This window comes from Streptomyces sp. WM6386, assembly GCF_000972385.1.
In the GTDB taxonomy this organism is placed as follows: domain Bacteria; phylum Actinomycetota; class Actinomycetes; order Streptomycetales; family Streptomycetaceae; genus Streptomyces.
This window is the reverse complement of record NZ_JXTE01000066.1, coordinates 1-45,990: the sequence shown is the minus strand read 5'-3', so window position 1 is coordinate 45,990 and position 45,990 is coordinate 1. Positions and strand designations below refer to the sequence as shown.

At 71.4% G+C, this 45,990-nt stretch carries 36 protein-coding genes; 11 read left to right on the top strand and 25 right to left on the bottom strand.

The window, feature by feature from the left end:
• Together TN53_RS31915 and TN53_RS31910 are read right to left on the bottom strand one after the other, a co-directional pair.
• Positions 1-547, bottom strand: a 547-nt coding sequence (locus TN53_RS31915; RefSeq protein WP_046262225.1) for a TerD family protein, incomplete at its 3' end; no start/stop codon positions are given.
• Between the two features lie 116 nt (positions 548-663).
• A complete protein-coding gene (locus TN53_RS31910; RefSeq protein WP_046262224.1) occupies positions 664-1,260 on the bottom strand; it encodes a M48 family metallopeptidase in 597 nt (198 codons plus the stop codon).
• A gap of 232 nt (positions 1,261-1,492) precedes the next feature.
• Between TN53_RS31910 and TN53_RS31905 the strand changes: the two genes are divergently transcribed.
• The gene (locus TN53_RS31905; RefSeq protein WP_420719145.1) at positions 1,493-2,737 is read left to right on the top strand and encodes a TOMM precursor leader peptide-binding protein; all 1,245 of its coding nucleotides are present in this window, start codon (positions 1,493-1,495) and stop codon (positions 2,735-2,737) included.
• Complete coding sequence (locus TN53_RS31900) at positions 2,730-4,094, top strand: ABC1 kinase family protein (protein WP_046262223.1); 1,365 nt, start codon at positions 2,730-2,732, stop codon at positions 4,092-4,094. The genes TN53_RS31905 and TN53_RS31900 overlap by 8 nt, the downstream gene beginning before the upstream one ends.
• Positions 4,095-4,136: 42 nt before the next feature.
• On the opposite strand, the gene TN53_RS48555 is transcribed toward TN53_RS31900, so the two are convergent.
• From TN53_RS48555 to TN53_RS31885, 5 genes are all read right to left on the bottom strand, one after another.
• Entirely contained in the window at positions 4,137-4,346 is a 210-nt protein-coding gene (locus tag TN53_RS48555; protein WP_159038222.1) for a hypothetical protein, read from the bottom strand.
• 137 nt (positions 4,347-4,483) lie between these two features.
• Positions 4,484-4,810 carry a hypothetical protein gene (locus tag TN53_RS31895; protein WP_046262222.1) on the bottom strand — a complete coding sequence of 109 codons (327 nt, stop codon included), beginning with the start codon at positions 4,808-4,810 and terminating at the stop codon, positions 4,484-4,486.
• Positions 4,807-5,175: a WhiB family transcriptional regulator gene (locus TN53_RS31890; protein WP_046262221.1), complete on the bottom strand. Its 369-nt coding sequence runs from the start codon at positions 5,173-5,175 to the stop codon at positions 4,807-4,809. Before TN53_RS31890 ends, TN53_RS31895 begins: the two co-directional genes overlap by 4 nt.
• Before the next feature lie 174 nt (positions 5,176-5,349).
• Complete coding sequence (locus TN53_RS45775; protein WP_095046840.1) at positions 5,350-5,634, bottom strand: hypothetical protein; 285 nt, start codon at positions 5,632-5,634, stop codon at positions 5,350-5,352.
• Positions 5,635-5,832: 198 nt separating this feature from the next.
• On the bottom strand, positions 5,833-8,160 hold the full coding sequence (locus tag TN53_RS31885) for an ATP-dependent DNA helicase UvrD2 (RefSeq protein WP_095046839.1): 2,328 nt from the start codon (positions 8,158-8,160) through the stop codon (positions 5,833-5,835).
• Between the two features lie 55 nt (positions 8,161-8,215).
• Between TN53_RS31885 and TN53_RS31880 the strand changes: the two genes are divergently transcribed.
• Positions 8,216-8,458, top strand: a complete 243-nt coding sequence (locus tag TN53_RS31880) for a mycoredoxin (protein WP_046262219.1) — start codon at positions 8,216-8,218, stop codon at positions 8,456-8,458.
• Positions 8,459-8,516: 58 nt separating this feature from the next.
• On the opposite strand, the gene nudC is transcribed toward TN53_RS31880, so the two are convergent.
• The 5 genes from nudC to TN53_RS31855 all read right to left on the bottom strand — a co-directional run bounded on the left by nudC (position 8,517) and on the right by TN53_RS31855 (position 18,715).
• Positions 8,517-9,458, bottom strand: coding sequence for an NAD(+) diphosphatase (gene nudC, locus TN53_RS31875; RefSeq protein WP_046262218.1), 942 nt, complete (start codon positions 9,456-9,458; stop codon positions 8,517-8,519).
• A gap of 153 nt (positions 9,459-9,611) precedes the next feature.
• The gene (locus TN53_RS31870) at positions 9,612-11,024 is read right to left on the bottom strand and encodes a dipeptidase (protein WP_046262230.1); all 1,413 of its coding nucleotides are present in this window, start codon (positions 11,022-11,024) and stop codon (positions 9,612-9,614) included.
• A 10-nt stretch (positions 11,025-11,034) separates the two neighbouring features.
• A complete protein-coding gene (locus TN53_RS31865; RefSeq protein ID WP_046262217.1) occupies positions 11,035-14,559 on the bottom strand; it encodes an ATP-dependent DNA helicase in 3,525 nt (1,174 codons plus the stop codon).
• Positions 14,560-14,675: 116 nt separating this feature from the next.
• On the bottom strand, positions 14,676-18,065 hold the full coding sequence (locus TN53_RS31860) for an ATP-dependent helicase (RefSeq protein WP_095046838.1): 3,390 nt from the start codon (positions 18,063-18,065) through the stop codon (positions 14,676-14,678).
• A 275-nt stretch (positions 18,066-18,340) separates the two neighbouring features.
• Entirely contained in the window at positions 18,341-18,715 is a 375-nt protein-coding gene (locus TN53_RS31855) for an MGMT family protein (RefSeq protein WP_420719144.1), read from the bottom strand.
• A gap of 177 nt (positions 18,716-18,892) precedes the next feature.
• Here TN53_RS31855 and TN53_RS31850 point away from each other — a divergent pair, with 177 nt between their 5' ends.
• The 3 genes from TN53_RS31850 (at position 18,893) to TN53_RS31840 (ending at position 24,945) form a co-directional block, all read left to right on the top strand.
• On the top strand, positions 18,893-21,595 hold the full coding sequence (locus TN53_RS31850) for a lysylphosphatidylglycerol synthase domain-containing protein (protein WP_046262215.1): 2,703 nt from the start codon (positions 18,893-18,895) through the stop codon (positions 21,593-21,595).
• A gap of 118 nt (positions 21,596-21,713) precedes the next feature.
• Positions 21,714-23,258, top strand: a complete 1,545-nt coding sequence (locus TN53_RS31845; protein ID WP_046262214.1) for an alpha/beta hydrolase — start codon at positions 21,714-21,716, stop codon at positions 23,256-23,258.
• Positions 23,259-23,388: 130 nt separating this feature from the next.
• Positions 23,389-24,945, top strand: a complete 1,557-nt coding sequence (locus TN53_RS31840) for an alpha/beta hydrolase (RefSeq protein WP_046262213.1) — start codon at positions 23,389-23,391, stop codon at positions 24,943-24,945.
• 62 nt (positions 24,946-25,007) lie between these two features.
• Here TN53_RS31840 and moeZ read toward each other — a convergent pair whose 3' ends face one another.
• The 12 genes from moeZ to TN53_RS31785 all read right to left on the bottom strand — a co-directional run bounded on the left by moeZ (position 25,008) and on the right by TN53_RS31785 (position 39,816).
• Positions 25,008-26,186, bottom strand: a complete 1,179-nt coding sequence (moeZ, locus tag TN53_RS31835; RefSeq protein ID WP_046262212.1) for an adenylyltransferase/sulfurtransferase MoeZ — start codon at positions 26,184-26,186, stop codon at positions 25,008-25,010.
• A gap of 63 nt (positions 26,187-26,249) precedes the next feature.
• Positions 26,250-26,999, bottom strand: a complete 750-nt coding sequence (locus TN53_RS31830; protein ID WP_046262211.1) for a spherulation-specific family 4 protein — start codon at positions 26,997-26,999, stop codon at positions 26,250-26,252.
• On the bottom strand, positions 26,987-27,946 hold the full coding sequence (locus TN53_RS31825) for an NAD-dependent epimerase/dehydratase family protein (protein WP_046262210.1): 960 nt from the start codon (positions 27,944-27,946) through the stop codon (positions 26,987-26,989). The genes TN53_RS31830 and TN53_RS31825 overlap by 13 nt, the downstream gene beginning before the upstream one ends.
• 178 nt (positions 27,947-28,124) lie before the next feature.
• A complete protein-coding gene (locus tag TN53_RS31820; RefSeq protein ID WP_046262209.1) occupies positions 28,125-29,423 on the bottom strand; it encodes a hypothetical protein in 1,299 nt (432 codons plus the stop codon).
• The gene (locus tag TN53_RS31815; protein WP_046262228.1) at positions 29,420-31,114 is read right to left on the bottom strand and encodes a DUF3492 domain-containing protein; all 1,695 of its coding nucleotides are present in this window, start codon (positions 31,112-31,114) and stop codon (positions 29,420-29,422) included. The genes TN53_RS31820 and TN53_RS31815 overlap by 4 nt, the downstream gene beginning before the upstream one ends.
• Before the next feature lie 190 nt (positions 31,115-31,304).
• Entirely contained in the window at positions 31,305-33,143 is a 1,839-nt protein-coding gene (locus tag TN53_RS31810) for a dipeptide ABC transporter ATP-binding protein (RefSeq protein WP_046262208.1), read from the bottom strand.
• Positions 33,140-34,138 carry an ABC transporter permease gene (locus tag TN53_RS31805; RefSeq protein ID WP_046262207.1) on the bottom strand — a complete coding sequence of 333 codons (999 nt, stop codon included), beginning with the start codon at positions 34,136-34,138 and terminating at the stop codon, positions 33,140-33,142. Before TN53_RS31805 ends, TN53_RS31810 begins: the two co-directional genes overlap by 4 nt.
• Positions 34,135-35,121 carry an ABC transporter permease gene (locus TN53_RS31800; RefSeq protein ID WP_046262206.1) on the bottom strand — a complete coding sequence of 329 codons (987 nt, stop codon included), beginning with the start codon at positions 35,119-35,121 and terminating at the stop codon, positions 34,135-34,137. Before TN53_RS31800 ends, TN53_RS31805 begins: the two co-directional genes overlap by 4 nt.
• Positions 35,122-35,125: 4 nt before the next feature.
• Entirely contained in the window at positions 35,126-36,844 is a 1,719-nt protein-coding gene (locus TN53_RS31795) for an ABC transporter substrate-binding protein (RefSeq protein WP_046262205.1), read from the bottom strand.
• Positions 36,845-36,992: 148 nt separating this feature from the next.
• Positions 36,993-37,085 carry an Ms4533A family Cys-rich leader peptide gene (locus TN53_RS49375; protein WP_324609637.1) on the bottom strand — a complete coding sequence of 31 codons (93 nt, stop codon included), beginning with the start codon at positions 37,083-37,085 and terminating at the stop codon, positions 36,993-36,995.
• 56 nt (positions 37,086-37,141) lie between these two features.
• On the bottom strand, positions 37,142-38,752 hold the full coding sequence (locus TN53_RS31790) for a DUF3152 domain-containing protein (protein WP_046262204.1): 1,611 nt from the start codon (positions 38,750-38,752) through the stop codon (positions 37,142-37,144).
• 8 nt (positions 38,753-38,760) lie between these two features.
• Entirely contained in the window at positions 38,761-39,816 is a 1,056-nt protein-coding gene (locus TN53_RS31785; protein ID WP_046262203.1) for an alpha/beta fold hydrolase, read from the bottom strand.
• A 164-nt stretch (positions 39,817-39,980) separates the two neighbouring features.
• Between TN53_RS31785 and TN53_RS31780 the strand changes: the two genes are divergently transcribed.
• From TN53_RS31780 to TN53_RS31765, 4 genes are all read left to right on the top strand, one after another.
• The gene (locus TN53_RS31780) at positions 39,981-40,199 is read left to right on the top strand and encodes a hypothetical protein (protein WP_046262202.1); all 219 of its coding nucleotides are present in this window, start codon (positions 39,981-39,983) and stop codon (positions 40,197-40,199) included.
• 191 nt (positions 40,200-40,390) lie between these two features.
• Positions 40,391-41,032, top strand: coding sequence for a TetR/AcrR family transcriptional regulator (locus TN53_RS31775; protein ID WP_046262227.1), 642 nt, complete (start codon positions 40,391-40,393; stop codon positions 41,030-41,032).
• A gap of 136 nt (positions 41,033-41,168) precedes the next feature.
• Positions 41,169-41,396 (top strand): DUF3107 domain-containing protein, encoded by a 228-nt coding sequence (locus tag TN53_RS31770; protein ID WP_046262201.1) that lies wholly within the window; start codon positions 41,169-41,171, stop codon positions 41,394-41,396.
• Between the two features lie 196 nt (positions 41,397-41,592).
• Positions 41,593-41,862, top strand: a complete 270-nt coding sequence (locus tag TN53_RS31765) for a hypothetical protein (protein WP_046262226.1) — start codon at positions 41,593-41,595, stop codon at positions 41,860-41,862.
• Between the two features lie 131 nt (positions 41,863-41,993).
• Here TN53_RS31765 and TN53_RS31760 read toward each other — a convergent pair whose 3' ends face one another.
• A complete protein-coding gene (locus TN53_RS31760) occupies positions 41,994-42,731 on the bottom strand; it encodes a ferritin-like fold-containing protein (protein WP_199924680.1) in 738 nt (245 codons plus the stop codon).
• A gap of 494 nt (positions 42,732-43,225) precedes the next feature.
• Here TN53_RS31760 and TN53_RS31755 point away from each other — a divergent pair, with 494 nt between their 5' ends.
• Complete coding sequence (locus tag TN53_RS31755; protein WP_046262199.1) at positions 43,226-45,829, top strand: DEAD/DEAH box helicase; 2,604 nt, start codon at positions 43,226-43,228, stop codon at positions 45,827-45,829.
• Positions 45,830-45,990 lie beyond the last annotated feature (161 nt).

Below are 45,990 nucleotides of genomic sequence, written 5' to 3'. Positions count from 1 at the left end.
GGGCCGCGGGGGCCTCCTCCTCCGCGACCTCGCCGCCGAAGTTCTTCAGCAGTGCGTCGAGGCCGCCGTCGAAGCCCTGTCCGACCGCGGCGAACCGCCAGACGTCCTTCAGGTAGAAGTCGCCCAGCATCACGGCCCGCTCGGTGGAGAACTCCGAGCCGTTGAAGGAGTAGCGGGCCACTTCCTCGCCGCCGGCCACGATCCGGAGGTATCCGGGGGCGACCTGCGACATCTGGCCGGCGCCGTCGATCGTCGCCGTGAAGGACAGCTTCTGGATCTGCGCCGGGATCCGGTCGAGGGTGACCCGGAAGGACTCCGAGTCACCCGCCTGGGCGCCCAGAAGCTGGATGGACTCCTCAGGGGACTTCGGCTGGTTGAAGAAGACGAAGTACCGGTCGTCCGAGAGCCGTTCGTCGGCGTCGAGGCCGAAGCAGCTGATGTCGAAGCTCAGTCCGGGGCCGGTGATCTGCACACCTACGTACAGATCCGTGCCCGCGGTGAGGTCACTGACCTTGGCCTTGTGGCCGCGTTGGAATTCCCTGGCCATGCGTAACGACCGTCCCCCATCCAAGTGCGAGTGCGTCGCGTCAGGCTAACGGCAAACTCGGACAGTGGACGAAGTCGGTACAGACCCGGTACACAATCCCCGGCCGGGGACGTCGGTCACTCTCCGCGCGCGCCGGGCAAATGGGGCAACCGCTCGGCCGCGACCACACCTTCGAGGTAGCCCCGGGCCCGCTCGGTGCGCGGATACGCCTCCAGGAGCTGCCAGAAGCGGGGCCCGTGCCCGGGCACGAGCAGATGCGCGAGCTCATGGACGAGGACGTAGTCGACGACGTATTCGGGCATGCCCTGCAGCCGGTGCGAGAGGCGGATGCTGCTCTCGGAGGGGGTGCACGAGCCCCAGCGGGTGTTCTGGTTGGTGACCCAGCGCACCGAAGCGGGCCGGGCTCGCCCGTCGAAGTACTGGGCCGACAGCCGCTCGGCGCGCTCGGCCAGTTCGGTGTCGCCGAGTACCCGCTTGCTCTCCTGGGCGGCCAGCTTGTCGAGCATGACGCTCACCCAGCGTTGCTCCTCCGCCTCGGACATCCGGGCAGGGATCAGCACGACGGTGCGGTCGCCCTCGCGGTACGCGGAGACCGTCCGGCGTCGTCGGGCGCTCCTTCGCACCTCGATCGCGCTCGCGCCCGAGCCGCTGGGCGGCTGGCTCGACGTGCGTCGCTGTGGTGTTCCGGCGCGGTGCAGTGGGTCGGCGGACACGCCCCGACGTTACCCGCTGTGAGTGCTGGAAGTCCCGACTCCGGGACGGTTCGGTCCGGATCCCCCACCATGCGTTTGATTTGTACGACGAATACCCACCGCCTGTGGACAACTTTCGGCGGCGCATCACCGATCCGGGCATGCTGGCATTCGCCGTCGGAGCCACAACCGATCACCGAGGGGTCTCCGGGCGGCGGACGGGGATGTTCCACTAGGGCTACGGGGGCCTGTCATGCAGTCTTCACAAGATCCATCGGTTACGGCGATCCCGCTGGTTCCGCTGGTGAAGCCCGCGCTGCGGCGCGGCTGGCGCGACCTGAACACCGTGCAGTTCGGGATGACTCCGGCGCACGCGATGACGCTGGGTCCGATGGACACGGCTACGGGCAGTTTCCTCGACCTGCTCAACGGCACCCGCGGTCCGGGGCTGCTGCGCGAGGAGGGGCGGCGCATGGATCTGCCCGACGGCCATGTCGACCGGCTCCTGGAGCGGCTGGCGCGGGCCGGGCTGCTCGACGACGCGCGGGGCGGCGGCCAGGCCGGTGACACCCTGCGAAGGAAGAAGCGGGTCCTCGACCGGCTCCGCCCCGATCTGGCCTCGCTGTCCCTGACGACGTCCGAACCGGGCGAGGGGGTCGAGCTGCTGGCCGCCCGTCGCTCGCTGCGCGTACAGGTCAGGGGCGCGGGCCGGGTGGGCGCGGTGCTGGCCTCGCTGCTGGCGGGCGCCGGGGTCGGCGAGGTCGATGTGCGCGACGTCGGCGAGGTCGAGCCGTGGGACGTCGCGCCGGGCGGGCTGCCCGCCGAGGCGATCGGCGAGCGCAGGGACGAGGCCGCCCGGCGCGCGGCACGCCGGTGCGCGCCGGACCGCTCGCCACGCCGGCCGTCCTCCGGGGACGGCGAGCCCGGGTTCTCCCTGGTGATCCTCGCCCCGAGGGACGACGTCGCGGTGCACGCCCCGCCACCCGCCGACCCCCTCGTCGACTCCGGTACGCCCCATCTGTACGCCGGTGTCGTGGAGGCGACCGGTGTCGTCGGCCCTCTCGTCCTGCCCGGGGTGACGAGTTGCGCGGGCTGTCTGCACGAGGGGCGTGCCGACCGGGACCCGGTGTGGCCCCGGCTGGTCGCACAGTGGCGGTCGGGTTCGGGGCGGTCACGCCAGGTGCGCCCGTGCGACCTGGCGCTGGCCACTACGGTGGCGGGGCTGGCGGCCGCACACGCCCTTTCCTTCCTCGACGGTCGGACCCCGTCGAGTGCCGGCGCCCGCTGGGAGGTCTCCCTCCCCGCCCTGAACTGGCATGCTCGGCCGGTCTGGGCACATCCCGCGTGCCGGTGCGGAGCCGCGGAGAAAGGTAAGGAGGAACACACCGTCAAGGACGGGGAGTCGCACGAGACAATGACCGAGCAAGGGCCGTCGAAGGAATTGCGCCGTGAGGCGGATGCGGCACGGCCTGCTGGGACCTGGAGGGCGCATGTCTGATCTTCCCCGCAAGGCGGTCACCCGTACCGCCAAGCTCGCCGCGCTCCCGCTCGGCTTCGCAGGCCGGGCAACCTGGGGGCTCGGCAAGAGAATCGTCGGGGAGTCCGCGGAGATCGTCGGCCGTGAGCTGCAACAGCGCACGGCGGAGCAGCTGTTCAAGGTGCTCGGCGAGCTCAAGGGCGGTGCGATGAAGTTCGGCCAGGCCCTGTCCGTCTTCGAGTCGGCACTGCCCGAGGAGGTCGCCGGTCCCTATCGGGCCGCGCTGACCAAGCTCCAGGAGGCGGCGCCGCCGATGCCGACGCGCACGGTGCACCGGGTGCTGGAGGAGCGGCTCGGGGAGGACTGGCAGGAACTGTTCGTGGAGTTCGAGGACAAGCCCTCCGCCGCGGCGTCGATCGGTCAGGTGCACCATGCGGTGTGGCACGACGGCCGCGAGGTGGCGGTCAAGGTGCAGTACCCGGGAGCCGGCGACGCCCTCCTGTCCGACCTGAACCAATTGAGCCGTTTCGCCCGACTTTTGGGCCCGCTGATCCCCGGCATGGACATCAAGCCGCTCATCGCGGAACTGAGGGACCGGGTCTCCGAGGAACTGGACTACGGCCTGGAGGCCCAGGCCCAGCAGGCCCATGCCGACGAGTTCGCGGACGACCCGGACGTCGTGGTGCCGGCGGTGGTCCACCAGTGCGACCAGATCCTGATCACCGAGTGGATGGGCGGCGTCCCCCTGTCGGAGGTCATCTCGGACGGCACCCGGGAACAGCGCGACCGCGCCGGCCAACTGCTGGCCCGCTTCCTCTTCTCCGGCCCGGCCCGCACCGGCCTGCTCCACGCCGACCCGCACCCCGGCAACTTCCGCCTCCTGCCCGGCGGCCCCGACGGCGAGGACGACTGGCGCCTGGGCGTCCTGGACTTCGGCACGGTCGACCGTCTCCCGGGCGGCCTGCCCACCCCCATCGGGGACTCCCTGCGCATGACCCTCGACGGCGAGGCGGAGGCCGTCTACGAACTGCTGCGTCTGGAGGGCTTCGTCAAGGAGTCCATAGAACTGGACCCCGACGCCGTCCTCGACTACCTCCGGCCGATCATCGAACCGGCCCTGCTCGACGAGTTCACCTTCACCCGCGGCTGGATGCGCAGCCAGGCGGCCCGCATCGCCGACATCCGCTCCCCCGCCTACCAGCTGGGCAAGCAGCTCAACCTCCCCCCGGCATACCTCCTCATACACCGCGTGACACTGAGCACGATCGGCGTCCTGTGCCAGCTGGGCGCGACGGTACGGCTGCGGGAGGAGCTGGAGGAGTGGCTGCCGGGGTTCGTGCCGGAAGAGGAGACGGAGGAGACGGCGGCGGAGGCGTGAGCCACTGGTGAACCGGGGCGGCGGCAAGCCGGCGGCAAGGCCCTACCACCAAGCCGAGTCCAAGCGCCCCTCGATCGCCCTGAGGTTGTCCCTCGAGCAGGTGTCACAGAAGTACTGACGGACGCCGTTCTCCACGGAGCAGATCCAGGTGGACCGCGGACCGTCGGCGGTCGTGCCGCAGCGCGCGCACACGAGAGGCTGGGGCTCCGTGGCGGAGCCGCTGTCTTCACTGCCCCCGGGAAGACTCGTCACGCGGCGACGATATCGCCGCGGTCGGCGGATCGGCGGGCACAACGCACCGCGGGGGCCGGTCCGTTCGCACGGACCGGCCCCCGCGGGGAGCTTTCGCCTCCCGGAGCCCGGAAGGCCACCTCTTCAGGTGGTTTCGCTTACTGCATGACCGCGATGGCCAGCGCACGGCGGGCGCGCATGGACGCGCGCTCGGCCCGGCGCTGCATGCGGCGCGCGGCCGCCAGGCTCACGGCCCGGCGTTCCTGCTGCGCCTGGTGCAGGCGCTCGTGCATATGCGCACGAGCCAGGGCTTCTGGTTGGAGTTGCATCTCTCGGGTCCTGTTCTGGCGCAAGTCGCTCGCGCCGACGGTGGTGAAGTCTGGAATCGCGGAGCCCGCGGGCTCGGTGGTGGACGGCTTCATCGGGGCCTGCTTCTTGGGGTCGAGCGTGAGGGGGCGGTCGATCGTTCCTGCGATGGTGTTCATGCCATGACCGGGTTCTTGCGCGGGCGACCACGCGGCCGCTTCCGGGCGACGACGACACCCTGGACGAACAGCTCGCCACCCCAGACGCCCCAGGGCTCACGCCGCTCCTTGGCGCCGGCGAGGCAGGCCTCCATCAGCGGGCAGGTGCGGCAGAGGGACTTGGCGTACTCGACGTCGGCCGGCGACTCGGCGAAGAAGACCTCCGGGTCGTACGAACGGCAGGGGACGGGTACGCCGAGGCTCTCGATGGCGTCGTCGAGCGCGGTGAGCGCGGTGAGCGGGATCAAGGTGGAGTCCTCCGTGAGGCCGGGCGGGGGGATCGTTTCGGAAGGCGGTACGGACGGGGCGTGCGCTTCGAGTTGCACGGTTCGTCTTCCTCGTCTGGTCGGTCCGGCCCTGTTGGACCGGTGGTCGGCTTGGTACCGGGTTCTTTTCTTGTCCCGAGGCCCCTTCGCTCCGTCATCCCCGTTCGAGGACAAACAGAAGGGCCGCGGATCCCGGATGGGGTTCCGCGGCCCTGAAGGCGCCGGCCTGATCAATCAGGCTGGATCACTCCAGGGTTCTGGCCCACGGAAGGCCCACATCAGGTGGTGCTGCGTCGCCTGCTTCCGGCTTCCGGCACCGGCTGCCGTAAAGGCATAGGCATGCGCCTGTCCCTCTACTGCTTCCAGTGCCTTCGTCGGTCGCTCATTGCGCTCACGAACGGGAAGACCGGCGCGAGACACGGAGGCTGCCGGGCCGGCGACACGAATGCCGGACAGACCGGTGCCCTGGTTCGAGACAGCGAGCATGCACAGGGAGGCGACGACCGAGCGATCGGTCATTTTCGCGGTGAAGCTGGCGTTGATGCTGGTCACTGGACTCGCCTCCTCTCGGCGTCTCGGGAGACCGGGGTGAACCGGTCCTGCGGGTATGTAAGTAGAGCACGGAATCGGGGCCTCCGAGAAGGCCTCCGTCCCCGTGGCTAAGAACCTATGGGGATTGCCGGGGCATGCGCAAACTATTTTTTCGACGAGTTCGGATCAGTTCCCCGCTTCTTCCGGCCCGGGCTCCTGGCCTGCGCAGATCGCCAGCACATCGGTTCCGAAACGGTTGAACTTGCGGACGCCGACCCCGGGGATCCGCGCCAGCTCGCCCTCGTCGTCGGGGACGGCCTCGGCAATCGCCATCAGTGTCTTGTCGGTGAAGACGCAGAACGCGGGCTGTCCGCTGCGCCGCGCCTGCTCCGCCCGCCACTCGCGCAACCGCTCGTAGAGGCCCTCGTCCATGTCGGAGGGACAGTCCTCGCACCGCATCAGCTTCATCTCGCCGGCGTCGGTGAGAGTGCGGCCGCAGACCCGGCAGCGGGCCGGGGTGCGCTGGGTCCGCCGCGGCACGGCACCGGCCGTACCGCTCGTGTAACCGCGCTCCACGCCGCCGGAGCCACCGGTGGCGGCGCGTGCAGCGGCACCGGTCGAGCCGGGGCGCAGCCCGTCGAGGAAGCGGCTGGGGCGGCGATTGGGGCGTCCGCCGGGCGAGCGGGACAGGGCCCAGGAGACATGGAGGTGCTCTCGTGCGCGCGTGACGCCGACGTAGAGGAGGCGACGCTCCTCCTCGATCTGCTCGTCGGTCTTTGCGTAGGTGATCGGCATCATGCCCTCGGCCACCCCGACCAGGAAGACGACGTCCCACTCCAGGCCCTTGGCCGAGTGCAGGGAGGCGAGGGTGACGCCCTGGACGGTCGGGGCGTGCTGGGCGCCCGCTCGCTCGTCCAGTTCCGCGACGAGGTCGGCGAGGGTGGCGCCGGTTCTGGCCGCCGCGAAGTCCTGCGCCAGGTTCACCAGGGCGGCCAGCGACTCCCAGCGCTCTCTGACCGCGCCGGATCCTGCCGGGGGCGCAGTGGTCCAGCCCTCTCCGGAGAGCACGGCACGCACCTGGGAGGGCAGGTCGGGGGCGTCGTCCAGGAGGGCGTCGTTGCCGCCGAAGCGGGAGGCGGCGCGCAGCGCGATGCCGGCCTTGCGCACCTCAGGTCGGTCGAAGAACCGTTCGGCGCCGCGCAGCTGATAGGGGACGCCCGCGTCGGCGAGAGCCTGTTCGTACGTCTCGGACTGCGCGTTCGTACGGAACAGGACGGCGATCTCGGCGGCCGGGACACCGGCGGCCATCAGTTCGCGGATGCGGCGGGCGGCGCCCTCGGCCTCGGCGGGCTCGTCGGTGTACTCGGTGTAGACGGGCTCGGGGCCGGGGGCGCGCTGCGAGACCAGCTCCAGGCGGTGATCGGCGGCGCGGCCGTTCGCCTGGGCGAGCAGGCCGTTGGCGAGATGGACCACCTGGGGGGTGGAGCGGTAGTCGCGGACCAGCTTGACGACGGTGGCACCGGGGTGGCGGGTGCGGAAGTCGAGAAGGTGGTCGGGAGTTGCTCCCGTGAACGAGTAGATCGTCTGGCTGGCGTCGCCGACCACGCAGAGGCTGTCCCGGTCGCCGAGCCACAGCTCCAGCAGGCGCTGCTGGAGGGGGCTGACGTCCTGGTACTCGTCGACGACGAAGTGCTGGTACTGGGCGCGGACCTGGTCGGCGATGTCGTGCCGGTCCTGGAGGACGGCCACCGTCAGCAGCAGGACGTCCTCGAAGTCGATGACGGCGCGCTCGCGCTTGAGGTCCTCGTAGGCGGCGTAGAGCTGGGCGACCTCGGCGGGGTTGCGGGGGACGACCCGGCCCGCCTTCGCGGCCGCGAGGGCGTAGTCGCCGGGGACGGTCTGGGTGACCTTGGACCACTCGATCTCGGCGGTGACGTCCCGCAGCTCGCCCCGGTCGAGGCGGATACGGCAGGCGGCGGCCGCGTCGACGACGAGCTGGATCTTCCGGTCGACGAGCCGGGGCATGGAACCGCCGACCGCTTTCGGCCAGAAGTACTGGAGCTGGCGCAGGGCGGCCGAGTGGAAGGTGCGGGCCTGGACCCCGGCGGCACCGAGCTGGCGGAGCCGGCCGCGCATCTCACCGGCGGCGCGGTTGGTGAAGGTGACGGCCAGCACGCTGGAGGGCTGCAAAATGCCGGCGCGCACTCCGTAGGCGATGCGGTGGGTGATCGCCCGTGTCTTGCCCGTACCGGCGCCCGCCAGCACACACACCGGCCCGTGCAGCGCCAAGGCCACTTCGCGCTGCTCGGGATCGAGCCCTTCGAGCACCGCGTCGGCCGAGTCCGGGACCTGCGGGAAAAGGGTGGAGTGCGTTGCTGCTGTCACACCGCCATGCTGCCAGGTCGGCGGGGACGGCTGTGCCGGTTGTCCACAGGCAGGGGCTCGCAGTCGTACTGATGCGGCAGGCGCCACCCGGCCGAGCACACGCGGTCGGGAATGGCTCCCGGGTCGCATACGTTCCCCTCAGTGGGCCACCCCGTCCCCGAGCCACCAGAGGAGCGCGCGAGACATGCAGGGCACTGTGACGATGTACAGCACCACGTGGTGCGGCTACTGCCAGCGGCTGAAGAAGCAGATGGACCGCGAGGGCATCGCGTACTCCGAGATCAACATCGAGCAGGACCCGGCGTCCGCGGCGTTCGTCGAGAAGGCGAATGGCGGAAACCAGACGGTTCCGACCGTGCTGTTCGCCGACGGTTCGACGCTGACGAACCCGTCGCTGGCCCAGGTGAAGCAGAAGATCGCCGCGTAGGCGACGGACGTACACGCGAGTGGGGCGGCTCCCGGACGGGAGCCGCCCCACTGCGTTGTCAGACGCTGCGCGTCGGCAGCGGCTTTCCGTACCAGAGCTCGATCAGGCGGGCCGCGATCGAGATGCCGTAGGGCGGCAGGACCTCGCCGGAGTCGAAGGCGGCGCCCAGGTCGTCACGGGAGAACCAGCGGGCCTCGCCGATCTCGTCCCCGTCGACGTTGATCTCGGTGGAGGTGGCGCGGGCCAGGAAGCCGAGCATGAGGCTGGACGGGAACGGCCAGGGCTGGCTCGCGATGTACTCGACCTGACCGACGGTGATGCCGGCCTCCTCGAAGACCTCGCGGCGCACGGCCTGCTCGATGGACTCGCCGGGCTCGACGAAGCCGGCCAGCGTCGAGAAGCGGCCCTCGGGCCAGTGGACCTGGCGGCCCAGCAGGATGCGGTCGTCCTCGTCGGTGACGGCCATGATCACGGCGGGGTCGGTGCGCGGGTAGTGCTCGGCGCCACAGGCCTGGCAGCGGCGGATGTGCCCGGCCGCGGCGATGACCGTACGCTCGCCGCAACGGGAGCAGAAGCGGTGGGTGCGCTGCCAGTTCTCCAGACCGACCGCGTGCACCATCAGGCCCGCTTCGCGCGGCGACAGCAGCAGGCCCGCCTCACGCAGACCCGCCGGGCGCGCGGACTGGTCGATGCGGCCGGGCAGGGCGTCCTTCTGGAGGGCGAAGTAACTGACGCCCTCCTCGTCGATGCCGAGGAAGTAGCGGTGTGCCTCGGTGAGCGGAGCCTCGAAGGCGGGCGTCATGAGAAGTTCGGTACGGCCGTCGGCCGTCTCGTCGACGAGGACCTGACCGCCGGACACCACGAAGCAGCGGGTCGTGGGGTGGCTCCACGCCGCCGCGAGCCAGGCCTCGTCGAGCCGGTGGTGGGCGGCCCGGTCGATGCCGCTGGGGGCGGTGAGCGAGATGGGTCGATCGGCGGTGTGGTCGGTCCAGGTGGTCACGGGTACTTCCAACTCCCCCGGTGGAACGGATTGTTTCGGCGGGCGGTGCGGCGGGACGTACGGCGGGAGGCGGCCGCGTCCGGTGATCGGCGGTACGGGACAGCTCTTCCAGTCTGCCCCGCGCCCCATGCCGATCCGGACGCCTCGGGATGATCAGGGCGCATGCCGCCAGTGCTCAGCGAGGTCTCCCCACAGGTACGCGGTGGTCTCGACGCCCTTGAGGAGCAGGTCGAGCTCGACCTTCTCGTTCGGCGCGTGCCAGCCGTCGGAGGGGACGGAGATACCGAGGAAGAGCACGGGGGCACCGAGAACTTCCTGGAGGTCGGCGGCCGGCCCGGAGCCGCCCTCGCGGGTGAAGCGGACGGGTTTGTCGAAGGCGCGGCCCATGGCGCGGACGACGGACTGCAGGGCCGGGTGGTCCAGCGGGGTCAGACACGGGCGCGTGGCCGCGCCGAACGTGATCTCGCAGCGGATCCCGGCGGGCACCTGCTCGGTCACCCACGCGCGGACGGCCTTCTCGATGTGATGGGGGTCCTGTCCGGCGACGAGGCGGAAGGACAGCTTCACCATCGCGGAGGACGGGATGATCGTCTTGCTGCCGGGGCCCTGGTAGCCGCCGCCGATGCCGTTGACCTCGGCGGTGGGCCGGGCCCAGACGCGCTCCAGGGTGGTGTGGCCGGCCTCGCCCCGAGTGGCGTACGACTTGGCCGTGCGCAGCCACTGCTGCTCGTCGAAGGGGAGCTCGGCGAAGAGTTCGCGCTCGCGGTCGGTCAGTTCGACGATGCCGTCGTAGAAGCCGGGGACGGCCACGCGTGCGTCCTCGTCGTGCAGGGCGGCGACCAGCCGGGCGGCGGCGGTCGCCGGGTTGGGCACGGCGCCGCCGAAGGAACCGGAGTGGATGTCCTGGTCGGGCCCGTGGAGCCGGATCTCGCACTCGGCGAGACCGCGCATGCCGGTGCAGACGGTCGGGGTGTCCTCGGCCCACATGCCGGTGTCGGAGACGATCACGGCGTCTGCGGCGAGCCGCTGCGCGCGCTCCTCGACAAGGGCGCGGAAGTGCGGCGAGCCGGACTCCTCCTCGCCCTCGATCAGCAGCTTGAGGTTCACGGCGGGCGTGCTGCGGCCGGTGGCGGCGAGGTGGGCACGGACGCCGAGTGTGTGGAAGAACACCTGGCCCTTGTCGTCGGCCGCCCCGCGCGCGTAGAGCCGGTTCTCGCGGACGACGGGTTCGAAGGGCTCGCTGTCCCAGCCGTCCTCCAGGGCGGCGGGCTGCACGTCATGGTGGCCGTAGACGAGGACCGTGGGCGCACCGGGGACGTCGGAGGGCCACTCCGCGAAGACGGCGGGGGCGCCGGGCGTCTCCCAGACCTCGGTGGTCGGGAAGCCGGTCTCCTGGAGTCTGGCGGCGAGCCAGTCGGCGCTGCGGCGTACGTCGGGCGCATGGTCGGGCTGGGCCGACACGGAGGGGATGCGCAGCCACTCGGCGAGGTCGCCGAGGAAGGCGGTGCGGTGCTGCTCGATGTACGTACGGACGGCGCTGACGGCACTGTCAACGGTGTGGCTCATGGTCACGAGCCTATCGGCCCGCACCGACATCCTCGGTGGGCGGTTCCTCACAGTTTGCTTGCGCGGAAGGGCCCTCCAGCAGCAGCCGCTCCAGCGCGCTCCGGTCCGCGAGGTCCTCCGGCCGGTCGATCTCACCGCTGCGGACGTACAGGAACGCGGCCGTGACCGACTCCAGGGGCACCCCCTGCTGCTCGGCCCAGGCGAGCCGGTACAGGGCGAGCTGGAGCGGGTCGGCGGTGCGGTCGCGGTTGGTCTTCCAGTCGACGATCTCGTACGTCGCCGTCTCGCCGTCGCCCTCCTTGTAGACCGCGTCGATACGGCCCCGCACCACGCGACCGGCGATGGCCAGCTGGAAGGGGGCCTCCACCCGGTGGGGCGTGCGGTGGGCGTACTCGGTGCGTTCGAAGGCGTCCTTGAGGGCTTCCAGGTCGCGTTCGTCGGCGATCTCGGCCTCGCCGCCGGGCAGCTCATCCGGCTCCAGCATGGGCAGCGTCAGCGCCTCGAAGCGGGCCTCCACCCATGCGTGGAAACGGGTGCCTCGGCGTGCGGCGGGTTGTGGGGGGCGCGGCATGGGGCGCGCGAGTTCCTGAGCGAAACCGTCCGGGTCGGCTGCCAGGCGCAGCAGCTGGGAAGCGGTGAGCGAGGCGGGCAGGGGCACGTCGGTGACGGCCTCCCGCGCGCGGAGGAGCTCGCCGGTGAGGGCGTCGAGGTCGCGGTCCCAGGAGGCGAGGGTGCGGGCTTCCTCCGGGGTGAGGCGGGGGCGGGCGGCCTCGCCGTCCGGATCGGGTTCCGCCGGGTGGGCACGCGCGTGCGCGGTCGGGCCGGTGTCGGGTGCCGTCGCCTGGTGCGGGACCGTCGGGCGGTCCGCCGTCCAGGTGTCCCAGTCGCCGGAGTCGTCGGATGCATCGAAATCGCCGGAGTCGTCGGGGAAGACCCCGTCCTCGTAGGGAGGCTCGTCGTCCTCCGGTGGCGGCCAGTCCGGGTCGCTGTACGTTTCCGGGTCGTGCTCGGCGGGGTGGCCGTCCACGTGGGTGGCGAGGCGCTCCAGGTGGGCCAGGACCGTCTCGGCGGCGGCGCGGCGGCGGGTCAGGGCCGTGTCGTCGAGGGGCAGGGGCCAGACCTGGTCGACGGTGGCCGCGTGGAGGGCCGGGTTCTCCTCGTCCTCGGTGGGCTCGTCCGCCCACGCCTCGATCTCGCCGTGGCCGGCCTCGCAGTGCTCGTACAGGGCCTGGAGGAAGTCGGACGGGCCGCGGGGCTTCTTCTGGGCGGGGCCCCACCAGTGGCCGGAGCCGAGGAGGAGGGAGCGGGGGCGGGTGAAGGTGACGTAGCCGAGGCGGAGTTCCTCGGTGTGCTGGTGCTCCTTCATGGCCTCCTGGAAGGCCTTCAGACCGCGGGAGTCCCACGCCTCCACGTCGGGCAGGGTGTCGGCGTCGCCGCGCAGGTCGTGCGGCAGGACCTTGCCCTGGGCGGTCCACTTCTCCCGGCCCTGGGTGCTGGGGAAGGTGCCGGTGACCAGGCCGGGCACGGCGACGACGTCCCACTCCAGGCCCTTGGACTTGTGCGCGGTGAGCACCTTGACCGTGTTCTCTCCGCCGGGCAGGGCGTTGTCGAGGCCCTTCTCGTACTGGGCGGCGGTGCGCAGGAAGCCGAGGAAGGCCAGCAGGGTCGCCTCGCCGTCTCCCGCGGCGAACGAGGCGGCGATGTCCAGGAAGTTGGACAGGGTCTCGCGGCGGCGGGCGGCCAGGGCGTGCGGGGACGCCGACAGTTCCACCTCCAGGCCGGTGACGGCGAGGACACGGTGCAGGACGTCCATGAGCGGGTCGGCCAGGGAGCGGCGCAGGTCGCGCAGTTCGGTGGCCAGGCGCGCGAACCGCACGCGCGCGTCCGGCGAGAAGGGCAGCCCGTCGTCGTCCCCGTCGCCGTCGAACGGTGTCTCCAGGAACGTGTCCAGGGCGTCCGCGAGCGATATCACCTCGGACGGGTCGACCCCCTCGACGGCCTCGGCGAGCCGACGGTCCGGGTCGTCGTCGCCGTCCACGCGTGCGTGGGACACGAGACGCCGGGCGCGGCGTCCCAGGAGGGCGAGGTCGCGCGGCCCGATGCGCCAGCGGGGGCCGGTCAGCAGACGGACCAGGGAGGCGTTGGCTCCGGGGTCCTGGAGGACCTCGCAGACGGCGACCAGGTCGGCGACCTCGGGCAGGTGCAGCAGGCCGGAGAGGCCGACCACCTCGACCGGGATGTCCCGGGCGACCAACGCGCCCTGGATCTCGGCGAAGTCGGTCGCCGTGCGGCACAGGACGGCGATCTCGCCGGGCGCCTTGCCCGTGTTCACCAGATGCGCGACCGAGTCGGCGATCCAGTCGATCTCCTCGGCGTGGGTGCGCAGCAGGGCGCAGCGCACCACGCCGTCGCGTTCGGCGCCGGGGGCCGGGCGGAGGGCCTCCACGCCCGCGTGCATGGCGCGCAGGGGCTCGGCGAGGCCGTTGGCGAGGTCGAGGAGGCGGCCGCCGCTGCGGCGGTTCTCGCTGAGCGACTGACGGGTGGCCAGGTGGCCGTCGGCGTGGGCGAAGTGCTCGGGGAAGTCGTCGAGGTTGGCGACGGAGGCGCCGCGCCAGCCGTAGATCGCCTGGCAGGGGTCGCCGACCGCGGTCACCGGGTGGCCGGTGCCGGCACCGAAGAGGCCCGCCAGGAGGACGCGCTGGGCGACGGACGTGTCCTGGTACTCGTCGAGCAGCACCACCCGGAACTCCTCGCGCAGGATGCGCCCCACCTCGGCGATCTGGGCGAGTTCGGCGGACAGGGCGATCTGGTCGCCGAAGTCGAGCAGGTCGCGCTCGCGCTTGGCCGCGCGGTAGCGGACCACCAGCTCGGCCAGTTCACGGCGCGCGGCGGCCGCCTCGGGGACCTTGCGCAGGTCGGCGTTGGTGAGTTTGGCGCTCTCGAGGGAGAGCAGCAGCCCGGCGTCGTAGGCGCGCAGCGCTTCCGGCCGTACGAGGTGTTCGGCGAGCTCGGCGTCGAGGGTGAGCAGGTCGCCGACCAGGTCCGGGAAGGAGCGGGTCAGGGCCGGGTACGGGCCCGGGGCTTCGCGCAGGACGCGAGCGGCGAGCTGGTAGCGGGTGGCGTCGGCGAGGAGCCGGGAGGTGGGCTCCAGTCCGATGCGCAGACCGTGATCGGTCAGCAGGCGGCCCGCGAAGGCGTGGTACGTCGAGATCACAGGCTCGCCGGGCGGGTGGTCCGGGTCGATGACGTCGGGGTCGGTGACGCCTGCCTTGATGAGCGCCTTGCGGACGCGTTCGGCGAGTTCGCCGGCGGCCTTGTTGGTGAAGGTGAGGCCGAGGACCTGCTCGGGGGCGACCTGGCCGGTGCCGACCAGCCAGACCACGCGGGCCGCCATCACCGTGGTCTTGCCCGACCCGGCGCCGGCCACGATCACCTGTGGTGCGGGCGGCGCGATGATGCAGGCCGTCTGCTCCGGGGTGAACGGGATACCGAGGAGCTCCTTGAGCTGATCGGGATCGGTGATGCGGGCGGCCATGTCGGAGAGGCTAGCGGCGCCCACTGACAGTCGAGGACGAATCGCCCTCCAGAGCGCATCCGGGCCGGAAGAAGTACAGGTCAGCACGGGTGGTGCAACCGATCACACCAGTACGGTCACTCGACCACGTGACGTCCTTCGGGGCGAGCGCTGCACGATGCCCGGAACGCGCAGTGCGTGCAGTGCTGCCCCGCGCTCGGCGTGAACCGCTCGTCGAGGACCTTGCCGGCGGCCGTGGCGAGCAGATCGCCGACCCACTCCCCTTCGAGTGGCTCTTGTGCCTGCACCTTGGGCAGCGTCTCGCCACCGTCCCGCTTGGCGGCGCCCTGACGCAGCTGGACGAGTTCCGCGCCGCCCGGCTCCGGACGTGCCCCGTCGAAGGCCTCGTCGACGGCACCCTCCCGCACGGCCAGCTGGTAGACGGCGAGCTGTGGGTGGTGCTCCACCTCCGCCTTGCTCACCGCCTGTTTGCCGGTCTTGAAGTCGACGACGTAGGCGCGCCCCTCGCCGTCAGCCTCGACGCGGTCCATCTGGCCCCGGATGCGGACCTCGTAGTCGCCCGCTCCGAGGGTGACGTCGAAGTCGTGCTCGCTGGCGACCGGTGTGCGTCCGGTGCGGTCCATGACGTGCCACTGCAGGAAGCGTTCGAGCGCCACGCGCGCGTTCTCCTTCTCCTGCGCCGACTTCCAGGGCGCGTCGAAGGCGAGCGCGTTCCACACGGAGTCGAGGCGCTCCATGAGGACGGCGAGATCGGCCGGGGTGTGTCCGGAGGCGACCTCGTCGGCGAGGACGTGCACGACGTTGCCGAAGCCCTGGGCGACCGTGGCGGGCGCGTCGGCCTTCACCTCGCGGCCCAGGAACCACTGCAGGGCGCAGGTGTTGGCGAGCTGGTCGAGGGCGCTGCCGGAGAGCACGACGGGCTGGTCGCGGTCGCGCAGCGGCACCTTGGACTCGGTCGGCTCGAACATGCCCCACCAGCGGTAGGGGTGGGCGGACGGGACGAGCGGACGGCCGTCCTCGTCGGCGAGCGCGGCGAGCCGGGCCAGCCTGCGGGCGGCTGCCTCCCTGAGGGTGTCCGAGACACGCGGGTCGACGGTGGTGGCACGGAGTTCGGCGACGAGCGCGGCGACGGACAGGGGGCGGCGCGGGCGGCCGGTGACGTCCTTGGGTTCGACGCCGAGTTCGGTGAGGAAGCGGGAGGGCTGGTCGCCGTCGTCCGCGGGTGCCTTGACCGCCGTGACGACCAGACGTTCACGCGCGCGTGTCGCGGCGACGTAGAACAGGCGGCGCTCCTCCGCCAGCAGCGCGCCCGGGGTGAGCGGTTCGGCGAGTCCGTCGCGGCCGATCCGGTCGGCCTCCAGCAGGGAGCCGCGGCGGCGCAGGTCGGGCCACAGGCCCTCCTGGACGCCCGCGACGACGACCAGGCGCCACTCCAGGCCCTTGGAACGGTGCGCGGTCATCAGGCGGACGGCGTCAGGACGTACGGCACGCCGTGTGAGGGTGTCGGCGGCGATGTCCTCGGCGTCGATCTCCTCCAGGAAGTTGAGGGCGCCCCGGCCGCCGGTGCGCTCCTCCGCGCGGGTCGCGGTCGCGAACAGCGCGCACACGGCGTCCAGGTCACGGTCGGCGTTGCGGCCGGCCGCGCCGCCGCGCCGGGCGGCACGCTCCAGGCGCGTGGGCCACGGTGTTCCCTCCCACAGGTCCCAGAGCGCCGCCTCGGCGCTGCCGCCGCCCGCGAGACGCTCACGGGCCTTGCGCAGCAGTGCGCCCAGCCGCTGGGCGCCACGCGCGTACGCGGGGTCGTGCACGGCCAGCCGCTCCGGCTCGGCCAGCGCCCGCGCGAGCAACTCGTCCGAGGGCGGCGGCAGCGGGTTGCCGCCCGCCCGTTCCTCGTCGCGCAGGGCCCGCCCGAGGCGGCGCAGGTCGGCGGCGTCCATGCCGGCGAGGGGGGAGGCGAGGAGGGTGAGGGCGGTCTCGGTGTCGAGCCAGCAGGGGGCCGGCTCTTCCATGGGTGCCTCTTCGGCAGGTCCCTCTTCAGCGGGGTGCTCCTCCTCGGGCACCTCCTCGGCAGGGGTCTCGCCCGGAGGAGCCTCCTCGTCGGGGCGCGCCGAGGCCTCCGCCGTGGCCACCGCTCGCAGCGCCGTCAGCAGCGGCGCCACCGCCGGTTCGTGCCGCAGTGGCAGATCGTCGCCGTCGATGTCGAGGGGCACCCCGGCCGATGTCAGGGCCCGACGGACCGTCGGGATGGTGCGTGACCCCGCGCGCACCAGTACGGCCATCTCGCCCCACGGGACGCCGTCCTCCAGATGTGCCCGGCGCAGGATGTCGGCGATGTTGTCCAGCTCCGTGCCGGGCGTCGGGTACGTGAAGACCTCGACGCGGCCGCCGTCCCGGACCGGGGCGAGCTCGCGGTGGGCGCGTACCTTCTCCGCCGGGAGCCGGGTCAGCGGCATCCGCTGGGTCAGCAGCCGGGTCGCGCTCAGCAGGGCGTCGCCCGAGCGGCGGGAGGTGCGCAGGACCTCGACGGGCGCCGGGCGGCCGTCCGCGCGCGGGAAGGCCCGCGGGAAGTCCAGGATGCCGTTCACATCGGCGCCCCGGAACGCGTAGATCGACTGGTCGGGGTCGCCGAAGGCGATGAGGTTACGGCCGCCGCCGGCGAGGGCGTGCAGCACCCGTACCTGGGCCGGGTCCGTGTCCTGGTACTCGTCCACGAACACGGCGTCGTACTGGGTGGCGAGCCGCCCGGCGACCTCGGGGCGGTGGGCGAGGAGCACCGCGCGGTGGACCAGCTCTGCGTAGTCGAGCACACCCTGCAGGTCGAGGACGTCGAGGTACTCGGCGAGGAAGGCGGCCGCGGCCCGCCAGTCGGGGCGGCCGATGCTGCTGGCGAAGGCGTCCAGGGCGCCCGGGCCCAGGCCCAGTTCGCGGCTGCGGGCGAGCACCGCGCGGACCTCGTCGGCGAAGCCGCGGGTGGTCAGGCAGGCACGCAGCTCGTCCGGCCAGCGCACATGCGCGAGGCCGAGTCGCTCCAGGTCGGGCTGGCCGGCGAGCAGTCCGCGTACGGCGACGTCCTGCTCGGGGCCGGACAGCAGCCTGAGCGGCTCCACGAACAGGTCGCTGTCCTGGTGGGCGCGGACCAGGGCGTAGCAGAACGAGTGGAAGGTGGTCGCCCGGGGCGCGCGGGCGGCCCCTATGCGCAGGGCCATGCGGTCGCGCAGTTCGACGGCGGCCTTGCGGCTGAACGTCAGCACCAGCACGCGCGCGGGGTCACCGCCCCGGGCGATCCTTGCCGCCACGGACTCCACGAGCGTGGTGGTCTTGCCGGTGCCCGGACCTGCGAGGACGAGCAGCGGACCGGCCCTGTGCTCAACCACGGAGCGCTGCGCGGCGTCCAGACGAGGGGGATCCACGCGGGTCGGCGGGGTACGCACCAGTCGGTAAGCGCCACGGCTCCCCTGCCGCACCTGAGGGTGCGACAGGCGCCTGGTGAAGGAAGAGGAGCTCACGTGGTTCGCCGGTCCTGGTGGGTGTGCTGGTCGGGCGTCCGCCGTACGTGCAGGGCGGTGATCGCGGGATGAGGGGGACGCGTGCAGTCGACGCTACGCCGACGGAGAGATGGGAAGCAGGTCTTCCGCTTCTTCCCGTACGACACTCACGGCGCTCGCGACACCTGTGTCCCTCGCCCCACGAACGTACGGCATGCCACGGACGTGCCCGCTTTCGCCCGTTTCCCCCGTACGGATCACAGGCCGCCCCTGGACCCGTCCGATGGCGGAAGCTGTCAGGTGTGACCCTCCGCGCGTTCGCCGCCGTCCCATCGCGCCCGTTTCATGTCGAGGCGCGGCAGGTGGCCCTCGGCGGCCCTGCTCGCCGTCTTCAGCGGGGTGCCCTCCGCGCGGTAGTGGTCGAGCGCCCGCAGCTCGTGGCCCGGGAGCAGCACGCCGTCCGAGCGGACGACCCGCCACCACGGGACGCCTCCCCCGTAGAGGGCCATCGCCCGGCCGACCTGGCGCGGGCCCCCCTCCTCCAGCCACTCGGCCACGTCGCCGTACGTCATGACGCGCCCGGGCGGGATGAGTTCCGCCACTTCCAGGACGCGCTCGGCGTACTCCGGCAGGGCGTCGCGCGGATGGCTCTCGTCGCTCATCCGCCCCATCCTGCCCCACCCCACCGACAATGTGACGCGCTGACCACCGTGCGTATCCCTCGCCCCGGGGCGGCGCTTCGGGCAGACTGTGCGCCCCCGCGTTTGCACCCTGATGCCCCTGTGTGTCGGTGGGGCATGCCACCATCGTGCGGGCGGTGACCGGTGATACGAGATCAAGAAGAGACGATGAAGCAACAGGGCGTGCACCCGGAGGGCGCGGAGAGCACCTCTGACGCTTCGTCGCGCCCTGGCACCAGTGAGGAAGACGCGACGGTCGAGTTCGAGGACGAGACGCACAGCGACGAGGTCGAGGGCGACGAACCCCTCCTCCCCGCGCGCGTGCACCGTCCGTCGGACCTCATGCGGCTCCTCGTCGGCGTGCTGGCCGTGGTGATCCTGCTGGCGATCGCCGCGTTCGCGCACGGCACCACCTCCGGTCTCGAACAGGACATCAACAAGGGCACGGGACAGGCGCCCGACCTGCTCATCAAGATCGCCGGCCTGGCCTCCAGCATCGCGATCCTGCTGGTGCCGGTCGCCTTCGCGATCGAGCGGCTGATCAAGCGCGACGGGCTGCGCATCGCGGACGGCGTGCTCGCGGCGGTCCTGGCGCACGGAGTGACCCTCGCCACCGACCTGTGGGTCGCCAAGGCCGCCCCCGACTCGATCCAGGAGGCGCTCACCCAGCCCTCCCCCGGTGACATCCACGCCCTCACCGACCCGGTGCACGGCTATCTCGCGCCGGTCATCGCGTACATGACGGCCGTCGGCATGTCCCGCCGGCCGCGCTGGCGCGCGGTGCTGTGGATCGTACTGATGCTCGACGCCTTCTCGATGCTCGTGACGGGCTACACCACACCGTTCTCGATCATCCTGACGGTGCTGATCGGCTGGACCGTGGCCTACGGCACGCTGTACGCGGTCGGCTCGCCCAACGTCCAGCCCACCGGGCGGACGCTGATGGCGGGCCTTCGGCACGTCGGCTTCCATCCGGTGAGCGCGGCTCGCGAGGAGGTCGCGGAGACACCGGAGACCGGCGACCGCGGCCGACGCTACTTCGTCACCCTGGAGGACGGTCCGCCGCTGGACGTGACGGTGGTCGACCGGGAGCAGCAGGCGCAGGGCTTCTTCTACCGCGCGTGGCGCAATCTGACCCTGCGCGGCTTCGCCACCCGCAGCAGCCTCCCGTCGCTGCGCCAGGCCCTGGAGCAGGAGGCCCTGCTCGCCTACGCGGCCATCGCGGCCGGCGCCAACGCCCCCAAGCTCATCGCGACCTCCGAACTCGGCCCCGACGCCGTGATGCTCGTCTACGAGCACACCGGCGGCCGCACCCTCGACTCGCTGCCGGACGAGGACATCACCGACGACCTGCTCCGGGACACCTGGCACCAGGTGCGGGCCCTGCAGTCCCGGCGCATCGCCCACCGGCGCCTCGTGGGCGACGCGATTCTGGTGGATCGTTCCGGCACGGTGATCCTCACCGATCTGCGCGTCGGCGAGATCGCGGCCGGCGACCTGCTGCTGCGCATGGACATCTCCCAGCTGCTGGTGACACTCGGCCTGCGGGTGGGCGCCGAGCGCGCAGTGGCCGCGGCGGTGAGCGTGCTCGGCCCCGACGCCGTGGCCGACTGTCTGCCGATGCTCCAGCCCATCGCGCTCAGCCGCTCCACGCGCGCGACGCTGCGCGCACTGGCCCGGGAGCGCGCCCAGCGCGAGCGCGACGCGATCCTGGAAGCCTCCCGGCAGGCCAAGCAGGCCAAGCTCGAGGAAGCGCACGCGGACGCCAGGCCCACGCTCGAGAAGCCCGACAAGAAGGCCGTACGCGCGGAGGCGCGGGCCGAGAAGCGGGCCATCGACGAGGCGCTGGACGAGGCCCGCGAGGAGGACCTGCTCACTCAGATCCGCCACGCGGTACTGCTGATCAGGCCGCAGGCGCCGGTCGAACCGGCCCGCCTGGAGCGGGTGCGGCCGCGCACCCTGATCAGCTTCATCGCCGGTGCCATCGGCGCGTACTTCCTGCTGACGCAGCTCACCCACATCGAGTTCGGCCCGCTCATCCAGAACGCCGAGTGGGGCTGGGTCGCCGCCGCCGTGCTGTTCTCGGCGGCGAGCTACTTCGCGGCGGCGATGTCGCTGCTGGGGTTCGTGCCCGAGCGGGTGCCGTTCATGCGGACCGTGGGGGCGCAGGTCGCCGGGTCGTTCGTGAAGATCGTCGCGCCGGCCGCGGTGGGCGGTGTCGCCCTCAACACGCGTTTCCTGCAACGCCAGGGGGTGCGGCCCGGGCTCGCGGTGGCCAGTGTCGGCGCCTCGCAGCTGTTCGGGCTCGGCTGCCACATCCTGATGCTGCTGTCCTTCGGCTATCTGACCGGCACCGAGAAGACACCGTCACTGTCGCCGTCCCGAACGGTCATCGCGGGTCTGCTGACGGTGGCGGTGCTCGTGCTCGTCGTCACCTCCGTGCCGTTCCTGCGGAAGTTCGTCGTCACGCGCGTGCGCTCGCTCTTCGCCGGCGTCATCCCGCGCATGCTCGACGTGCTCCAGAGGCCGCAGAAGCTCCTCACCGGCATCGGCGGCATGCTCCTGCTGACCGCCTGCTTCGTGATGTGCCTGGACGCCTCGATCCGGGCCTTCGGCACCGAGGGCTCCTCGATCAGCATCGCCAGCGTCGCCGTCGTCTTCCTCGCCGGCAACGCACTCGGCTCGGCGGCCCCGACGCCGGGCGGTGTGGGCGCGGTCGAGGCGACCCTGACCGTCGGCCTCATCGCCGTGGGCCTCGAGAGTGAGGTCGCCGCCCCGGCCGTGCTGCTGTTCCGGCTGCTGACCCTGTGGATTCCGGTGCTGCCGGGCTGGCTGGCCTTCAACCACCTGTCCCGCAAGGGCGCGCTGTAGGCACGCGCGTACGCGGTACGTCAGCCACGCACGCGTGCCTCGTACGACCGGCACGCGCGCGTACCTCGTACGGCCCGTGCCCCGAGCGGCCCGGGGTGCCCGACCGCAGGATGGGATCATGCCGAACCCTCCCCACCTGCGCGTCGCTGCCCTGACCGTCTCCGCCGTCCTGCTGTCCACCCTGCTGGCGGGCTGCGGCGACGACTCCGAGGACCAGGACGTCACAGCTCAGAAGCTGAGCTGGAAGGACTGCCCGGCACCGAACGCGGCGGAGGGCGGTGGTGACGCCCCGTCACCTCTGCCGAACGGCGACAAGTGGCAGTGCGCCACCCTGAAGGCGCCGCTCGACTGGGACGAGCCCAAGGGCGACAAGATCGGGCTCGCGCTGATCCGGGCGAAGGCCAGCGGCGACGAGAGCAAGCGGATCGGCTCCCTGATCTTCAACTTCGGCGGCCCCGGCGGCTCGGGCGTCACCACGCTGCCCGCCTTCGGCGAGGACTACACGAAACTGCGCACCCGCTACGACCTGGTGAGCTTCGACCCGCGCGGGGTGGGCCGCAGCGAACCCGTGGAATGCCTCAACGACCTTCAGCTCGACGCGTACTTCCAGCAGGACGCGACACCCGACGACGCGGCCGAGCGCACCAAGCTCCTGGACAACACCAAGGAGTTCAACGCCGCCTGTGAGGACAACTCCGAGAAGATGCTCTCCCATGTGCGCACCACCGACGCGGCCCGCGACATGGACCTGATGCGCCAGATTCTCGGCGACGAACAACTGCACTACTTCGGCATCTCCTACGGCACCGAACTCGGCGGCGTCTACGCCCACCTGTTCCCGAAGAAGGTGGGCCGCGCCGTCTTCGACGCGGTCGTCGACCCGACCGAGGACTCGGAGCAGGGCTCCCTCGGGCAGACCAAGGGCTTCCAGCTCGCGCTCGACAACTTCGCCGAGCACTGTGTGTCGCAGACCGAGGACTGCCCGGTCGGCGACAGCGCACAGGACGTCAAGGCCCGTATCGCCAAGCTGCTGAAAGACCTCGACAGCACACCGATCCCCGGCGCCGGCCTGCGCAGGCTGACCCAGACCGCGGCAACCAGCGGGATCGCCCAGTCGCTGTACTCGCAGGACTTCTGGGAGTACCTCACCGACGGCCTGGAGCAGGCGTACGACGGGGACGGCCGGGTGCTGATGCTGCTGGCCGACTCCATGAACGGGCGCAACGAGGACGGCGAGTACAGCAACCTCAGCGCGGCCAACATCGCCATCAACTGCGCCGACGACAAGCCCCGTTACACCGAGGACTACGTGGAACGGAAGCTCCCCGAGTTCCGGTCCGCCTCCCCGATCTTCGGCGACTACCTGGCATGGGGCATGGTCAGCTGCACCGACTGGGCCGTCGCGGGCGCCGCCCAGCACCCCGACGTGAGCGCGGCCGGCTCGGCGCCGATCCTCGTCATCGGCAACACCGGCGACCCGGCCACCCCGTACGAGGGGGCACGGAAGATGGTGGACGCGCTGGGCGAGGGCGTGGGCGTGGAGCTGACGTACAAGGGGCAGGGGCACGGCGCGTACGACAGCAAGAACAAGTGCGTGCAGAGCGCGGTGAACGGCTATCTGCTGGACGGGAAGGTACCGACGGCGGGGACGGTCTGCTCCTGACGCGAGGATTCCGGAAAATCAGCAGGTCAGAGCGTTATCCACAGGCATGCGCAGCTGTGATGCGGGCCGCCTACCATGGCATGACCGCCATCCGCGGCACAGTGCGGACGGCCTGCAAGGGGGGACTGCGATGACGCGTTTCGTACGGTGGACGGCCCTGGCCGCCGCCGCGGCACTGCTGGTGGGGGGCTGCAGCGGCGGCTCGTCCGACGACGAGGGCGACGAGGGGACGAACACGTCCACTCCGTCGTCGGGTGCCTCCGACACCGAGGCGGCCGCCGCGCTGCCGTCCTCGCTGACCTCTCAGCAGCTCGACTGGGAGGGCTGCAAGGGCACGGCGGACTCCCCCGCGCCGAGCAGCGAATGGCAGTGCGCGACGCTCAAGGTGCCGCTGGACTGGGCGAAGCCGGAGGGCAGGACGATCGGTCTGGCACTGATCCGCGCCAAGGCCCGCGGCGACAAGAGCGAGCGCCTCGGCTCGCTGCTGTTCAACTTCGGCGGCCCGGGCGGCTCGGGCGTGTCCATGATGCCGCTGTACGGCGCGACAGTCTCCACCCTTCGCGAGCGGTACGACCTGGTGAGCTGGGACCCGCGCGGGGTCGCCGAGAGCGAGGGCGTGCGCTGTCGCAGCGACGAGGAGATCCAGTCCGCCGAGAGCGTGGACGCGACACCGGACACCGCGACTGAGGAAGCGGCGTACTTCAAGGACGCCGCCACCTTCGGCACGGGCTGCGAGAAGGCCGCCGGTGCACTGCTGGCGCACGTCTCGACCACCGACTCCGCACGCGACATGGACCTCATGCGCCAGGTGCTGGGCGACACGAAGATGCACTACTTCGGCATCTCCTACGGCACCGAACTCGGCGGCGTCTACGCCCACCTGTTCCCGAAGAACGTCGGACGGCAGGTCCTCGACGCGGTCGTCGACCCGAGCGCCGACACGGTGGGCCACGCGGAGAACCAGACCCGGGGCTTCCAGCGGGCGCTCGACGACTACCTGAAGTCGACCGGCCAGGACCCCGAGCAGGGCACGCGGAAGATCGCCGACCTGCTGAAGGAGCTCGACGCGAACCCGCTGCCGACCGGCTCCGACCGGAAGCTGACACAGACGCTCGCGGTCACCGGCATCGTGCTTCCCCTGTACAGCAAGGCCAGCTGGCCCACCCTGACCAGCGCGCTGGAGGCCGCGGAACAGGGCGACGGCTCGGAGCTGCTGACACTCGCCGACGGCTACAACGAGCGGGACACCGCGGGGCACTACGGCACGACGACCCACTCGCAACGGGTCATATCGTGCTTGGACGACAAGCAGCGGCCGACCGCCGCGGAGACGAAGAGGCTGCTGCCGACGTTCGAGAAGCTCTCGCCCGTCTTCGGTGCCTTCCTGGGCTGGGACACGGCCGGCTGGTGCCACGACTGGCCGGTGACCGGACAGTGGGACACCCCCGAGGTGAGCGCTCCCGGTGCGCCGCCGGTCCTCGTGGTCGGCAACACCGGCGACCCGGCGACGCCCTACGAGGGCGCCCGGAAGATGGCGGACGAACTGGGCAAGGACGTCGGCGTGGTGCTCACCTGGAAGGGCGAGGGGCACGGGGCGTACGGCAGCGGGAGCGACTGCGTCGACTCCACGGTGAACGCGTATCTGCTCAAGGGCACCGTGCCGAAGGACGGCAAGGTCTGCTCATGACGACGGCGGGGGTTCCACACACCCGTGGTGCGTGCAACCCCCGCCGATCGCAGCAGGTCCGGTCAGTACACCGGCTTGTCCGGCTCGATCTGGTGGACCCAGCCGATCACGCCGCCGCCGACGTGCACGGCGTCCGCGAAGCCCGCGGACTTCAGCACGGCGAGGACTTCCGCACTGCGGACACCCGTCTTGCAGTGCAGGACGATCTTCTTGTCCTGCGGGAGGCTCTCCAGGGCGGTGCCCATGAGGAACTCGTTCTTCGGGATCAGCTTGGCGCCCGGGATGGAGACGATCTCGTACTCGTTGATCTCGCGGACGTCGATGATCTCGATGTTCTCGCCGTCGTCGATCCACTCCTTGAGCTGCTTGGGAGTGATCGTCGAGCCGGCGGCCGCCTCCTGGGCCTCCTCGGAGACGACGCCGCAGAAGGCCTCGTAGTCGATGAGCTCGGTGACGGTCGGGTTCTCGCCGCAGACCGCGCAGTTCGGGTCCTTGCGGACCTTGACCTGGCGGTACTGCATCTCCAGGGCGTCGTAGATCATCAGGCGGCCGAGGAGCGGCTCGCCGATGCCCGCGAGGAGCTTGATGGCCTCGTTGACCTGGATGGAGCCGATGGACGCGCAGAGCACACCCAGGACGCCGCCCTCGGCGCAGGAGGGGACCATGCCCGGCGGCGGGGGCTCCGGGTAGAGGCAGCGGTAGCACGGGCCGTGCTCGGCCCAGAAGACCGAGGCCTGGCCGTCGAAGCGGTAGATCGAACCCCACACGTACGGCTTGTTCAGCAGCACGGCCGCGTCGTTGACCAGGTAGCGGGTCGCGAAGTTGTCGGTGCCGTCGACGATCAGGTCGTACTGGCTGAAGATGTCCATCACGTTCTCGGCCTCGAGCCGCTCTTCGTGGAGGATCACGTTCACGTACGGGTTGATGCCGAGGACGGAGTCACGGGCGGACTCGGCCTTGGAGCGGCCGATGTCGGCCTGGCTGTGGATGATCTGGCGCTGCAGGTTCGACTCGTCGACCTCGTCGAACTCCACGATGCCGAGCGTGCCCACGCCCGCCGCGGCCAGGTACATCAGCGCCGGCGAGCCCAGGCCGCCGGCGCCCACACACAGCACCTTGGCGTTCTTCAGCCGCTTCTGCCCGTCCATCCCGACATCGGGGATGATCAGGTGGCGGGAGTACCTGCGGACCTCGTCTACGGTGAGCTCGGAAGCGGGCTCGACCAGGGGTGGCAGCGACACGGGGACTCCGTTGGTCGGTCAATCACTACAGTTGTTCTCCCCGTAACACTGCCATGGCCTTCTTCATTCCGAGACACCTGTTCCGATCCGCGAGACGATTTCGTCCCAGTAGCCGGGCATCGCCTCCCAGGGATCGGTGCGGCCGCCCCGGTCCGTGCGGTCCGTGAAGTAGATGGTCGAGGCGCCCTGCCAACGGGCGATGCGCAGCGCCTCGTCGAGATGGCCGCCCGGCACCCCGTGGACGAGATGGCAGAAGCGCTCGGGCGGATGGTCGGCGGTCCACTCGGCCACCTGCGACCAGCGGTAGTCGCTCCACGGGCCGGAGAAGGTGACCAACTGGTCGGCGCTCTCCGCGTAGCCGGGGTGCGGATGGGTGCCATGGCCGAGGACGACATGGGCGTCGTCGCGGATCGCGCGGAGCGTGGTGACCGTGCGGCGGATCTCGGGGAGCGCGGCGCGTTCGGTCGGGCAGCGGTCGAGGAGGAAGCCGTCGGCCTTGTACCAGTCGATGTAGCGGTGCGCGTCGGAGATCATCTCGCCGAAGCCGCGCGCTCCGTATGTCGCGTCGATGTGGCCGAGGACCCGGACGCCCGCGTTGCGCAGCCGGCCGGCCGCCTCCAGACAGTGCGGATCGGGGCGACTGCCGGGGCCGTCTGCGACATTGAGGACGACCCAGTGCACGGGGGTGCCGGGGCGGGTGAGTTCGGCCCATTCGGCGGGGGCGACGAGGGGGTGGGCGAAGCCGGGGACACCGAGGCCGGTATGGAGTTCAGTGCCGGACGTGAGCTTCTTCGTGCTGGTCAGATGCGGCATGCCGCCTCCATCCAGATGTCGGCGAGGGACTCTTCGAGGTTGATCCGGGGGCGCCAGCCGAGCCGGTCGCGTGCGGTGCGCACATCGGCCTGCTGCCAGCTGCCGCAGCCGTCCGGGTACGGGTACGCGGCCGGAGCGCCATGGTCCGGTTCGGAGCGGGGGTGGCCGATGGTTGCCCTGAGCGGGCCGGGAGGTCCGTCGAGTTCGTGGAGGGCGCCCCCGTACCCGGCCACGCGGGCCAGGACGGCGGCGGCGTCACGGAGGCGGACGGCACGGCCGGAGCCGATGTTGATGACGCCCTGCGCGGCGGAGAGGCTGGCGGCGTGGACGGCGCGGGCGACGTCGCGGACATCGATGAAGTCCCGTTGGGCGCCCAGGCCGCCGAGCTTGAGTTCGCCGTCACCGGACTGCATGGCGCGGCGCATGGCCTCGGCGAGGCGGCCGAGCGGGGATCCTGCGGGGGTGCCGGGGCCTGCCGGTGAGAAGACGCGGAGCACGACCGCGTCCAGGCCGGACCCCAGGACCAGTTCGGTGGCGGCGAGTTTGCTGACGCCGTACGGGCCGCCGGGGCGGGGGACGGCGTCCTCGGCGGTGGAGGAGCCGGGCTGGCTCGGGCCGTACTCGGCGCCGCAGCCGATCTGGACCAGCCGTGCCCCGCAGCCGCTGCGGCGCAGGGCCTCGCAGACGGTGGCCACGGCGACGGTGTTGTGGCGGGCGAGTTCACGGGCGCCGCCGCGGGTGGCGCCCGCGCAGTTGATGACCACGCCGGGATGGACCGCGTCGAGGAAGCGGGTGAGTGCTCCGGGACTGCCGGACGCGAGGTCGAAGCGGACATCGGCGTCGTCGCCGCGGCCGAGGGCGGTGAGCTGGACGGCCGGGTCGGCGAGCAGGCGGTCGGCGACGAAGCGGCCGAGGTAGCCGTTGGCTCCGATCATCAGGACCCTCATCGTGCGGCTCCCGTCGCCGGGTCTTCGGGTCGGGAGGTGTTCATGTGGTGCTCTCCTGTCAGAACGGTGGGCCGCCGAAGGTGGGGCGAGATGCCTGCGACGGCCTGCTGGTGTGAGTGGGGACGCGCGGGGCGCCGTACTGCTTCGTCGTGCGTCGTCGGGTTCGTGCCCCGTTGCCTCACCACTGCTGGTCCGTGGGGGCGTGGGCCGAGGCCCTCGTCAGCCGGCGGGCCGCGTGCAGCAGGAGGGTGAGCGCTCCTGCCGCGCAGGCGAGCGTCGGGACGCCGCCCGGGTCCCATGCCGCGGCGAGTGACTCGATCGGGGCGCCCAGGAAGTCGCAGCCCGGGAGGCGGGCGGTGAAGACCGAGGCGATGGCGGTCAGCTCTGTCATGGCCGTGGCGGTCAGGACGAGTGCCGGGGCGTGGGTGAAGCCGTGGGTGGTGAGGAGACGGGACAGGAAGAGGAGGGCGCCCAGGGTGAGGGTCTGGGCGTAGCGGGCGGGTTCGCCCAGGACTGCCGAGGTCGGGATCAGCAGGGCCGTCAGGGCGCACAGGTACAGGACGAACACGCCGAACAACAGCGGCAGTACGGAGGCGGTGAAGTCCTCCAGGCCCCGGCTGAGCGTGAGTTTGCGGCGGGCTCGGGTGGTGAAAAGACGGGCGGTCCAGGCCGCGGGGGCGCAGGACAGGGTGAGAGCCAGGACGGGGGCGGTCGTCAGTGGCCAGGGGCCGTCGGGGGTGCCGGTGGGGAGGGTGTCGGGGCCGCCGGTGACGGCTGCTTGGAGCAGGCCGTCGCCCAGGAGGGCGTAGGCGATCAGCCAGCAGGTCAGGGTGAGGATGCGGGGTGGTGAGTGGTGGGTGGTGCTCAGGGGGCCGCGGGTGAGTGCCGCGCGCAGCGACAGAGCCACGGCGAGCGTGCCCACGACGGCCACGGTCAGACGGGGCTGACCGTCGGTGAGGCGGAGGCCGGCCACTGTCGCGGCGCACAGGGCGCCCGGCAGGAGGGTGAGCAGGATCCAGTCGGCGCTTGCTCGGGGGGCGTCGGGTGGGATGGCGGGTGAGGGGGGCTCGCCGTCTCTCGACACGCGCGCGTACATCTCCTCCGCGAGGGAGAAGACGTCCCGGTGGCGGAAGCGGGTCGCGGTGCGGTCGGTGACGCCGTGTGCCTCCAGGCCTGCCGCGATCTCCAGGGGATCCACGGCCCGTTCGCACAGCTCGCGATGGCGGTGGATCAGGGCCTTCACGGGGTCCGCGGCGGCGCGGCGGGGGGCAGGCGGCTGTCTGCGGGCCGCGGGTGCCTCGGGACCGCGGGGGGTCGTCCCGTCCTCTTCTGCGGTGACTACGGCGGTTTCGGTGCCGTCGGCGTCAACACCCTGCCCTTCGTCGCCGTCCCCCGCCAGCCACTCCTCCGACCGTGCGTCCCACGGGCCGGGGCCGGCCGGGGTGCCGGGACGGTCCAGTTCGCCGAGGTCGCTCATCGCGCTCCCTCCGTGGCGGGCAACGGGGTGTTGGCGCGTACCGGAGGGCCTGCCGCCCAGCCGGGGCCGCCGCGGGCCACGACCCGGGCTCCGGAGTCCGTCCAGCGGCCGGGCAGGTGGGCCTCGGCGGGGACGGCGAACGGAAGCGGCTCTCCAGTGGTGTCGTCGAGGACGACCCGGCGGACCGGGTGTCGCGAGACGATCTCCAGGTAAATGCCGTGAAATGCCGTGATGTTCTGTTCGACGGTGAACAGCTCGAGCGCCCGCGCGCGTGCCGCGGCGCCCAGGCGCTCACGGCGCTCGGGGTCGCGCAACAGGGTCACGCACGCCTCGGCGAGCGCCCGTGGATTGCGCGGGGGGACGACGAGTCCGGTGCCGCCGATGGCCTCCACCACCGCACCCACGTCCGTGGACACGGTCGCGCGGCCGCAGAACATGGCCTCCACCAGGCTGATCGGAAAACCCTCGACGACGCTGGACAGGACGGTCACGGCGCCCGACGCGTACGCGTCGGCGAGGGCCGGGACCTCCGGGCCGCCGATCTCCCCGAAGGAGACCGGGTTGTCGCCGACGGCGTGCAGTCCGTCCGCCTCGTCCGGGAAGAGCTGCGCGGCCAGCGCCTTGCAGTGGCCGAGGTAGGCCGCGCCCTCGGGACCTGCGGCCACTCCGATGATGCGCAGTCGGGTCTTCGGCTCCTCCTTGCGGATCTCCGCGAAGGCGTGCAGGAGGGAGATGAGGTCCTTGGTCGGTTCGATACGGCCGACCCAGACCAGGGTGTCGGGATCCGCGCACTCCGGGGACTCGCCGACCTCCGCGAAGCGGGCGGCGTCCATACCCGGATAGACCGTGCGGATCTTGTCGCGGTCGGCGCCGCAGCGCTCCTGCCAGCGGCGGGCGTGTGTGTTGCCCGCGGTGACGAGCGCGGCGCGGCCGTAGATCTCGGCGGCGAGCCGGCTGTGGAAGGCGGCGAGCAGCGACCGCACCGACGGCGAGGCGTCCGTGGCGGACAGGTAGTGCGTCCGCAACCGCACCCCGTACTCGGTCACCAGCAGGGGGACGTCGGAGAAATGGCGGGCGAGCAGTCCGGGCAGAGCGGCCGGGCCGCCGGAGGCCGCGTGGCACAGGTCGACCGAGCCGAGCCCGTCGTCCTCGTACCAGTCGAGGGACAGGGGGCGCAGTGCGCGTTCCAGGTGTGCGGCCACGGCGAGCAGATCGGGTACGCGCGCCTCGCGGGCCGTGCGTGCGGCGCCCGGCGCACGCACGGCGTGCTCGAGGGCGCGTACGGCGGTCTCGGAGCGCAGCGCCCCCACCAGCCCGCCCTCGTCGCGGGCCAGTTCGGCGAGACCGTACAGCGCGCTGCCGAAACGGTCCGCCTCAAGGGCCGACGGCTCTTCGGAGGGGCCCGCGCAGAGTACGGCCGCCAACTCGCCGTAGCACTCGGCGAACCGCCGGCGCGCACGGCGCCCGTACCCGACGCCGTCGTCCTCGGCCGTCCACAGGGGCGCCGTACGCACTCGGCTGACCTGCGAGGGAAGCGGGACCCAGCCCTCGTCCTCCTGGCGCTCGCTGCGGCTGAGCGCGTAGATGTCGAACTCGTGCTGCCCGAGCCCGCGCACGAGCCGGTCGCACCAGAGCCTGGCGTCACCGCTCACATACGGATAGCCACCCTCCGTAAGCAGTCCGATGCGCACGAGCGCACCCCCGATCTCCCGTATGGGGAGCCGCCGTTGGTCCGGCGGCTCGCAGCGGGACGAACGTATGCGGACATGACGGTGGCGCGACGGACGGTTGTCCATCGCGCCACCAAAAGGGGTGAACGGTCGTAACTTTCCCGTGCGGGCCGCGTTTGATCGCGCTAAGAGATCAAGCAGTTACGTTACGTCAGGCAACGGCCAGTTCCCTGCGTGCCGCTCTGCGGCGCGCGGCCACCTCGGGATCGAGCGCCGGTACGGCGGCCAGGAGCTGCTTGGTGTACGGGTCCCGGGGGTTGTCGTACACCTCGTCGGCGGGCCCCGACTCGACGATCCGGCCGCGGCGCATCACCGCGACCCGGTCACTGACCTGCCGTACCACGGCGAGGTCGTGGGCGACGAAGACGAGCGCGAGCCCGAGTTCGCGCTGCAACTCGCCGAGCAGAGCGACCACCTGGGCCTGAGTCGTCACGTCGAGCGCGGAGACCGGCTCGTCGCACACGATGATGCGCGGGTCGGCCGCGAGCGCCCGCGCGATGCCCACGCGCTGGCGCTGTCCGCCGCTGAACTCGTGCGGATAGCGGTCGTAGTGCGCCCCTTCGAGCCCCACGCGCTCCAGCAGTTCCCGAACGCGCCCCTTGATGCGCATCTCGTCCTTCTCGCCACGCGCACGTAGCGGGTCGGCGATCGACTCGCCCACGCTGCGGCGGGGGTTGAGGGAGGAGACGGGATCCTGGAAGACCATCTGCACGTCGGGGCGCACCCCGCCGCCCGGCTTGATCTCCCCCGCCGTCGGCTCCAGCAGCCCGACCAGCATGCGCCCGAGCGTCGTCTTGCCGCTGCCGCTCTCACCGACGATGCCGAGGGTCTCCCCGCGGCGGATCGTCAGCGACACGTCGTCCACGGCGACGAACGCCCGCTTGCCGCGGCCGAACTCGCGGCGGAGGCCGTGCGCTTCGAGGACGACGTCGGTGGGCTGCGCAGGCGTCTCCGCGGCGGCCTTCGGCGGCGCCGCGGAGGACAGCTCCGGCGGTTCGCGGTCCGCGTCGGAGTGTGGCCCGGCGGCCGTCGGCGAGGATCCGCCCGAGGCGGTGCCGGGCGCGCTCGACGACTTCGCGGGGCGGTCGGGTGACGGCACGGCGGCTGCCGTCGGGACTGCCCGCGAGGTGCCCTCCGGCGCCTGCGACCCGGCGTCCGACGCACCTGGCGCGACATCCGCCCCCGCAGCCCGTACTCCCGCCACCGCACGCCGCCGCACGTCCACCCGCGGCACCGCCCCCAACAGCTCCCGCGTATACGCCTGCGAAGGCTCCCCCAGCACATCCCCCACCGCCCCGTGCTCGACGACGCGCCCGTGCCGCATCACCAGCACCTCGTCGACGCTCTCGGCCGCCACGCCCACGTCGTGCGTGACGAGCAGCAGCCCCATGCCGGTCTCCTCGCGCAGCGTGTGCAGCAGGTCGAGGATCTGGGCCTGGACGGTGACGTCGAGGGCGGTGGTCGGCTCGTCGGCGATCAGGAGGTCCGGCTCGCAGGCCAGCGCCATGGCGATGAGCGCGCGCTGGCGCATGCCGCCGCTGAACTCGTGCGGACGGGACCGGGACCGGCGCGGTGAGTCCGCAATTCCCACCCTGTCCAGCACCTCCACCCCACGCGCACGTGCGGCTCGGCGCGACACGCGCGCGTGCACGCGATACACCTCGGCGATCTGGTCGCCGATCGCGTAGTACGGGTCGAGGGACGACAGCGGGTCCTGGAAGACCATCGCGGCCTTCCCGCCCCGCAGCCGCCGCAGCGCCTCGTCCGACGCCGCCGGTACGTCGATGCCGGCGACCTCGATCGCACCGCCGACCTTCGCGCCCGTGCCGCGATGCAGCCCCAGCAGGGCGGACGCGACCGTGGACTTGCCGGAGCCCGACTCACCGACCAGGGCGAGGGCGGCGCCCTTTTCCAGGCGGAAGGAGAGCCCGTCGACGGCCCGCAGCTCGCCGAACTCGACCTTCAGATCCCTGACGTCCACCAGACTCATGCGAGCACCACCCGTCGGTCGGCCACGGCGTACAGCACGTCCGCGACGGCGTTGGCGACGACCACGAAGAAGCCGATGATCAGGACCATGCCGACCACGACCGGCAGGTCGACCACACTGACGGCACGGACGAGCTCCTGACCGATGCCCGGCAGTCCGAAGAGCGTCTCGGTGAGCACCGCGCCGCCGACCGCGCTGCCGAAGTTGTTGGCGTTGAGCGCGATGACCGGCGCGAGCGCCCCGCGCAACGCGTGCCGCCCGATGATCGACCGCTCCCCCACGCCGTACGCGCGGAAGGTGCGGATGTGGTCCTCGGCGAGCGTCTCCAGCATCGACGCGCGCGTGAGGCGGGCGAACGCGGCCGCCTCGATGAGGGCCAGCGACAGCCAGGGCAGCAGCAGGTTCCACGCCCACTGTTCGGGGTCGTCGGTGAAGTTCACGTACTGCGGGAACGGCAGCAGTTGCAGCTGCCCGCAGACGACGATCATCAGGACCAGGCCGATGACGAAGACCGGCGTGGCCACGCCCGCGAGCGTGATGCCGGTCAGCACGCGCTCGGTGAGCCGGCCGCGTCGCCACGCGGACAGCACGCCGGTGCCGACGCCGAGGATCAGCCAGAGCACCATCGCGCCGAACACCAGCGACAGGCTGACCGGCAGCTTGGCCAGGATCAGCTGGGTGACCTGCTGGTCGCTCTGGTACGACAGCCCGAGGCAGGGCGCCGAGCAGTGCTCCACGGACGTGCCGGTCGAGTAGTCCTGGCCGGCGACCAGGCCCTGCAGGAAGTGCCAGTACTGCGTGTACAGCGGGTCGTTCAGGTGCAGTTGGTCGGCGACCTGCTGGACCTGGGCGGGCGAGCAGCGCGGGCCGCAGGTGATCTGGGCGACGTTGCCGGGGGTGACGTAGAAGACGACGTAGACGATCACCGAGATGGCGAACAGGGTGACCAGGGCGCCCAGCAGGCGGCGCAGCACGAAGCCGGTGAAGCCGCTCATGCCTTGGCCTCCCTCTTGCGGCCCGTTCCGACGCGCAGACGTGAGGCCGCGCGCGGGTCGAGCGCCGTGCGGACGCCGTCGCCGAGGACGGTGAGGGCCAGCACGGTCACGAAGAGCGCGCCCGCGGGCAGCAGCAGGTACTGCGGGGCCGCCTGGTACCAGACGTCGGCGGCGGTCAGCATCTGTCCCCACGACGGCGTCGGGGGCTTCACTCCGACACCGAGGAAGGACAGCGCGGCCTCGACGGTGATGTTGATCGGGACGAGGAGCGCCGCATACGTGATGACCGGCGCGGCGAGGCCGGGCAGCAGTTCCCGGCGGGCGATCCGCCAGGTGCTCCAGCCGCTGAGCCGGGCCGCTGAGACATAGTCGAGCCCTTTGAGGGTGAGCGTCTGTGCGCGCGTGATCTTCGCGATGGTGCCCCAGCCGATGAGGCCGATGACGAGGGCGACCAGGACGGGCCGCGGGAAGTCCGACGGCACGATCGAGAGCAGCGCCAACGCCATGATCATGAGGGGCAGGGCGACGATGATGTCGGCGAGCCGGCTCAACAGTTGATCAACCCATTGACTGCCGAGAGCGGCCGTCACACCCACCACGACGCCGATCAACACCTGCACGACGGTCGCGGCCAGCGCGACACCCAGGGAGACGCGAGCCCCGTAGACGAGCCGCGCGAACATGTCGCGCCCGGTCTGCGGTTCGACGCCGAGCCAGTGGTCGCCGCTGACGCCCCCGAAGGAGCCGACGGGCACGCCACCGCGCGCGGAGTCGACCAGTGAGGGGTGGTAGGTGGTCGGGTCCTGGCCTTCGAGGGCGGTCAGCAGCGGCGCCGCGAGCGCGACCAGGACGAGCAGCGCGACGACGGCCGCCGCGACGAGGGCGGCGCGCTGCGTCCGCAGCCGCCGCCAGAACTGACGGGCCCCCGAGGCCCCCGAGACGGACGCCTCGGGGGCCTGGGTGGCGACAAGTGCCTCGCTCACGGCGCTACTTCACCGCGACCTGCGAGATGTCCAGCACACCGGTCCAGTCGCTGATCACGACATTCTTGATGTCCTGGCCCACCAGACGCTTGTAGACGGGGTGGAACAGCGGCACGGTCAGCGCCTGCTCACCGATCTTCTTGTCCAGCGCACCCCACCGCTTGGCGGCAGCGTCAAGGTCGGTCAACTTGTTGATCGAGTCAATCTCGGCATTGACCGACTTGTCGTTCAACAGGCCCGTGTTGAAGTTCGCGCCGTCCTTCACGATCTGTCGACCATCGAAGATCGGTGCGAGGAAGGGGCCGCCGGAGGGCCAGTCGGCACCCCAGTGGGCGAGGAAGAAGCCGGGCTCGGCCTTGACGCTGTGGATCTTGTCCTTGTAGTCGTTCTCCTCCAGGCCCCGCAGCTTGACCGTGATGCCGGCCTTCTTGAGCGCGTCCTGGACCGCGGTCGCGATCTCCGGGCTGGTCTCGAAGTCCTTGGAGTTGGAGTGGGTCAGCGTGATGGTCAGCCCGTTCGCGTACCCGGCCTCCTTCAGCAGCTCCTTTGCCTTCGCCGCGTCGCCGGCGTCGCCCGCCGGGAACAGGTCGTAGGGCTCGTAGCCGAAGGACTTCTGGTTCGGCAGGAAGGTGGTGGCGGCCTCGGCGAGGGAGGATCCACCTGCCGCGTTGACCACCGAGGAGCGATCAATGGCGTACGAGATCGCCTGTCGCACCTTGACGTTGTCGAACGGCTTGACCGTCGGGTTGAACGCTATGTAGTTGGTGTAGCCGAAGTGCCCGGTGCCGACGCGAGCAGCGAGCTCCTTGTCGCCCGTCACCTTGGCGAGCTCGGCCGGCCCGAGGTTGGTGTCCGTGGTGACCGCGGTCGAGTCCGCCCCCTGGGACGCGGACAGCCGCTGGTTGATCACGGAGGAGTCGAGCCCGGACCGTACGTCGACCTTGTCCGGGTAGGCCTTGCGCTCGGCGTCCGTCGAGGTGGACCAGTACGTGTTGCGCTCCAGGACGAGGTGCTCACCGTCGTTCTCGTTCTTGACGACCTTGTAGGGGCCCGACGAGATCGGGTGCTCCTCGTACTTCGTCCCGGTGTCCTGGGCCTTCGGCACCGGCGTGAACTGCGTCTGCGTGGCCAGGTACGGGAACTCGCCCTCGGGCTTGTTCAGATGGAAGACGATGGTCCGGTCGTCCGGCGTCTCGATCGCGTCGAGCCCGCCCTTGTCCTTGTACGGCCCCTGGTAGTCGGCTGCGCCGACCAGCCAGTCCCGCAGATAGGGGGCGCCACCGGAGAGTTCGGGCGCGAAGGACCGCTCGATGCCGTACTTGATGTCGGCGGACGTGATCGCGGTGCCGTCCTCGTACTTCAGGCCCGTCTTCAGGGTGTACGTCCACACGGTCGCGTCCTTGCTGGGGCGCCCGGTGTCGGTCGCGAGGTCCGGGACGACCTCGGCGCCGGCCTCACCGCTCTCGCGGTTGCGGGTGGTGAGGGTACGGAAGACCAGGGACGGGACGTTGCCGCCGCCGGAGGTGTAGAGGCGGGCGGGGTCGAAGTCCTGCTGCGGGTCGGAATTCAGGACCGTCAGGGTGCCGCCCTTGTGGGGCGTGGAGTCACCACCGGAGCCCTTGGCATCGTTGTCGTCCGGCCCGCAGGCGGCGGCGCCCGCTGCCAGAACCAGGCTTACGGACACCGCGGCCACGCGGCGCGCTATGACGGACGGTTGACGCATCGGAGACGACCTCTCGAATGGTGAGACAGGCAGACAAGGAGTGAGACAGAAGTGAACAGAGGTCTGCCCGGGCGTCAGGTCGTCGAAAAACCGTGACCAGGTCACGGGAAAGGAAGAAGATCGCGACGCGAACGCCCGAGGGCGGACGTCAGCGACAGTGAATGTCGGCCACGCACAGTGCGGTCACACCGATGAGCGCCAGCTCGATGGCGGCGCGAACGGAGGCGTGACAGGGCGACATGCGCAGCAATATGTATGACTTTCCTGCGCATGTCAACGCGACCCGAGAGGCGCCCGTCAACTCCCGGGGTAGGCCCAGGGGTTGGCCTTGCACGTGATTCCGTCGTGGTTCAGGAACTTGGTCTGCTGCTGCATGACCGGGGCGAGTTCGCCGTTCTTGTCGCAGGTCACGTGGTGGTTGCCGAGCCGATGACCGACCTCGTGATTGATCAGCATCTGCCGATAGGCGTGAATTTGATCACCGTAGGTCTTGGACCCCTGAGCCCACCGATAGGCATTGATCATCACGCGCTCGGTGGAAGCCGAATCACAGGACACGTTGTCCACGGTGGTGTCCAGACCGGACTTCGCACACCACTTCGCGGTCGTCCCCGGACTGGCGAGGGTGATCACGAAATCGGGCTTGCCGGAGTAGATGCGCTCGAAGGTGCGGGCACCGTTGTGGGCCCAGCTCCGGTCGTCGTTGAGCGTCTTCTGCACGGCCTGGGCGAACAGCTCGCCGTCGAGCCCGAGCCCCCGCTCGACATCCACGCGATAGGTGAACTTCTGTCCCGTGCCGGGCGCCTTGTCGATGCCCTTGACCGCGTCGAACTTCCCCGACCCTTCGAGCTTCGCGTCGAGGGCGTACCGCCGGCCCATCTTCTGCTCGTACGTCAGCGCCACACCCGGCGACGAGGACGGCGCCGGCCGCCCGTCCGAGCGCGAAGCCGAATCCCGGGCGTCCCGCGCCTGGTCGGTGGCCGACTGCGACCGTACGCTGTCGTCGTCCCGCCCGTCGGTGACCTGACCTGCGACGACGATGGCCAGCACGGTGGTGACGGCGGCCGCCGCGATGCCGGTGAAGGCCCGCCCCTTGCCGCCCCTCTGCTGCGTGGGCTCACCGGTGGGCGGCTCGTCGTCGTCGACGTCGGTACGGGGCTGCGGCACGCTCTGCCAGTCGGTGACGGAGGCGTACGGGTCGGCCGGTCCCTGAGGAGCACGGGGCGCAAAGACGTCCTGGTCCCCGAAGGCGTCGAGATACTCCTGCCGAGGGCTCGCAGGCCCCGTCTGCCGGGACCCTCCGGGAGGCGCCTGCCGCTGCCTCGGTATCGCGACACCGGGCGCACCAGTCATGCCGTGGGCCCCCAACTCACCCCATGCACCGCCAGTTTCCCGCTGCTCGGGGTGACCGCCACGGACCCGGGGGGTGCCGTGCGCGGGGGTGCCGTCGGAGAACCTGGGCGTGCCGTGGGCAGGGGTGCCGTCGGAAAAGCGGGGCATGCCATGGGCGGGAGTGCCGTCGGGAAGACGCGGCACACCCCGCGCAGGCGTACCGTCGGCGAACCTCGGCACACCGTGAGCCGGCGTCCCGTCAGCCAAGCGCGGAACCCCTCGTGCAGGCGTCCCGCCCCCGAATCGCGGCACCCCCTGCGCGGGCGTCCCGTCCGGCATCCGCCGAACCCCTCGCGGAGCCTCCCGGTAGACCGGATCCCCGTACACCGAGGGCCCGCCCGGCGCCGGCATCCCCTGCTGCGGCGGAGCGCCCTGCGGCGGACGTACGGCTCCTTGGCGAGGCGAGGGACCCTGGGGCCCCGGAGCGCCCCCGGCCTGCCGGCCATCTCGTTCTGCGGTTATGTCCGCGGGGTCACTCTTGGGAGCAGGCCCGCGGCGGCGACTGTGTCGTCCCACCCCGCCCCTCAGCTCCCCGCGCTCGCGGCCTCGGCCGCACTGTCGGACGCACCGGCACTCACAGACGCCTCATCACCGGACGCGCCCGCAGACCCGCCCCCGTCGCCGGAACTCCCCGTGTCCGCAAGGAACTCCCGGAACGCCCGGGACACCGTGTCCGGATACTCCATCATCGCCACATGCCCCGCCTCCGGCAGGCTCAGCAGCCGCGAATCACGGAAGGACCGGGCCGCCTTCCGGGCCATGCGATAGCCGACGAGCTGGTCGCGACCGCCGTAGACGAGCAGGGTCGGTGCGAGGACCCGCTCGGCCTGGCGCCACAGCGCATGCTGCCCACCGAGGGTGTACGCGTTGACCAGCCCGCGCGCGGACCGTGTCATCGCGTCCCAGAAATACGGGAGTTGCTGCCGTCGCTCCATCTCCTCGACGGCATGCCGGAACCCCTCCGGTGAGACCCGCGTGGGATCGCCGTAGCAGAGCGCCGTGACGCCGCGGACGCGCTGCTCGGCCGTCCAGTCACGGCTGAGCCGGGTGAACAGCGCGGCCACGCCCGGCACCGCGAGGAGCGCGGTGGGCACCGCGCTGCGCTGCACGCGGATCTCGGGGAGCGCCGGCGACACGAGCGTCAGCGTCCGCACGAGGTCGGGGCGGACCGCGGCCACGCGCGTGGAGACCGCGCCGCCGAGGGAGTTGCCGAAGAGGTGTACCGGGCCGCGGCCGGAAGCGTCCAGGAAACGAATCACCGCACGCGCGTGTGCGGTGATCGAGTAGTCGCCGTCGTCCGGCGGCGGCGAGTCCCCGAAACCGGGCAGGTCGACGGCCTCACCGTCGAGAACACTCTCGAGCTCCAGCATCAGCGCCGACCAGTTCTGCGAGGAACCGCCGAGGCCGTGGACGTAGAGCGCGGGCGGCAGGCCCTCGCGCGCGGGCGGTCTCGAACGCACCGACAGCGTGATCCCCGGCAACCCCACCGACCTGAGCCGCTCGCCCTCCGCCACCCTGACGGGCGTCACCTTCGGGAGCACATTGGCGGCCGGTACGGACGGCAACTCGGTCGAAGACATGCGGCAATGTTACGAGACGATCACGCAGTGGTTCATGTGTTCGCCGTCACAGAGACCACGCACATCGCATAGCGTCCGGATCGTGTGTCTCCTAGGCTCGTATGCAGGGCACCCGCATGTGGCCCCCTGCACCAGTCAGGGACGTTCTAGGAAGGGAGCCCGCAATGGCCTACGACCCCAGCGACCCCGACACCTTCGAGGACAGCGGCGGTGACGTCGAGCTCGACGTCGAGGCCCCCGAGGGCGACGCCGCCGAGCAGCAGACGGCCGTCTCCCAGAACCGCGACGACCCACTGACCGGCGTCGATACGGGTGAGGCCGACGAGGCCGACCTCATCGAACAGGCCCGCGTCGTACAGATCGACGAGGAGGACTATCGGTGACACCCCGGGCTCCCTCACCGAGCAGGAGCGCGACAGGCGCTGCCCGCTAAGTACCGCTTTGAAACCTTCGCGGGGCTTTCACCACCGTCCGGTACGTGAAATTCTGCGCTCGCACCGCGCACACCACGGTTACCGAAAAGTACGATGGCGGCGCGGCGCACACCGCAAGTGGACGACTTATGGGAGGCGGCGTGACAGCCATCGAGCAGACAGAGGCGGCACGCCCTCGAGGTACGCGCCTGCCGCGCCGTGCCCGACGGAACCAGCTGCTGGGCGCCGCACAGGAAGTCTTCGTGGCGCAGGGCTACCACTCGGCCGCGATGGACGACATCGCCGAGCGCGCCGGAGTCAGCAAGCCGGTGCTCTACCAGCACTTCCCGGGCAAGCTCGACCTCTATCTCGCCCTGCTGGACCAGCACTGCGAGTCCCTGATCCAGTCCGTACGGCACGCGCTCGCGTCGACGAGCGACAACAAGCAGCGCGTACGGGCGACCATGGACGCCTACTTCGCTTACGTCGAGGACGACGGCGGCGCCTTCCGCCTGGTCTTCGAATCGGACCTGACGAACGAGCCCGCGGTGCGCGAGCGCGTCGACAAGGTCACGAACGAGTGCGCGGAGGCGATCTCCGAGGTCATCGCCGAGGACACCGGCCTCTCGCCGGCGGAGTCGATGCTGCTGGCCTCCGGTCTGGGTGGCCTCGCACAGGTCGTGGCCCGCTCCTGGCTGCACAGCGACCGCAGCGTGCCGCGCGATCAGGCGGTTCAGCTGCTGGCGTCCCTGGCGTGGCGGGGCATCGCCGGTTTCCCGCTGCACGGCATCGATCACCACTGACCCGACACTTTGTTCCCGCCCGCTGTTCGCTCCTGGCGTTCTTGCGCGGAGCGTGAACGTCCCCTCACCGGGCTAATGTGTGCTGGGTACGGCGCGCAAGGTCGCGCACTTCACTGACCGTCGGAGGGACATAGCCGTGGAGGTCAAGATCGGCGTGCAGCACGCGCCCCGCGAGATCGTTCTGGAGAGCGGTCAGAGTGCCGAGGAGGTCGAGCGCGTGGTGGCCGAGGCACTCGCCGGAAAGTCGCAGCTGCTGAGCCTCACGGACGAGCACGGCCGCAAGATCCTGGTCCCGGCGGAGCGCCTGGCCTACGTGGAACTCGGCGAGCCGGCCCCGCGCAAGGTGGGCTTCGGCGCGCTGTAGACGGACGCATACGACAAGGGCCCGGCGACGTGAAGTCGCCGGGCCCTTCTCGTCGTACGAGCAAAGCTCCGCAAGATTTTTTCTCCACATATGGAGCACAAGTCACCCACAGAGGAGGATTGCATTCCGCAGGTCACGGGTAGGACGGGCTACGACCGCAATGCGCAGCGTGACCGTGTGGGAGGGACCCCAAATGATGTTGCTGGAAACGCTCGGCTCCGCACTGCTCGGTCTCGTCCTGGCCGCGGTGGCAGCTCACCGGCTGGCCCACCGCCTGCCCACCCGCTCCCTGGTGCTGGCGACGGGCGTCGCCGGAGCACTGTTCGGCGCCTTCGTCACACACAGCGCCCTGGGCTCGGGCAGCATCCTGCTGAACCTCATCGGCGCGGTGGTCGTCTCGGCCGCGTCCCTCTCGCTCCTGCTCCGCCCTGCGGGAAGACTCCGCCGTAGGTCGGCACCGGCGTAAGGCCTGAAATTCTCCCGACGCCGACTTCCCAACGCCCTTGAGGGGAGCGCCCCTCAGGGTCGCGGGGAACTGCGCGACCAGCCCTCGCAACCGGCAGTCGCGCAACAACCCAAGCCACCCCCCGCGGAGCGCTACGCCGCCAACCCCAGCGCAGCCATACGCTTGGTGTGCGCCTCGGTGATCCGCGAGAACATCCGCCCGACCTCGGCCAGATCGAACCCGTCGGCGACCCCACCCACGAGCATCGTCGACAGCGCGTCCCGGTCCGCGACGACCCGCTGCGACTGCGACAGAGCCTCTCCCATGAGACGCCGCGCCCACAGAGCGAGACGCCCACCCACCCGCGGATCGGCATCGATGGCCGCCCGCACCTTCTCCACGGCGAACCCGGCATGCCCGGTGTCGTCCAGCACCGCCAGGACCAGCTCGCGCGTGTCCGAGTCCAACCGCGCCGCGACCTCCCGATAGAAGTCACTGGCGATCGAGTCACCGACATACGCCTTGACGAGCCCCTCCAGCCAGTCCGAGGGCGCCGTCTGCCGGTGGAAGCCGTCCAGCGCGGCGACGAACGGCTCCATGGCCTCCGTCGGCTCCGCACCGATCTCGGTCAGCCGGTCGCGCAGCTTCTCGTAGTGGTGGAACTCCGCCGACGCCATCTTGGCCAGCTCCGCCTTGTCCGCGAGCGTCGGCGCCAGCTTGGCATCCTCCGCGAGCCGCTCGAACGCCGCCAGCTCCCCGTACGCGAGCGCGCCGAGCAGGTCCACGACAGCGGCCCGGTACTGCGGTTCGGCGGAGGCCTTCGCCCAGTCCTGGGCGGCGACTCCGGTGGGTTCGGGAGAAGCGTCGGAGGTGTTGTCAGGCGTCGTCATGAAGCGCACAATAGCCCGCTCCCCGCGCGGCGGAAGTCCCTGGTGAAGCAGTGTGACGACGACTACGTGACCAAATCGGCCATCGCATGTGCGCGTTTCCGGGGTATGGTGGTAATGCGCCTGCTGAGTACGCACGTCTATGAGGACCGCGTATTTCGACGGGCCGCACGTATGAGGATGCCCGGTCGGTGGCCCCGGTCGGCTCCGACCTGACAGCTCTCCTTGGCCGTACGGCACTGTGCGTACGGCATCCGGAGGGACCCTCAGCGGTTCGAGCGCTTGAGCGTCGGCAGAGGTCCCGTGCCATTACGGCTAGCCCCGTAAGGCAGTCGACGTCCCCAGCACGGTCCTAGACGACCCCCGAGCTCGCCTCGCACCGCGCACACAGAAGAGGCAAAACCCTGACTACGACGTTCAGAGATCTCGGAATCCTTGCCGAGACCGCCGAAGCCCTCGAGGCCGTCGGCATCATCAACCCCTTCCCCATCCAGGAGATGACGCTCCCCGTCGCCCTTTCCGGCTCGGACGTCATCGGCCAGGCCAAGACCGGCACCGGCAAGACGCTGGGCTTCGGCCTCCCGCTCCTCGAGCGCGTCACCGTCCCCGCCGATGTCGAGGCCGGCCGCGCGAAGCCCGAGGACCTCACCGACGCCCCGCAGGCCCTCGTCGTCGTCCCCACGCGCGAGCTGTGCCAGCAGGTCACCAACGACCTGCTGACCGCGGGCAAGGTCCGTAACGTACGCGTTCTCGCCATCTACGGCGGCCGGGCGTACGAGCCGCAGGTCGAGGCCCTCAAGAAGGGCGTCGACGTGATCGTCGGCACCCCGGGCCGACTGCTGGACCTCGCGGGCCAGAAGAAGCTCAGCCTCAAGCACATCAAGGCACTCGTCCTCGACGAGGCCGACGAGATGCTCGACCTGGGCTTCCTGCCCGACGTCGAGAAGATCATCAACCTGCTGCCGGCCCGCCGTCAGACGATGCTGTTCTCGGCGACCATGCCGGGCGCGGTCATCGGTCTCGCGCGCCGCTACATGTCGCAGCCCACGCACATCCGCGCCACCGCGCCGGACGACGAGGGCCAGACGGTGCGCAACACCGCGCAGTTCGTCTACCGCGCGCACAACATGGACAAGCCCGAGATGGTCGCGCGCATACTGCAGTCCGACGGCCGGGGACTGGCCATGGTCTTCTGCCGTACGAAGCGCACGGCGGCCGATCTCGCCGACCAGCTCCAGCAGCGCGGTTTCGCCTCCGGCGCGGTCCACGGCGACCTCGGCCAGGGCGCGCGTGAGCAGGCGCTGCGGGCCTTCCGCAACGGCAAGGTGGACGTCCTCGTCTGCACCGACGTCGCCGCCCGCGGTATCGACGTCGAGGGCGTGACCCACGTCATCAACTACCAGTCCCCCGAGGACGAGAAGACGTACCTGCACCGCATCGGCCGTACCGGCCGCGCGGGCGCCAAGGGCATCGCGATCACCCTCGTCGACTGGGACGACATCCCGCGCTGGCAGCTCATCAACAAGGCGCTGGAGCTCAACTTCAACGACCCGCCGGAGACGTACTCCACCTCCCCGCACTTCTACGAGGAGATGAACATCCCCGCGGGCACCAAGGGTGTCCTGCCGCGTGCCGATCGCACCCGCGCGGGCCTCGCCGCGGAGGAGGTCGAGGACCTGGGCGAGACCGGTGCCCGTGGTGGCCGCGGTCGCGGTGACCGGGGCGACCGAGGTGGCCGCGGTGGCCGGGACGAGGCCCGTTCCGCCGACCGTGAGCGTCCGGCCCGTACGCCGCGCCGTCGCCGTCGTACCCGCAACGGCACACCGCTGGACGGGGCCGCCGCACCGGTGGGCACGACCGCGCCGGAGGAGAGCGCGGTGACCGAGGACGCGTCCGCGCCCCGCACCCCGCGTCGCCGTCGCCGCACCCGTAACGGAGCCGCCTCGCTGGAGTCGGTGCCGGCCACGGCCACGACGTCCGAGGCCGCGGAGGTCGCCGTCGACACGGCCGAGGCCACGGAGACCAGGTCGCGCCGCCGTCGTAGCCGCAGGCCGGAGACCGCCGCCGTCGAGACGCCGGTCACCGTCGAGGTCCCGGAGGTCGTCGCCGAGGTCAAGGAGCCCGAGGCGCCCGTCGCCGAGGCCACCGAGACGAAGCCTCGCCGCCGGACCCGCAAGGCCGCGGAGACGGTCGCCGTCGAGACGCCGGCCGTCGTCGAGGTCGCGGAGGCCGAGGCCCCCGTCGCCGCGCCGCGTCGCCGTACGCGCAAGACAGCCGCCGCCGCGGAGACCGCGGTGGACACGGCGGAGGGCACGGAGGCCAAGCCGCGCCGCACCCGCAAGGCCGCTGCCGCTCCCGAGGCCGCCGTCGACACCGCCGAGGCCGTGGAGACCAAGCCGCGCCGCACGCGGAAGACGGCCGCCACCGCCGAGACCGTGGTCGACACGGCCGAGGCCGCCGAGGCCAAGCCCCGGACCCGCCGCACCCGCAAGGTCGCCGAGACCGCCGCGGCTGTCGCCGAGATCCCGGCGCAGGCCGCGGAGGAGCCGGAGACCAAGCCGCGCCGTACGCGCAAGACGGCCGCCGCCGCGGAGACCGCGGTGGACACGGCGGAGGGCACGGAGACCAAGCCGCGCCGCACTCGCAAGACGGCCGCGGCCGCCGAGACCGCGGTCGACGCGGCCGAGGCCCCCGCCGCCGCGCCGCGCCGCCGTACGCGCAAGGTCGCCGAGACCGCCGAGGCAGTGGTCGACACCGCCGAGGCCACGGAGGCCAAGCCCCGGACCCGCCGCACCCGCAAGGTCGCCGAGACCGTCGAAGCCGCTGCGGCTCCGGAGGTCACCGAGGCCAAGCCGCGTCGCACCCGCAAGGCAACGGCCGCCGCCGAGACCGCCGCCGACACGGCGGAGGGCACGGAGACCAAGCCGCGCCGCACTCGCAAGGCGACCGCCGCCACGGAGACGACCGAGGCCAAGCCGGCTCGCACGCGGAAGACGGCCGTGGCCGCCGACATCCCGGCCCAGGCCGCCGCGGAGCCGGAGGCCAAGCCGCGCCGCCGTACCCGCAAGGTCACGGCCGCCGCGGAGTCCACGGAAAGCTGACCGCTCACCCGAAGGCCCGGCCCACGTCACGTGGGCCGGGCCTTCGGCGTTTCCGGCCCCCTCCTGGAGAGCCAGCCCGGCTCACACACCCACATGCCCCCTCGCCCCGGGGCAGCGAGACCGCCGCCTCACGAACCCGCCTCACATGAACCGCGGCCTGC

Coding starts and splice junctions, on each gene's coding strand:
- TN53_RS31905 (WP_420719145.1), top strand. CDS start 1,493: ATGCAGTCTTCACAAGATCCATCGGTTACGGCGATCCCGCTGGTTCCG.
- TN53_RS31900 (WP_046262223.1), top strand. CDS start 2,730: ATGTCTGATCTTCCCCGCAAGGCGGTCACCCGTACCGCCAAGCTCGCC.
- TN53_RS31895 (WP_046262222.1), bottom strand. CDS start 4,810: ATGAACACCATCGCAGGAACGATCGACCGCCCCCTCACGCTCGACCCC.
- TN53_RS45775 (WP_095046840.1), bottom strand. CDS start 5,634: ATGACCGATCGCTCGGTCGTCGCCTCCCTGTGCATGCTCGCTGTCTCG.
- TN53_RS31885 (WP_095046839.1), bottom strand. CDS start 8,160: ATGCGACCCGGGAGCCATTCCCGACCGCGTGTGCTCGGCCGGGTGGCG.
- TN53_RS31880 (WP_046262219.1), top strand. CDS start 8,216: ATGCAGGGCACTGTGACGATGTACAGCACCACGTGGTGCGGCTACTGC.
- TN53_RS31870 (WP_046262230.1), bottom strand. CDS start 11,024: ATGAGCCACACCGTTGACAGTGCCGTCAGCGCCGTCCGTACGTACATC.
- TN53_RS31865 (WP_046262217.1), bottom strand. CDS start 14,559: ATGGCCGCCCGCATCACCGATCCCGATCAGCTCAAGGAGCTCCTCGGT.
- TN53_RS31855 (WP_420719144.1), bottom strand. CDS start 18,715: ATGGGGCGGATGAGCGACGAGAGCCATCCGCGCGACGCCCTGCCGGAG.
- TN53_RS31850 (WP_046262215.1), top strand. CDS start 18,893: ATGAAGCAACAGGGCGTGCACCCGGAGGGCGCGGAGAGCACCTCTGAC.
- TN53_RS31845 (WP_046262214.1), top strand. CDS start 21,714: ATGCCGAACCCTCCCCACCTGCGCGTCGCTGCCCTGACCGTCTCCGCC.
- TN53_RS31840 (WP_046262213.1), top strand. CDS start 23,389: ATGACGCGTTTCGTACGGTGGACGGCCCTGGCCGCCGCCGCGGCACTG.
- TN53_RS31830 (WP_046262211.1), bottom strand. CDS start 26,999: ATGCCGCATCTGACCAGCACGAAGAAGCTCACGTCCGGCACTGAACTC.
- TN53_RS31825 (WP_046262210.1), bottom strand. CDS start 27,946: ATGAGGGTCCTGATGATCGGAGCCAACGGCTACCTCGGCCGCTTCGTC.
- TN53_RS31820 (WP_046262209.1), bottom strand. CDS start 29,423: ATGAGCGACCTCGGCGAACTGGACCGTCCCGGCACCCCGGCCGGCCCC.
- TN53_RS31810 (WP_046262208.1), bottom strand. CDS start 33,143: ATGAGTCTGGTGGACGTCAGGGATCTGAAGGTCGAGTTCGGCGAGCTG.
- TN53_RS31805 (WP_046262207.1), bottom strand. CDS start 34,138: ATGAGCGGCTTCACCGGCTTCGTGCTGCGCCGCCTGCTGGGCGCCCTG.
- TN53_RS31795 (WP_046262205.1), bottom strand. CDS start 36,844: ATGCGTCAACCGTCCGTCATAGCGCGCCGCGTGGCCGCGGTGTCCGTA.
- TN53_RS49375 (WP_324609637.1), bottom strand. CDS start 37,085: ATGTCGCCCTGTCACGCCTCCGTTCGCGCCGCCATCGAGCTGGCGCTC.
- TN53_RS31785 (WP_046262203.1), bottom strand. CDS start 39,816: ATGTCTTCGACCGAGTTGCCGTCCGTACCGGCCGCCAATGTGCTCCCG.
- TN53_RS31780 (WP_046262202.1), top strand. CDS start 39,981: ATGGCCTACGACCCCAGCGACCCCGACACCTTCGAGGACAGCGGCGGT.
- TN53_RS31765 (WP_046262226.1), top strand. CDS start 41,593: ATGTTGCTGGAAACGCTCGGCTCCGCACTGCTCGGTCTCGTCCTGGCC.
- TN53_RS31760 (WP_199924680.1), bottom strand. CDS start 42,731: ATGACGACGCCTGACAACACCTCCGACGCTTCTCCCGAACCCACCGGA.
- TN53_RS31755 (WP_046262199.1), top strand. CDS start 43,226: ATGACGCTCCCCGTCGCCCTTTCCGGCTCGGACGTCATCGGCCAGGCC.